The 57,671-nt window shown below is 62.5% G+C and carries 54 protein-coding genes and 5 pseudogenes (2 of these 59 only partly in view); 35 read left to right on the top strand and 24 right to left on the bottom strand.

The annotated features are described in order from the left end of the window. From traD to OKW44_RS17745, 3 genes and pseudogenes are all read right to left on the bottom strand, one after another. Positions 1-2,086 (bottom strand): annotated as a pseudogene (traD, locus tag OKW44_RS17755) (type IV conjugative transfer system coupling protein TraD); it reaches 64 nt to the left of the window's first position. A 22-nt stretch (positions 2,087-2,108) separates the two neighbouring features. Continuing rightward, positions 2,109-4,208, bottom strand: a complete 2,100-nt coding sequence (gene mobH / locus OKW44_RS17750; RefSeq protein WP_035471664.1) for a MobH family relaxase — start codon at positions 4,206-4,208, stop codon at positions 2,109-2,111. 72 nt (positions 4,209-4,280) lie between these two features. After that, positions 4,281-4,499, bottom strand: a complete 219-nt coding sequence (locus OKW44_RS17745) for a hypothetical protein (protein WP_162634060.1) — start codon at positions 4,497-4,499, stop codon at positions 4,281-4,283. Positions 4,500-4,857: 358 nt separating this feature from the next. On the opposite strand from OKW44_RS17745, the gene OKW44_RS17740 reads away from it, so the two are divergent. The 8 genes from OKW44_RS17740 (at position 4,858) to OKW44_RS17705 (ending at position 12,045) form a co-directional block, all read left to right on the top strand. Beyond that, positions 4,858-5,376, top strand: a complete 519-nt coding sequence (locus OKW44_RS17740) for a lytic transglycosylase domain-containing protein (RefSeq protein WP_026226264.1) — start codon at positions 4,858-4,860, stop codon at positions 5,374-5,376. Continuing rightward, a complete protein-coding gene (locus OKW44_RS17735; RefSeq protein ID WP_026226265.1) occupies positions 5,373-6,422 on the top strand; it encodes a TadA family conjugal transfer-associated ATPase in 1,050 nt (349 codons plus the stop codon). Before OKW44_RS17740 ends, OKW44_RS17735 begins: the two co-directional genes overlap by 4 nt. Next, positions 6,415-6,837, top strand: coding sequence for a hypothetical protein (locus OKW44_RS17730; protein ID WP_018423038.1), 423 nt, complete (start codon positions 6,415-6,417; stop codon positions 6,835-6,837). Before OKW44_RS17735 ends, OKW44_RS17730 begins: the two co-directional genes overlap by 8 nt. Positions 6,838-6,848: 11 nt before the next feature. After that, positions 6,849-7,223, top strand: a complete 375-nt coding sequence (locus OKW44_RS17725; RefSeq protein ID WP_018423039.1) for a VirB3 family type IV secretion system protein — start codon at positions 6,849-6,851, stop codon at positions 7,221-7,223. Next, the gene (locus tag OKW44_RS17720) at positions 7,217-9,895 is read left to right on the top strand and encodes a VirB4 family type IV secretion system protein (RefSeq protein ID WP_018423040.1); all 2,679 of its coding nucleotides are present in this window, start codon (positions 7,217-7,219) and stop codon (positions 9,893-9,895) included. Before OKW44_RS17725 ends, OKW44_RS17720 begins: the two co-directional genes overlap by 7 nt. Continuing rightward, the gene (locus OKW44_RS17715) at positions 9,888-10,691 is read left to right on the top strand and encodes a conjugal transfer protein TrbJ (protein ID WP_239499200.1); all 804 of its coding nucleotides are present in this window, start codon (positions 9,888-9,890) and stop codon (positions 10,689-10,691) included. Before OKW44_RS17720 ends, OKW44_RS17715 begins: the two co-directional genes overlap by 8 nt. A gap of 68 nt (positions 10,692-10,759) precedes the next feature. Continuing rightward, positions 10,760-10,987, top strand: coding sequence for a hypothetical protein (locus OKW44_RS17710; RefSeq protein ID WP_018423042.1), 228 nt, complete (start codon positions 10,760-10,762; stop codon positions 10,985-10,987). 29 nt (positions 10,988-11,016) lie between these two features. Further along, positions 11,017-12,045, top strand: coding sequence for a type IV secretion system protein (locus OKW44_RS17705; protein WP_018423043.1), 1,029 nt, complete (start codon positions 11,017-11,019; stop codon positions 12,043-12,045). 2 nt (positions 12,046-12,047) lie between these two features. Here the strand turns inward: OKW44_RS17705 and OKW44_RS17700 are convergent, their stop codons facing one another. Next, a complete protein-coding gene (locus OKW44_RS17700) occupies positions 12,048-12,311 on the bottom strand; it encodes a hypothetical protein (RefSeq protein ID WP_018423044.1) in 264 nt (87 codons plus the stop codon). A 75-nt stretch (positions 12,312-12,386) separates the two neighbouring features. Between OKW44_RS17700 and OKW44_RS17695 the strand changes: the two genes are divergently transcribed. The 6 genes from OKW44_RS17695 (at position 12,387) to OKW44_RS17670 (ending at position 18,015) form a co-directional block, all read left to right on the top strand. Continuing rightward, complete coding sequence (locus tag OKW44_RS17695) at positions 12,387-13,133, top strand: VirB8/TrbF family protein (protein ID WP_018423045.1); 747 nt, start codon at positions 12,387-12,389, stop codon at positions 13,131-13,133. After that, positions 13,130-14,155 (top strand): TrbG/VirB9 family P-type conjugative transfer protein, encoded by a 1,026-nt coding sequence (locus tag OKW44_RS17690; RefSeq protein ID WP_018423046.1) that lies wholly within the window; start codon positions 13,130-13,132, stop codon positions 14,153-14,155. Before OKW44_RS17695 ends, OKW44_RS17690 begins: the two co-directional genes overlap by 4 nt. Positions 14,156-14,157: 2 nt before the next feature. After that, entirely contained in the window at positions 14,158-15,495 is a 1,338-nt protein-coding gene (locus OKW44_RS17685) for a TraB/TrbI/VirB10 family type IV secretion system protein (RefSeq protein ID WP_018423047.1), read from the top strand. Then, positions 15,492-15,968, top strand: coding sequence for a TrbG/VirB9 family P-type conjugative transfer protein (locus tag OKW44_RS17680; protein WP_018423048.1), 477 nt, complete (start codon positions 15,492-15,494; stop codon positions 15,966-15,968). The genes OKW44_RS17685 and OKW44_RS17680 overlap by 4 nt, the downstream gene beginning before the upstream one ends. Positions 15,969-16,109: 141 nt before the next feature. Further along, on the top strand, positions 16,110-17,135 hold the full coding sequence (locus OKW44_RS17675) for a type IV toxin-antitoxin system AbiEi family antitoxin (protein ID WP_026226268.1): 1,026 nt from the start codon (positions 16,110-16,112) through the stop codon (positions 17,133-17,135). Between the two features lie 31 nt (positions 17,136-17,166). After that, entirely contained in the window at positions 17,167-18,015 is an 849-nt protein-coding gene (locus OKW44_RS17670; protein WP_018423050.1) for a nucleotidyl transferase AbiEii/AbiGii toxin family protein, read from the top strand. Positions 18,016-18,050: 35 nt separating this feature from the next. Here the strand turns inward: OKW44_RS17670 and OKW44_RS17665 are convergent, their stop codons facing one another. After that, a complete protein-coding gene (locus tag OKW44_RS17665) occupies positions 18,051-18,470 on the bottom strand; it encodes an ACT domain-containing protein (protein ID WP_018423051.1) in 420 nt (139 codons plus the stop codon). A 193-nt stretch (positions 18,471-18,663) separates the two neighbouring features. Here OKW44_RS17665 and OKW44_RS17660 point away from each other — a divergent pair, with 193 nt between their 5' ends. The 11 genes from OKW44_RS17660 to OKW44_RS17610 all read left to right on the top strand — a co-directional run bounded on the left by OKW44_RS17660 (position 18,664) and on the right by OKW44_RS17610 (position 28,267). After that, positions 18,664-18,888 carry a helix-turn-helix domain-containing protein gene (locus tag OKW44_RS17660; protein ID WP_026226270.1) on the top strand — a complete coding sequence of 75 codons (225 nt, stop codon included), beginning with the start codon at positions 18,664-18,666 and terminating at the stop codon, positions 18,886-18,888. A gap of 390 nt (positions 18,889-19,278) precedes the next feature. Further along, positions 19,279-19,725, top strand: coding sequence for a DUF3577 domain-containing protein (locus OKW44_RS17655; RefSeq protein ID WP_239499201.1), 447 nt, complete (start codon positions 19,279-19,281; stop codon positions 19,723-19,725). 506 nt (positions 19,726-20,231) lie between these two features. Continuing rightward, positions 20,232-20,651, top strand: coding sequence for an antirestriction protein (locus OKW44_RS17650; RefSeq protein WP_018423054.1), 420 nt, complete (start codon positions 20,232-20,234; stop codon positions 20,649-20,651). Between the two features lie 83 nt (positions 20,652-20,734). After that, the gene (locus OKW44_RS17645; protein WP_018423055.1) at positions 20,735-21,322 is read left to right on the top strand and encodes a hypothetical protein; all 588 of its coding nucleotides are present in this window, start codon (positions 20,735-20,737) and stop codon (positions 21,320-21,322) included. A 237-nt stretch (positions 21,323-21,559) separates the two neighbouring features. After that, the gene (locus tag OKW44_RS17640; protein WP_239499202.1) at positions 21,560-22,039 is read left to right on the top strand and encodes a hypothetical protein; all 480 of its coding nucleotides are present in this window, start codon (positions 21,560-21,562) and stop codon (positions 22,037-22,039) included. Between the two features lie 271 nt (positions 22,040-22,310). Beyond that, on the top strand, positions 22,311-22,871 hold the full coding sequence (locus OKW44_RS17635) for a DUF3275 family protein (protein ID WP_018423057.1): 561 nt from the start codon (positions 22,311-22,313) through the stop codon (positions 22,869-22,871). Positions 22,872-22,925: 54 nt separating this feature from the next. Beyond that, a complete protein-coding gene (locus OKW44_RS17630) occupies positions 22,926-24,044 on the top strand; it encodes a DUF6094 domain-containing protein (protein WP_239499203.1) in 1,119 nt (372 codons plus the stop codon). 75 nt (positions 24,045-24,119) lie between these two features. Next, the gene (locus tag OKW44_RS17625; RefSeq protein ID WP_018423059.1) at positions 24,120-24,572 is read left to right on the top strand and encodes a hypothetical protein; all 453 of its coding nucleotides are present in this window, start codon (positions 24,120-24,122) and stop codon (positions 24,570-24,572) included. Between the two features lie 290 nt (positions 24,573-24,862). Continuing rightward, on the top strand, positions 24,863-25,474 hold the full coding sequence (locus tag OKW44_RS17620; RefSeq protein WP_018423060.1) for a hypothetical protein: 612 nt from the start codon (positions 24,863-24,865) through the stop codon (positions 25,472-25,474). Between the two features lie 99 nt (positions 25,475-25,573). Next, the gene (locus OKW44_RS17615; RefSeq protein WP_018423061.1) at positions 25,574-27,871 is read left to right on the top strand and encodes an SNF2-related protein; all 2,298 of its coding nucleotides are present in this window, start codon (positions 25,574-25,576) and stop codon (positions 27,869-27,871) included. Between the two features lie 45 nt (positions 27,872-27,916). Continuing rightward, entirely contained in the window at positions 27,917-28,267 is a 351-nt protein-coding gene (locus tag OKW44_RS17610) for a DUF3085 domain-containing protein (protein ID WP_084754465.1), read from the top strand. Positions 28,268-28,619: 352 nt separating this feature from the next. Here the strand turns inward: OKW44_RS17610 and OKW44_RS17605 are convergent, their stop codons facing one another. From OKW44_RS17605 to OKW44_RS17590, 4 genes are all read right to left on the bottom strand, one after another. Beyond that, the gene (locus OKW44_RS17605; RefSeq protein ID WP_239499204.1) at positions 28,620-30,386 is read right to left on the bottom strand and encodes a UvrD-helicase domain-containing protein; all 1,767 of its coding nucleotides are present in this window, start codon (positions 30,384-30,386) and stop codon (positions 28,620-28,622) included. Then, positions 30,383-32,233 (bottom strand): ATP-dependent nuclease, encoded by a 1,851-nt coding sequence (locus OKW44_RS17600; RefSeq protein WP_035471962.1) that lies wholly within the window; start codon positions 32,231-32,233, stop codon positions 30,383-30,385. Before OKW44_RS17600 ends, OKW44_RS17605 begins: the two co-directional genes overlap by 4 nt. A gap of 181 nt (positions 32,234-32,414) precedes the next feature. Next, the gene (locus OKW44_RS17595; protein WP_026226272.1) at positions 32,415-33,572 is read right to left on the bottom strand and encodes a hypothetical protein; all 1,158 of its coding nucleotides are present in this window, start codon (positions 33,570-33,572) and stop codon (positions 32,415-32,417) included. Beyond that, positions 33,569-34,183 carry a DUF4365 domain-containing protein gene (locus OKW44_RS17590; protein WP_239499205.1) on the bottom strand — a complete coding sequence of 205 codons (615 nt, stop codon included), beginning with the start codon at positions 34,181-34,183 and terminating at the stop codon, positions 33,569-33,571. Before OKW44_RS17590 ends, OKW44_RS17595 begins: the two co-directional genes overlap by 4 nt. Positions 34,184-34,857: 674 nt before the next feature. Here OKW44_RS17590 and OKW44_RS17585 point away from each other — a divergent pair. The 3 genes from OKW44_RS17585 to OKW44_RS17575 all read left to right on the top strand — a co-directional run bounded on the left by OKW44_RS17585 (position 34,858) and on the right by OKW44_RS17575 (position 38,489). After that, entirely contained in the window at positions 34,858-36,114 is a 1,257-nt protein-coding gene (locus OKW44_RS17585) for a carbon-nitrogen hydrolase family protein (protein ID WP_026226273.1), read from the top strand. A 272-nt stretch (positions 36,115-36,386) separates the two neighbouring features. After that, on the top strand, positions 36,387-37,259 hold the full coding sequence (locus tag OKW44_RS17580; protein ID WP_018423069.1) for a hypothetical protein: 873 nt from the start codon (positions 36,387-36,389) through the stop codon (positions 37,257-37,259). Next, a complete protein-coding gene (locus tag OKW44_RS17575; RefSeq protein ID WP_018423070.1) occupies positions 37,260-38,489 on the top strand; it encodes a hypothetical protein in 1,230 nt (409 codons plus the stop codon). 53 nt (positions 38,490-38,542) lie between these two features. Here the strand turns inward: OKW44_RS17575 and OKW44_RS17570 are convergent, their stop codons facing one another. The 10 genes from OKW44_RS17570 to OKW44_RS17525 form a co-directional block, all read right to left on the bottom strand. Next, the gene (locus OKW44_RS17570) at positions 38,543-38,827 is read right to left on the bottom strand and encodes an HU family DNA-binding protein (RefSeq protein ID WP_018423071.1); all 285 of its coding nucleotides are present in this window, start codon (positions 38,825-38,827) and stop codon (positions 38,543-38,545) included. 268 nt (positions 38,828-39,095) lie between these two features. After that, entirely contained in the window at positions 39,096-39,362 is a 267-nt protein-coding gene (locus OKW44_RS17565) for a hypothetical protein (RefSeq protein WP_113062008.1), read from the bottom strand. An 83-nt stretch (positions 39,363-39,445) separates the two neighbouring features. Next, positions 39,446-40,015: a single-stranded DNA-binding protein gene (locus OKW44_RS17560; protein WP_018423073.1), complete on the bottom strand. Its 570-nt coding sequence runs from the start codon at positions 40,013-40,015 to the stop codon at positions 39,446-39,448. A 132-nt stretch (positions 40,016-40,147) separates the two neighbouring features. Further along, a complete protein-coding gene (locus OKW44_RS17555) occupies positions 40,148-40,558 on the bottom strand; it encodes a hypothetical protein (RefSeq protein WP_018423074.1) in 411 nt (136 codons plus the stop codon). A gap of 31 nt (positions 40,559-40,589) precedes the next feature. Next, complete coding sequence (locus OKW44_RS17550; RefSeq protein WP_018423075.1) at positions 40,590-41,726, bottom strand: PFL_4669 family integrating conjugative element protein; 1,137 nt, start codon at positions 41,724-41,726, stop codon at positions 40,590-40,592. 172 nt (positions 41,727-41,898) lie between these two features. Then, entirely contained in the window at positions 41,899-43,506 is a 1,608-nt protein-coding gene (locus tag OKW44_RS17545; RefSeq protein ID WP_018423076.1) for a hypothetical protein, read from the bottom strand. After that, positions 43,503-43,994 carry a hypothetical protein gene (locus OKW44_RS17540; protein WP_018423077.1) on the bottom strand — a complete coding sequence of 164 codons (492 nt, stop codon included), beginning with the start codon at positions 43,992-43,994 and terminating at the stop codon, positions 43,503-43,505. The genes OKW44_RS17545 and OKW44_RS17540 overlap by 4 nt, the downstream gene beginning before the upstream one ends. Further along, positions 43,987-44,418: a hypothetical protein gene (locus OKW44_RS17535; RefSeq protein ID WP_239499207.1), complete on the bottom strand. Its 432-nt coding sequence runs from the start codon at positions 44,416-44,418 to the stop codon at positions 43,987-43,989. The genes OKW44_RS17540 and OKW44_RS17535 overlap by 8 nt, the downstream gene beginning before the upstream one ends. A gap of 218 nt (positions 44,419-44,636) precedes the next feature. Continuing rightward, the gene (locus tag OKW44_RS17530; protein WP_018423079.1) at positions 44,637-46,421 is read right to left on the bottom strand and encodes a ParB N-terminal domain-containing protein; all 1,785 of its coding nucleotides are present in this window, start codon (positions 46,419-46,421) and stop codon (positions 44,637-44,639) included. Next, positions 46,418-47,293, bottom strand: a complete 876-nt coding sequence (locus OKW44_RS17525; RefSeq protein ID WP_018423080.1) for a ParA family protein — start codon at positions 47,291-47,293, stop codon at positions 46,418-46,420. The genes OKW44_RS17530 and OKW44_RS17525 overlap by 4 nt, the downstream gene beginning before the upstream one ends. Positions 47,294-47,802: 509 nt before the next feature. Between OKW44_RS17525 and OKW44_RS17520 the strand changes: the two genes are divergently transcribed. The 4 genes from OKW44_RS17520 (at position 47,803) to OKW44_RS17505 (ending at position 51,359) form a co-directional block, all read left to right on the top strand. Continuing rightward, the gene (locus OKW44_RS17520; protein ID WP_018423082.1) at positions 47,803-48,192 is read left to right on the top strand and encodes a helix-turn-helix domain-containing protein; all 390 of its coding nucleotides are present in this window, start codon (positions 47,803-47,805) and stop codon (positions 48,190-48,192) included. A gap of 92 nt (positions 48,193-48,284) precedes the next feature. Beyond that, positions 48,285-48,542: a hypothetical protein gene (locus OKW44_RS17515; protein WP_239499208.1), complete on the top strand. Its 258-nt coding sequence runs from the start codon at positions 48,285-48,287 to the stop codon at positions 48,540-48,542. Positions 48,543-49,180: 638 nt separating this feature from the next. After that, positions 49,181-50,134, top strand: a complete 954-nt coding sequence (locus OKW44_RS17510) for a fatty acid desaturase family protein (RefSeq protein ID WP_018423084.1) — start codon at positions 49,181-49,183, stop codon at positions 50,132-50,134. Continuing rightward, entirely contained in the window at positions 50,121-51,359 is a 1,239-nt protein-coding gene (locus OKW44_RS17505) for an SLC5/6 family protein (RefSeq protein WP_018423085.1), read from the top strand. Before OKW44_RS17510 ends, OKW44_RS17505 begins: the two co-directional genes overlap by 14 nt. Positions 51,360-51,657: 298 nt before the next feature. Here OKW44_RS17505 and OKW44_RS17500 read toward each other — a convergent pair. Next, a pseudogene (locus OKW44_RS17500) lies at positions 51,658-51,858 on the bottom strand (HTH-type transcriptional regulator ArgP); the annotation flags it as partial. Between the two features lie 6 nt (positions 51,859-51,864). Between OKW44_RS17500 and OKW44_RS17495 the strand changes: the two are divergent. Further along, positions 51,865-52,662, top strand: a complete 798-nt coding sequence (locus tag OKW44_RS17495) for a hypothetical protein (RefSeq protein ID WP_239499210.1) — start codon at positions 51,865-51,867, stop codon at positions 52,660-52,662. Positions 52,663-53,306: 644 nt separating this feature from the next. On the opposite strand, the pseudogene OKW44_RS17490 reads toward OKW44_RS17495, so the two are convergent. The 3 pseudogenes from OKW44_RS17490 to OKW44_RS17480 all read right to left on the bottom strand — a co-directional run. Then, positions 53,307-53,654: pseudogene (locus tag OKW44_RS17490) on the bottom strand (GTP-binding protein); the annotation flags it as partial. A 690-nt stretch (positions 53,655-54,344) separates the two neighbouring features. Continuing rightward, positions 54,345-54,944: pseudogene (locus tag OKW44_RS17485) on the bottom strand (heterodisulfide reductase-related iron-sulfur binding cluster); the annotation flags it as partial. Between the two features lie 341 nt (positions 54,945-55,285). Then, positions 55,286-55,522: pseudogene (locus OKW44_RS17480) on the bottom strand (HTH-type transcriptional regulator ArgP); the annotation flags it as partial. 195 nt (positions 55,523-55,717) lie between these two features. Here OKW44_RS17480 and OKW44_RS17475 point away from each other — a divergent pair. Continuing rightward, a complete protein-coding gene (locus OKW44_RS17475; RefSeq protein ID WP_018423089.1) occupies positions 55,718-56,527 on the top strand; it encodes a phytanoyl-CoA dioxygenase family protein in 810 nt (269 codons plus the stop codon). A gap of 170 nt (positions 56,528-56,697) precedes the next feature. On the opposite strand, the gene OKW44_RS17470 is transcribed toward OKW44_RS17475, so the two are convergent. Continuing rightward, the gene (locus OKW44_RS17470; protein ID WP_162634062.1) at positions 56,698-57,234 is read right to left on the bottom strand and encodes a hypothetical protein; all 537 of its coding nucleotides are present in this window, start codon (positions 57,232-57,234) and stop codon (positions 56,698-56,700) included. Positions 57,235-57,467: 233 nt separating this feature from the next. Here OKW44_RS17470 and OKW44_RS17465 point away from each other — a divergent pair, with 233 nt between their 5' ends. Next, positions 57,468-57,671 carry the 5' end (the start) of a GlxA family transcriptional regulator gene (locus tag OKW44_RS17465; protein WP_018423091.1) on the top strand. 801 nt of this gene lie beyond the right edge of the window, so only the first 204 of its 1,005 coding nucleotides appear in the window; the start codon lies at positions 57,468-57,470; its stop codon lies beyond the right edge, outside the window.

Here is a 57,671-nt window from a genome sequence, read left to right as displayed (position 1 = left end):
TCCGCATCGACCGGCATGAAGGTGCCCACAGAGCCGCCGATGGCATCGGGCGACACGCCTCCGACCTCATCGAACGGTGACACCGCCTGGACATAGGACGCATAGCGGGACCGCATATCCGCCACCACATCGTCGAGTCCGGGAAGCATGATCGGGTCATGCGCCTCGAGCAGCGGCAGCCGCACCTTCACAAGCTGGCCTCCCTCGATGAGGGCGAACGCCTGACCCTTCGGCAACTGCGTCAGATCGGACGCCTGCAGCATCGGCACCTGCCGCACCGAGATCTGGTCGTGCGTCTGCGCGGTGAAATGTACGCCCTCGCCGCGCCGCACCGCGTCCGTCGCCGATGAAGCGAGCGTCAGCGACTTGACGTCCACCATCGGAAGCTGGTCGGTCAGGATCTTCGCCGTCGTCACGTACTTCACGCGCAGCATCACGAGCGTGTTGAAATTCCCGAAAATCTGCTCGGCCTTCGCCCGCGAGCCGATCTTCGCCTCGAGATCGGCGCTTGTCTGCGTGTAGGCGGTGACCTGGTAACCGGCGCCACCTGCCTTGTTGACCATCGGAACGAACTCGTCGCCGACCAGCTCGTTGAATTCGTCGGCGTGGATCGAGACGCGCCGACGGCCGCCTGCGGTGGTTTGTCCATAGCTGTGTCCATACTTGTAGATGCGGGCCCGCGGTCGACGTGAGATCCGCAAACATCGCATTGCCCACCACGCCCGCCACTTCGAAATCCGACAGTGCGTCGAGCCCGATATAGACAATTCCGCCCCGGTCCATCACGCGGTTCCAGTCGAACACGGGCCGCGGATCATGGGGATCGTCATAGTCGGGCGACAGCAGTTCCGAGGTCCTCCCGGTGGTGAGCTTTTCCAGGAGCGGATAGAGCGATGACACGAGCTTGTCGAAGTAAGAGCGCTCGTTGCTGATGACCGACAGCAGCCCATTGGCGATCGGATCGGTCCAGCCCTGCTGCCGGATAAGGTTCGCGACCTGCAGTACTTCCTGGTTGCGCTGCAGACGCATCGCCTGCTTCGCCTCTTCCTTGCCCAGCGGTTCCAGCCCGTCCTCCCAGCCGGGGTGATCGCGATTGAGCCAGAAACGGAAGTACCGTAACGCCAACCCGTCGATATTCACGGCGTTCTGGTAGATCATCTCGTAGGTTGGACGGATGCCGAGCGCGCTCATCGCCCGCGCCATCACGTTCACGAAACGCCAGACGAAATCCCGGAACGCCGCCGACTGGCCCTCCTTCGGGAGGTTGCCAGCGATACGTGTCGCCACCTCCGTGATCCGCGAGTACGTGCCAATCGGGCTGTAGCGCGCCGATTTGTCCGGGTAGCCGAGGTGGAAAAACGTGAACTCGCTCTCGCGCCCGCAACGTTTCGCCTCGGCGTACATGCGCAGCAGCAGGTCGACGTCGCCCTTCGGATCGAACACGATCACGATGTCGCCGCGATGGATGTCCTGGGTAACCAGCACCTCGCACAGCCGGGTCTTGCCCACGCGCGTGGTGCCAAGCACCGCCATGTGCCCGACGCGTTCGCCAATGTCGAACCAGATGTCGCGCTCGCGCGGTTCGACGCCATGCAATGCCGGATCACCACCGACGGGCGGCAACGGCGCAACCGGATTCCACCATGCCTCGCGACAGGTCACACGCGCGATCCGGCTCTCGGGATACCGACGCTCAAGATCGCGCGCACGGTCGTACAAGTCATTGCGGGCGAGCAGCTGGCGGTTTTCGGGAAAACGAGCCTGATACAGGCGCTGCGTGTGAATCACGTTCCAGCGAAAGCCCCGCCCGACAAACACTTCCTTCGATGAGCACGGAATGTCGGCTGCGGGGATCACATACTGCGGCAAGCGTCGGAGATTGCGCTGGAAACGGATGAGCCGCCATGCCTGTCGCCCGCGAATGCGGGCCAGCGACAGCAGCGCAAGGGTCGTGACGCCGCCCGTGGCGGGCGTGAGGAGGAAAAGCGCCGGGTGGGACCCAGAGCACTCCGGTCACCGCGAACGCAGCAACAGAGGACAGCAGTTCAGCGGGCCTGCGAAAGAGGTTCTCGACCGGATACGCCATCGCCGTTGTCCCGATGCCCCGATCACGCGTCCGACGTCTCGGGCGAATCCGCGTGTTCCCCTGCGACCGCCTTCTGCTTCGACTGGATCATCGCATTCGGCGGCGGCACGGGATTGAAGAACCGCTCCGGCTCGGGAACGAGCATCACGGAAAGCTGCCGACCGCCGGCGCCCTTGATGGTGTAGTGGAGCAGATAGGAGCGCCCCGCACCGCCTGAGTCCGCTGTCACCGGGTAGCCCGACTTCTGGAAATCACGCTGGACCTGCTTCCAGGGCTCGGGGCTCCTTTCATCTTCGGTCGGGGTCTGTTCGATCGCGTCGGTATGCGCCTGCGCGAAATCCCGGAAGATCGCGGGCGTGACAAGCAGCATGCCCTCAGGCACGAAATGTACGCGGGCCATCGATTCGTTATACGGCAGTGCGCCCGTCGCGATACCTTCCTGCACCCACGCCATGAACCGCTCGGCATTCGGCCGCGGCTGCCGGGCACCGGCCCGAGCGGCAATGGATCGCGACGGAACTCGCGCTTTTTCACGCGGGCGAACCGGCGCACTTAACTGATCCGGTATATGGGCATTGTCGCTGCCCTTGCCGCGAGCGACGACCGCTTCGTTATTGAGCACGGCGGCGCTCTCTGCGTCCGGCAGGTAGGCAGTCTCACTCTCGTTCAAGGACGGAGCACATGCATCAAACGCAGCCGTTTCCCGTGACCCGGGCCGGTCATCGTCCGCAGAGCCTGGCGCGCCGATGCTTTGCTCGACCACCGTCGTCACCGGGTTCGCGACTGCCGACCGCGTCTCCTCGGCAGGATCCGCGGGTGGGGGCGTTACACCGTCATCAGCGATGTCGGCTGATTCAGATGTCGGGTTCGACCCGGCGCTACTCTCGATGACCTGAACGGAGCCCGCAGGCAGCGCACGCGGATAGCGAGAGGCATCGGCATACAGCCGATCAAGCGGATAACGCAGAACCGTGAAGGTTTGCTGCCAGGCGCCAATCGTCACTGTGACGGTCCAGATGGCGCCGCCTTCCGGCGTGGGCACAAGCGCACCGTATTCCTGCCATGTGTCGAAGAGCCGGTTGTTGTCCGACGGGATGCCCGCCGCGCCGCTTTGTCGTTCTTCATGTGCAGCGACGTAGGTGCGGACAGCCTCGGCTAGCGTTTTCGCAACGCACCACAGCGATTCGCCGTCGCAATAGCCGGTGGCGCCCGCCCGGTTGAGCGGCACACCGCCCTCGGCCAGCAGCCGTCGCAGCCCTTCCATCAATCGCTCGATCAAAGGAACCGCGCGTGCCGACGCGAACCGCGTGCGCGGACCGGCAAGCAGGTTTTCCGCAACTGAGCGGCGATCCGCGTCGCCCACCATCTTTGCGAGCGCGCTGTCTTTCGATCTGGCCTCACCGGACAGGTATTCCGCCAGTTCCTGCAGCACGGGTGGATACTGGGCCAGCCAGCTCAACGATACCGGCGGCACCAGGCGCTGCAGCAGCACGATGGCCAGACGCGAATGGGTACCGTAATCGCGCTCGCCGGGCGCGGGGAAATCCACGCGATACCACGCGCCACCCTGCTCGTTCATGCTACCGGCCATCGGCACCCAAGGACGAACGTCATGCCCGGCGGCCAGTTCGACTTTCAGGTCCGCAAGCGGCTTGCCAATGTCGTGCAGCAGCGCGCCGACCAGGACCGCATAACTGCACCGCGCGCCATGCTGCATCTGGTCTTCGGGACTCGCCCCCAGCGGCAGCCGGTACCCTTCACGGAAATGCAGCGCATAGCGCGCCACCTCGAGCAGGTGGATCAACAGGCCGCCTGGTTGCGCGTGATGATGCGACTCCGACGCGGGCAGAAGCTGCACGAATTCCGCGAGCCGCTGCAGCAACGGTTCGAGGTCGCGCTGTTCGCTGTCGGGCGACAGGCCGAGACTGCTGGCGATACGGCGGACCGTCCCCTCGACACCCGTTCGCTGGATCAGCTCGCGATATCCCAGTACCGGCAGATACTGCGGCGACGGCGGCACATTGCGCCTCGCGGGCGGCGTAGCTGGCGGCGCCGGTGGCATCGCCAGCATCATCGACGATCGTGGCAACGTCAACCACTTAAAGGCATTGGCAAAAGCCATGTGGGGTTTCCGGCAGAACGACAGAACAGGATTAGCCTCGGTCATGAGGCGCGACTCAACGCGTCGCATGGTTCAACCGTACGCACTGGCCCGCACCGGCTGCCGCAAATGGCTGCACGAGAACGCGCCGCATCGCGCAGTCATGCTGCTGGACAGATGGCCGCGATTACGCGCCGCCGCCTGTCCTTTCCCGGCCTTCTGCGGCAAGGACCGTGGCGTTTTTCGCCCCTTGCCGCAGAACCCTTTTTTGCCCTTCCCCGTTTGTGCGTTTAAGCGGGTGATGCGATTCATCCCAGCTTCACCCGCGGCCTTTGGATTGGGCCCTTCCCTTTGGGCCGTCCTTTGTTTCCCTTGCCTTTGCAGCCTTCTGCAGACGCCTTTGAATTGCGCTGGACGGGTGGCCCCACGCGAAACGGGCCGATATGCGGCCCCCGAAAAACCTGCTCGCCCAACTGCGAATACGGGCAGGCATCCGGCCCAGCCGCGCGTCTTCGCTGCCTACAGTGAACCCGTCGGTCCTCCCCCCTGGGCCGACGCGCGCTGTTGGCCTGCCGGAGTGCTCCCCGCGCCCGGCAGGTCCTTTTTCCCTGATGGCTGGCGCGGCCAGGTCGTGGTCACCGGATCACGGCCACGAACAGGCGAGGTCAAGGTGAAGCGTGTAGGGATCGTTCTTGCTAGTGCTGTGCTCTGCGGCTCGGCCGCTACTGCCCGGGCCGACTGCATCGACGACGCCGCGCGGTTTCATCACGTGAACGCACGGCTCGTGCGCGCGATTGCCACCATCGAATCAGGACAGCGCGCGAATGTCGTCCACCTGAACGCAGACGGCACGACCGACATCGGCCTCATGCAGATCAACAGCCGGTGGCTCGCTACGCTCTCGCGCTTCCGGATCTCGCGTGCGGACCTCCATGACCGCTGCACCAACGCCTACGTCGGCGCGTGGGTCCTGTCGCAGAACCTCCGCCATCTCGGCCTCACGTGGGATGCCGTGGGCGCCTATAACGCCGGCACACACGCGAAGCGCATTGCTTACGCGCGCCGCGTCTATCGCGCACTCACCCTGCCGTCCGCGCCGGCCACGCCGCTCGCGGTGCAGGACTCGGGGCTGATCGCGAAGCTGTTCCGGCCGATCACGTGGTACGCGACATGGGGAGCTGGACGATGAGCCGGCTCACGTACGAATACGCGATCGAGGTACTGAACGACTACCTCGGCCCACTTCAACCGATGCTCGCCGATCCGGACGTGCAGGAAATCATGATCAACCGCGCCGATGCGATCTTTGTCGAGCGCAATGGGACAGTAACGTACGTCCCCGGCTGCGACCTCGATCCGGACGCACTGGATCGAGCCATCACGATTCTCGCGAACGTGAATGCCAAGGAGCAGACGCCTCTGCTCGATGCCCGACTGTCGGGTCTGCGCATTGCCGCCGCCCGGCATCCTGTGGCCGTCCATGGCGACATGATGTCGATCCGCAAGCACACGCGCCGCCGCATTGGACTCGCCGACTACGAGCGCGCCGGGGCATTCGACGTGCTGCCAGATACGAAGTCGCACGCCGCGCGCCGCCGCAATACCGCGCTACTGGGCCGTCTCGCATCGGGCGGCGCCGCGCTGCGCGAGTTCTTTGAATGGGTCATGCGCGAGCGGATCAACGTCGCGTTCTCCGGTGGCACCTCATCTGGCAAGACCACGATGCTCAACGCGATGATCGATGCGATGCCGCAGGAAGACCGCGTCATCACGATCGAGGACACGGCCGAACTGCAGGTGCACGCGCCCAATCACGTCGCGTTCGAGACCAATCTCGGCATCACCATCCGCGACCTTGTGCGCTTTTCGCTGCGCGTGCGCCCTGACCGCATCATCGTCGGCGAGGTCCGTGGCGCCGAAGCCTTCGACCTGATGGAAGCACTCAACACCGGGCACCCCGGCTCGATCGTCTCGTTCCATGCTGACTCGTCCGACACCGCCCCCGCGCGGCTGGAGTCGCTCATCCGCATGAGCGACGAAGGGCGGCTCCTGTCGATTGACGACCTACGCCAAAAGATTGCCTCGACGTTCCGCTTCTTCGTGCACGCCGAGCGGCAGGGCGCGGTGCGCGGCCCTGTCGAAATCCGCGAAGTGCTCCGTGCAGGGGACGGCCGCTATCAGACCCGGTGCCTCTTTTCCCGCTTCGCCTCCCACGAGGAGCTGGCCCATGCATGATTTACGTCAACGGGGCTGGTGGCTCCGTGCCGCCCGTCTCTTCATCACCACGCTTCGCAACCGTTGTGCGGATGTGCGCGACGCTCGGCGAAACGTTGTGACCCCTCATCACCGTTCGCTGCGCCTGTTCTTCACGGCCTTCTGGCTCGCTTTAATTCCGACCATCGCGCATGCGGGCATCTGGAACGGCGGGCTATGCACCGTGTACCAGGACGTGCTCGATAACGAGCTACTCGAAGTCGTGTCGCTCTCGGCGCTCGTCGGCTCGATCGTGCTGTGGCTGCTCGACGATGGTCGCAGCAACATCAAGACGCATGTGCTGCGCGGCGTGCTCGGCACGCTCGCGATCCTGAACATGCCGCTGCTGTGGGCCCAGGTGTTCAACCACGGCGCTGCCTGCACGGGCACCATCTGACGAGGTCCGGCATGGAGACGCATCGCCCCGACGCACCTGACGCATCCGTTGGCTCCGTCGATCCGCTGGGTCCACTTGATCCACTCGCCGCGCGCGTTCGAAAGACGATGCTCGAACAGTTCCTGCTACTCGGCATCGACCGCAAATGGTGCATCGCGCAGGGTGCCATCGTCATCACGTTCGCCGCAGGCCTGCGCAACGGCTGGGTACTGCTCGCGGTGCTGGTCACGCATCCCGTATTGTGGCTCGCCGTGCGGCGCGATCCCGACCAGATCCGCTGCTATGCGAAATACAGCCGGCAGGGCGACTACTATGAGCCGCGTCAGCTGCTGCGTCAGAAGATCAATGCCCGCCCGAAAGGCTTCGCCCGAGGCATGCCGTGCTGAAACCGACCCGCTCGCCGTTTGACGCCGAGTCGCTCGCACAGGTCGCGCAGCGCACCAATGGCGATCGCCGTTCCACCGCAGAGATGGTGCCGTGGCTCTTTCGCTTTAGCGACACGCTCATCGTCAACAAGGACTCATCGTTGATGGCGAGCTATGAGTTCTCCGGACCGGATGCCGACACGTTGTCGACCGGCCATGTCCTCGAACTGATGGAGAACCTGATTACCTCACTACGTGACATCGCCCGCCGGCCCGTCACGATGTGGTGGACGATTCACCGCCGCCGCAGCGCGCGCTATCTCACTGTACCGATGCCAGACCCGGTGGCGCAACGGGTCGACGATGCCCGGCGCGAAACGTTCGAGCGCGGCGCCAATTATTCGAACCGTCATTTCGTGACGTTCGCGCTGGCCCCGGACGTCGGCATCGACCGGTTTGCCGGCAAGATCACGCACGGCATGACAAATGATGGGCTGTCGATCGCGAAGGCACTGATGCAGGCCGTGCGAGGCACGTTCTCCGACCAGTATCTGTTCGCGTATACGGCGTCAGAGCTGGCCGCCGTCGTCGAGACCTTCGAGAACATCCTGTTCGGCTTCGTCGCGAGCAACCCGCGCCTGGCCTGCCGGCGCCTCAGTGGTCCGGCACTCGGTGCGTTCATGCACGCGTGCTGCTCCCCGCCGAGCGATCACGTATCGGCCGTGCCCATACCGGACATCCCTGCACTCGATCTCGCGATGTGCGATACGGAGGTCCGGCCAGGTCACGACTACCTGCACTTCTATTCGCATGGCCGGCAGCGCTTCGCTATCGCGGCGGGTATTCCTGCCCGCCGTGACTTCTGGCCAGACACCGTGTTGCCCACGAGCCTGGACGGCCTGCTGAAGGTGCCCGGGGAACTCACGGTCAGCCACTGCTTCCGTCTCACCACGCCCAACGCCGCGATGCGTTTCATCGACAGCGTGCGCCGCTATCATGAGGGCCGCCGGCTCGACCCGCGTTCACTGCTCGCCGCAACGCTGCGCGGTGGCGACACGTCCGGCGCGCGACAGAACCAGTCCCGATCCGCCGCCGCAGACGACGCGAACCGGCGCGTGGGCAAGGTCGAGATGGCCGAGGAGATGTACGGGTACTACAACCTGTCCGCGCTTTCCTTCTCGCCCGTTTTCGAGACGGCACCGTTCGATGACGGCTCGGCCGTCGAAGCCGCGTGGGCGCAGGTGGTCATGACCCACCGCGCCGTCGAGGAAGCGCTGCGAGCCGCGCACTTCGCGCCCGTGCGCGAAACGCTTCACGCGTTCTCGGCCTTCGCGACGAGCATCCCCGGCATGTGGCGCGAATGCGCGCGCTGGTCGTTCATCGATACCGCGGCGCTTGCCCGCCTGCTGCCGCTGCGCGGTGTCTCCGAAGGGCACCCGATCAACGCGCACCTGACGAAGGAAACCGGCACGCGCTGCCCGGCGCTCGCCGCGTTTCCCACCGACTTCGGCACGCCCTACTGGTTCACCGCCTTCCTGGCCGATGTCGGGCACATGCTGGTCTGTGGCCGCACCGGATTCGGCAAGACGATCTTCATGCTGCTGTGCGCGACGCTCTTTCGCAAGTACCCGAACGCCTGGCTGTACGGATTCGACAAGGACCTGTCGATGCGCATCCCGACCATCCTGCAGGGCGGCCGCTACCTACAGTTCGATCATGGCGCAGCCGGCGCTTCGGTGGACGAGCAGGCGCAAATGAACCCGCTCGTGTTGCTCGCGGACCCGCGCCACATCGAGTTCCTCGCCGAATGGATCGTGATGCTGGCGCAGCAGCGAGGCACCTACCGCGTGACCGCGGGCGACCGCCGCGAACTGGAGAAGGCGCTCGCCGCGACGCGCAGCCGGAGCGACCGGCGCCTGTGGCGGCTGCGTACGGTCCACGCGTCGCTACCTGCGGGGCCGCTTGCCGACGAGCTGGCCCTGTGGGTAGGGTCCGCCGTACACGCGCATTACTTCGACAACCTTAATGACAGTTTCGGCGACACGCGATGGGTGTCGATGGCGACTGACCGGATTCTCGCGAACCCTGTGATCGCGCGGCCGTTCCTGGCGTATGTGACGTACCGCATCCAGGATTCGATGGAACAGCGGCGTGCCAGGGGCATCATCGGCCCGACACTCGTGATGCTGCCCGAGATCTGGAACCTGCTCGACGACGACGCGTTTGCCGCGCAGATCGGCAACTGGATCGTCACGATGCGCAAGAAGCTCGGCTGCGTCTGGATGGATGCGCAGTCACCCGAACAGGTCTCGACCTCGAAGATCTGGCCGCAGATCCGCGACAACGTGCTCGTACGCGTATTCGTGCCGGTCGAGAACTTCACGCCGTCCGCGAAAACCGCCTATCAGCGCGATTTCGGTCTTTCGGACGGACAGATCCGCACGATCCAGCAGCTCATCGCGAAGCGCGATTACTTCATTACCGAACAGGGGGGTGCATCACGCCGAATTTCTGTGCCGCTCGATCCGGCATCAATTGCCATCCTCCGGTCAGAGTTGAGCGCGCAGCTGATATTCGACCGGCACCTGCATTCCGGCCATCCGGACTGGAGGGCACGGTACATCGAGGAGGCCATGGCACAGCCCAGCATGGACACGGCGGCATTGGCCGAACCGGAGGCCCATCATGCGTGAGCCCGTACTTCGTCGAGCCGGCGTGGCCGCTGCCCTCGCCCTGGTCCTTCACACGGGCACTGTTCGCGCCGGCGGCGGGATGACGGGCGGCGCGACCGAAATCACACAGTTGCTGAACCACGCCGAGCTCGCTTCGTCGGTCGCCCAGCAGGCGCAGATGGTGGAGCAGAACGTTCAGGCGCAGCTCACCCGCCTGCAGCAGTACGTCACGATGGTCCAGAACCTGAAGCAGGTTCCGGCGTCGCTGATCGACCAGACCCTCGCCCCCTACCGCACGCAGATCACGAACTTCCAGTCGCTCTCCACGACCATCACGCAGCTCGAGCAGGCGGCGACCGCCACGAACAGCCTCTTCGGCCGCAGCCTCACCGAGATGAATACGACGGGCATGTCGCCTGCCCAGTGGCTGTCGGCCTACACGTCGCTTGCCTCGACGCGCGGCGGCATCTACCAGCAGCAACTGACGCAGGACATGCAGAACCTGAACACGCTCGCCGAACGCGCGCAGAACCTGCAACAGATCCAGTCGCAGATTCCGAACGTCACGGGCGCCGTGCAGGGCCTGCAGATGCTGAACCAGCAGTCGAACGTGCTCGCTGGCGAGATGGTCGACCTGCATGCGCTCATGCAGCGGCAGGTCGCGCAGCAGATGCAGGACCACATCGCTCAATCGCAGGCCCAGGGTAACGCGGCGAAGCTCGCCGCCGCGCGCGCTGCGGCGCTCGGCCAGGTCAACCAACAGGAGCAGCAGACGACACAGGGCGCACCCAACTTCGACCTGTTGCAAGACCAGTAGGGGGAGCGGCTGTGCTGTTGCGCTGGCTAATCCATCATCTCTGTACGACGCCCGCCGAGCTACGTGTAGTGCTGCACGCCATCCGTGAATATCGGCTCCGCAGCGTTGTTCCGTTCGATCAGCGCGATCCGGGCTGGACGTTCGACCGGCGCATTACCCGCAGCGTCCGGCTGTCGCTGCTCGTCGGGCTGCTGGTGGTGCATGCGGAAAATCCGCAGGTTTTTGCCGCGGCCTGGATCGCACTGCCGCTCGCCCTGCTGCTCGGGCTGCTGCGCCTTGCCGGCGGTCTTCGGTAGCGGCGTCCCATTGTCAACTGGATCAGGTCATGAACGACGTCATCTCCGTGCTCAACGCACTCTTCGCGACGATGCAGGCGAAGGGCACGAGCCTGCAGACGCTGTTCCTGTCTGACGGCATCGACCTGCTCGCCGCGCTGGGCCTCGTCATGGCGACATGGCACGTGTTCCTGTGGCTGCTCGAAGGTGACTTCCCCGGCTTCTTCGCGAACCTCTTCCGCCACCTGATCAAATGCGCCGTCATCCTCGTGATGCTCACGGCCTGGTCCGGCACGGTGCATAGCTACTTCGTCGACAACATGCAGGCCATGGCCTCGCGCGTGTCCGGTGGCGAAGGCAACCCCGGTGACCTGCTGCGAGCGCTGGTCAACGCCGCCTCGACCATCATGCAGGGCGTGCGGACGGAAGCCGCCCAAGTCTGCGAGCAGGTACCGGACGTGACGCCCGATGGCGTGGTGATCCCGAACACGGAGCATCAAGAATGTGGGACCGCGAGCGATGCCGGGGCGAATTCGGCGGGCCTGAGTTCGATCTGGACGCTCATCAAGAACCTACCGCTCGTCCTGCTCGCATTCCTTGCCAAAGCGCTCGCGGTCATTGCGATCACGCTCATGACGATGATCTTCGTGGTGGTTGTGCAATTCGGCTCGTTTCTGCTCGACATCGCCTTCTGCCTCGGGCCCGTACTCATCCCATGGTACGTCCTGCCCGCCGGCGAATTCCTCTTCGATGGCTGGCTGCGCTTCACGATTTCCGCAGGGCTCTTCAAGGTCGTCGCGTGTCTGATGATGGCGATCGTCTATAGCGGCGTGTTGCCGGGCATCCAGAGTCTCGTACAACAGAGCGCGACGCAGAACGGCACGAATAGCGACGCGTACTACGCGACAAACTACCTCGCGATGCTGGCGCTCGCGCTCGTCTGTGGAGTGGGGGCTTTCATGATGTGGCAGGTGCCCGAGATTGCGAGAGCGCTTGTTACCGGGGGTGGCGGAGGTGCAGTAAAGGGCTTTGGGAAGGGCGCGATCGGTCGCCAGATCACACCGGGGATCTTCAAATGAGGTCAGTGATGACGATCTTGCTGGTGCGACGCGTAGTACGACGCCCATTCCTGATCCTGCTGGTACCGCACCTCTCGATCGATGCGCTGCGCCTCCGCACGCTCCTTCGGTGTGGTCCTGATCCACGACCAGGCGATGAATGCGGCCGCTCCCACAAGCATCATTGCCACGCCGAAATGCTGCGCGCCGACCTGATACAGGACGAACGCCGCGAACAGCAGAATCGGCAATATGAAGTACAGCAGGATGATCTTGAGCTTGGCCATGGCTGCACCCTCGCAGCAGGTGAACTGGAGCCCAGTGTAGCACCGCGGGCGTGCTTCTGCCGGAAGGGTTGAGTCATGCGCCTACGCCTGCCCTTTAGCGTCTCATCCGCCATCCAGACACCCGCCGCCGACCTTCCGTCGCCACCGCATACCGGCGAAGCAGTCACGGCCTGGTTTGCCGCCTTCCAGCGCCCCCTCTGGGAAAAGCGGCTCGCAATCAAGGTGGCCGCCGCGTTCGCGCTGATCGCTGCCGGTGAATGCGCTGCACTGATCGTGCAGAGCGCGCACAGCGGCCCGCGTCCGTATTTTGTCGAACACGACGAGAAGAGTGGCGCCGTATGGGTCTCGGACCGATACGCCGAAACCTATTCGGTCACCGCGGCGAACAAGCGCTATTTCCTCGTGAAATGGGCGTCGCGCGTCTTCACGATAGAAGCGGACAGCCAGGACACGCTCACGCGCCAGATCCCGGCCGCATTCGGCTGGACGTCGGGCGCCGCCACGCAAGAGCTGGAAACGTACATTACCGTGACCGATCCGGTCGCGCAGCGCGTCGTGCAGACGCCCGGCCTCACCCGCGAATTCATCGAGAACTCCACCTCGTTCTCACCCGATGGACAGGTCGCCTACCTGATCTTCACGTTGATCGAGAGCGTGAACGGCAAGCCGTCCCGCCCGAAACAGATGCTGCTCACGGTCAGCTTCCTTCTCGCGCCTGAAACGCTGAAATCCGGCGAAGAGAAGGACAACCCGATCGGGCTTCGTATCACCCACTTCAGCCTTACACCCTATCTGGGTGTCAATCCCGGAGCCACGCAATGAAGCTTCTTCTTTCGACTGCGTGCGTCACGGTGCTCCTTGCGATGTGCGCCGCGACGGCCCGGGCCCAAGGCGCAGCACCATCGCCTGCGCCGTCCACGCCGCTGCCCGCAAGTATGGTAACGACAGTCCCGACGCAGCCCGCGGAGAATGCCGTTCGCACGCCAACGCCGCGGCCTCGCGCCCGATACGCGCCCGCGTCCCGTGCGCACATCAACGGTCCCTATCCGGCGCCCGACGATTCGTCGCTCGTCGTCTACGACTATGACCCGGACTACCTCTATCCCGTACTTGTGCGCACCAACGAGGAAACGCACCTGGTGTTCGGCCCCGACGAGGAAGTCACCGGTGTCTACCTGTCCGATACGGGCAAGCGCTGGCTCGAGCATACGGCGCTCACCAAGCGCGATTTGTTCATCGAGGCGCGCCTGCCCGGGCTCGACAATGTCGCGACGATCATCACGTCGCGCCGGCGCTACGAACTGGACCTGCGCTCATCGGACAATGGGACGGTCTATCACCGCGTCTCTTGGCACTACCTCGATACCGATGCGCAAATGACAGCGGGACAGGTCTCGCCCTTCGGCATCGAGTACCCGGGCAACGCTCCTGCGCTAAGCACGGGCGCACAGGCGAACGGAAGCGCGCAGGCGGCGTCGACTGTCGATGCGCGCTCAGGCGGTCCGCGCATCGCACTCGACCAGGCGAACTTCGACTATCGCCTGGAGGGAGATGCACCGTTCACGCCAGTGACCGTTTTTGACGATGGAAGGTTCACGTATCTGCAGTTTCCCCACCACGCCGAACTGCCCGCGATCCTGCTGATGGACGACAAGGGCCATGCTGAGATCGCTAGCTTCGTGCCGCTCGGCAACGACCTGTTCGAGGTGCAGCAAATCGCCCCATACGGCCTGCTGCTCAAACGCGGCAAAGAGGAAGTACGGGTCTTTAACGGTCGCAGCAAAGCCTGCGGACTGTTCGGCTGTGATTCGGCCCGCATGAAGAACATTTACGGAAAACCGTGAACATGGCCGCCCCGGAAAAAAGCGGCACCCCGCTTACGCCTGAGCCAGCCAGGCTCACACGCATCCGCCGGAATCTCGCGAAAACGCTGCTCGTCGCGCTGTGCTCCGCACTGCTCGCGATCGTCCTGGTGCACGCGTTGTCCCATCCGCACGAGACCGCAGCCGAGCGGCGCGAGCGCGAGCAGATCGCGGCGGATGCGCGGCAACCGAAGGCCTCACCGGATGCGATCCGCAAGCGCCTCGAAGACCAGCGGAACCTGGCGCTGGCACGTGCGGGCGATGCCGCGTCGGCAGCCAGCGCCCCGCTCGGCGGCACACCGCTCGACGGCATCCCCAAGGGCGTGCCCGGAGACGATGCCGGCCCGCTGCCCCGAAACTACCGGACGTCTGGCCCAGCTACCCCCGATCGCGACGCCGATCGACTCGCGCTGCAACGGCAGATCGACGCCATGCAGAGCCAGTCGCTCGTCGCTTACGAGGACACAGGCGGAGGCAACGGCAACCCGTCCGCGGAGAACAGGCTGTCGCCCGACCGCATCGCGGGCAGCCTGGCGCGCCTTTCCGACTTGCAGGCAGCGCCAGGCAGCCCATTACCGGGTGGTGGTTCTTCGGAGACGACCGAATCAGGTCTCACGCCGGTCAATGTGTCGAGCGCCACCAACCGGCGCAACGCCGACTGGGTCAGACAACAGGGCGAAGCGACTGACGATGCGAAGCCGCTGGTTCCGGTCCCCATCACTTCGCCGTACATGGTGATGGGCGGTACACCGATTCCCACGGTGATCCTGCAGGGCGCGAAAAGCGACATGCCAGGTACCTTCCGTGCGATGGTCGACCGCGACATCTACGACAGTATCGATGGCAGCTGCAAGCTGATCCCGAAGGGTACGCGGATTCTCGGTCGGACAAACAACGATGTCGCGATCGGCCAGAACCTGATGCTCATGGCTGCCACCCGGATGATCTTCTGGCACGCGACCATGCGTCTCGATGGACTGACCGGCAACGATCCCGACGGCGAGGCGGGCGTCACCGCCGAGGTCAATAACCACTTCTTCAGGATCTTCGGGTCGACCTTCCTGATCGCCGGCGTCGCCGCCTGGATCGGCCACAACCAGAGTCAACAGAGCGGCACCACGATCAACATCAACGGAGGCGCGTCGACCGATCTGTCGGAAGCGGCAGCACAGTCCCTGTCGCAAACGACCCAGACCATTCTCCAGCGCAACATGAACATCCAGCCGACCCTGAAGCTGGAGCCCGGTCAACGCATCACGTTCATCACACAGCGGGACATGATGCTGCCGCCCAACGTCACTGACGGGAGCTGCAATCGATGAAACATTCCACCACCGCGTTTTCTGCAACCTTGCTGATCCTCGGCTGCGTGCTCCAGACGGCCTGCGCCGAGCCGCCGCCCGCTACCGGGCCGATCTATGATTTCGACTGGCGTCTGAGCGGCGCCGCCGAAGTACGACCGTACCAGGTGTTCGACGACGGCCAAAAAATCTATCTGCAGTTCGACGAACCGGAACAAGTGCCGGCTATCTTCGCCGACATGCCAGGCGGCCTGGTACTCATGCGCTGGCGGCCCGACCCGCCTTATGTCGTCGTCGACCGGATGGACACCGCGCTGGTATTTCGCTCCGCGGGCTGGGAAGCCCGTGCGGTACGAACGGCGCCGGTCGGTCCGCCCCGGATGGCTCACTTCGGGCTAGCTCGACCATCTGAGCAAACGCCGGTTACTTCAACCCAGGCGGTAAAAGACGCCCCTGCCGGCGGCGTCAATCCTCGCGACGAGCCATCCCAGTAGAAATAGTCTCTTGTCCAAAAATCCTGACCGTCCACGGAACGTGGACAACCCTACTTTTCGGACAAGGCCGGTCGCATCCAAAATGTCAGGCCGTCCACGGAACGTGTACAATGAACAAACTTGGACAACCGCGACCTTGCCATGCATCCGGCCGACCACGATCTGCCTCCTCTGCTGGAAGCTGCCGCCACCGCGTTCGGCGATGCGACCGGTGTTCCTGTCCATCTGCGCAAGGCGCCACCCCGATCCGGCGCGGATGCAGTACTGGAGTTCCATGTCGGCACCCGCCGCTACAAACGCCTCGCGCATGTCAAGCGGACGATCGATCGCTACGGCACCTTGGCCGCTCTCCGCGCGCAGGCCGCGCCGGACGACGATGACCGGCTCCTGCTCGTGACATCGTATCTATCCCCTAACATGATTAACGCGTGCCGTGACATGCAGGTTGATGCGCTTGATCTGGCCGGCAACGCCAGTCTTCTTCTAGGCGATAGCGTCATTCTCGTGTCTGGACGCCCACGCCCGGACAGCAGCCCGCAGGCACATAGCCGGACCTGGACCAGATCGACACTGCGCGTCGCGCTTGCCCTGCTCGCGGTCCCTTCGCTGCTGGAAAAAACCTACCGGGATATCGCACAGGTTGCCGGCGTCAGCCATGGAACGGTCCAGAATGCCATTCACGGCATGCTGGCCCGGCGCGACCTCATCGAGCAGCCCGGCGGGCACGGCATGCAGTTCGCCGACGCAGGCCGGCTCATCGATGAATGGACCACGTTGTACCCGACACTATTGCGTGGATCGCTTCAGCTCGGCCACTTTCGCACCGACATCCCCGACTGGTGGAGAAGCGTTCCCGAGCTTCCCGACCGATGCCAGTTTGGTGGAGAGCCGGCAGCAGCCATCCTTACGCAATACCTGAAACCCGCCACATTCACCGTATACTGTGCCAGCGAGGTCCCGAGGGAGTGGATCGCGAAGGCTCGCCTGCGGCCTGATCGCGACGGCAACATTGAATTCCTGAGGTCCCCGATCCAGTTCCAGCCTGCGGCTGGACTTCCGCAAAACATCGCGCCGCCCCTGCTCGTCTACGCTGATCTCGTAGCGAGCGGCGACTCGCGCAATCTCGAAACGGCCCGGTTAGTGCGTGAACAATATCTCCCCGCTTGAGCCTCGCCCCCATCGCCCTTTTCCACCCGAAATGGTGGCCCTTTTGCGTGAAGTGGCTGCCGCTGCTTCCGAAAAGAGCATCCAGTGGTTTGTCGGTGGGGCGAGCGCACGTGACATCGTGCTAACGCACGTCCACGATATCGAACCGACCCGGGCCACTGCAGACGTTGACATCGGCATTTCCATCGAAAGCTGGGCCGGCCATGAAACACTGAGAACGGCGCTGCTCACATCCGGCCACTTCGAGCAGCGAGGCAGTGCAACCCACCGGCTGCACTATCAGGCCCCTGAGACCGGCGCGAGAACCTGGCTCGATATCGTACCGTTCGGGGGCATCGCAGACCATGGCGGCGAAATTGCCTGGCCGCCCGATCAGGTTATCCGCATGAACGTCGCCGGCTTCGAACAGGCGCTGCAGGTCGCTGTGCCAGTACGCATGGATGCCGATCTCGTGGTGCCTGTCGCTTCCCTTCCGGCGCAGGCAATGCTCAAGATCATCGCCTGGAAAGATCGTCACGCGGTCGATCGCAAGGACGCAACCGATCTGCTTTTCCTGCTGGCATGGTACGGCGAGGCAGGAAATCTCGAGAGGCTGTATGCCGACGACGCCTTCGACTTGATCGAACGGCACGAGCACGATCCCGATATCGGCGGCGCGGCCCTCCTCGGCCGCGACATGGCGGGTATCGTCACGCCGGAAGTGCGCGACCAGATCCTCGCGGTCGTTGCGCCGGACGATCCGTCGCCCCTGATACTCACGCACATGATGGCAAGCCGCGCACGAATTTTCGGCGGCGATACGGCTGAACGGATCAGTCAGCTCTTTGACGCGTTTCGCCAGGAATTTGTCGCGGCGGTTCAGCGCGGCAACGGGGCGTGACCCACCCGGACCAAAGTGTTCACAGCGGTGTCCGGCTAGCCCGGCACGCCTTGTCCTGCCCGCGCCTGGAGGTCCGTCAACTGAGCAAGCGCATCCCGCGCGCGCTCCACGGGCACAAAAATGTGATCGTGAAATGCGGCAGCAACGACGTTGCAACTGATGCAGGCCCTGGTCAGCGCGTCAGCAACTGCAGCCGTGAGTCCCACAGCCTCCAGGTCGGAATGGACGTTCAGCGTGATCCAGGCTGCCCGGAAAAGAACAGGTAACCCTTCGCGCAGCGCCGTCGGTTCATCGATGATGACGGTCAGCCCCTCGCGCTCACGAAACGTCGCCAGGGGAGCGAGCTGCGACACGTCCCTGTCTGCCAGCACGGACGAAAAAACATAGGCGCCTTCATTCAGCTCTGGCTGCATGGACGCCAGCAACTGTGCGAGATCCGAGACGGGTTGGCTCACTGCGCTCCCTGTACAAGAAGAGGGTCAATCGGGCAGGTACACCGGCCGCGGCATCGCGAGCCGTACCCACGTCGAATATCAAAACTATTGCGGCCGATATGCAGGATTGTCACTCATAGTGCGTGTCATGATAGAGCGTGGCCTCAAACAGGTCAAATACGTACGCTTCGATATCTTTCCGATCGAGATGTCGATGCAGTACGACCCCCTTGCCCTGTTTGGGAAACGCCTGGTCGAGCTTCGCAAGGCGCGCGGCTGGTCACAGGAGCGGCTTGCGCTCGAAAGTGGGCTCGCCCGGTCGTACGTTGGTGGCATCGAAAGGGGGCAGCGCAACATTGCCCTCTATAACATCTGTGTGCTGGCCTCCACACTCGGCGTTTCTCCCGCTTCCATGCTGGATTTTGATGAGCTCACGTGACATTGCGTGACTGGCCTGCTGTGCAATCCCACCCACTTTCCGCAATCAGAGCGCCGGCCTGTCCGTCGACCTGCCAGGTCTTTGCTTGTGAGACATCGTGACGCATCGGGAGATCAAGTTCAATCCCGTCAAATTCATTTGAACAGCGAACAGAAATGATCGGCAAACCGCCTTGATTTTTCGGTGTCGCCGACTATGATTCGCGATTGAAGTTGCCCGCTGGAGCCCATCCAGCATCCTTCGCGGTACCGTCGCTCGTGCGACACCTTCCGCGGTTTGCTTCGTCCCACTGTCTGGACCACCGCAGGTCTTTTGACCGGAAGCTTTCTTTTCTTGCCCGTCTGGGGAATTGTCATTCCCCGACAGAGGGCGAAGGAAGCTGTGCGCGCCGTGACGAACGACGCCAACGATCCGGACGTCAAAGTCCTCGTCTCCTTCCGCGCGGGCGATCATTACATCCGTACGTTCGAGCGTACCGGCAACCGCGCGGGCGAGACCGGCGCTGTCCTCAAGGGGCGTCTGCTCAAGCTTTTCTGGATCAAGGTCGACGGCCAGGAAGTCTACCGTGACGAAAGCGACCGCGAAGACGACGACGCTGAAGCAGGCGCCGACACTTCCGCGGAGACCATCAACGGGCATGAACCGTCGACGAGCGATCGCAATCGCGATCGCCGCGATACGCCTCCTGCTGAGGGACCGGCCAACAGCCGCGACATCGGAGCGTCAAGCAACGATGCAGCAGCGGCCGAACGCACCAACGCGCGCAGCAACCGCTATCCGCCGCTGCGCCGTCATGCGAACGGGAGCGCCCGTCGCCCGTCCGCCAACGCCGAATGACCGGCGCCCCTCGGTCCCCGCCTCGCGCGGGGGCTTCCTCTCGCGCATGACCGGACTGCCGGTTTTCCAGGGCGACACTCCCCGAGCCCGCTCCGGAAAGCCGGTACCGTCCCGCAGATCGTCGACCGGGTCCACGGCGGCCCCACTACGCCGTGCCGTTTGCGCCGGATCGATCGTTCCGGCCCAGACACGCGCCTGGCAGGGGTTAACTGCCAGGCGCTATGCGTCATTCGCCCTCACTGCCAATCAACGCCAATGAGGGCCAATGAGGCATAACGTGTTCACTGCCGACCTGCCAGTTGCAGGTCCGTCTGTCGCCGCGTCAGGCGACACCTTCACAGCCCTCTTCCGGTGCCATTGTCTGCACGGCTGTACCCGCGTCGCCATGATGCCGGGTCCGGAATAGCTCGCTTCCCCGCTCTCAGGTAGTTCCTTTGTTCAACCCTCGCGGGGAATGCGCCTCCCCGCCCGGGCAGCCATCCTCCGCTCCCTTCCCGGAGGATGTCATGAACCAGACCACTGAAACGCACGGCATCGTGGCCACCATCGTGCCCGAGGATCGTCGTATGGAAATCCTGCCGCGATACTGCGGCAAGCATATGATCCGCGCCGAATTCGCTGTTTACGCCGCAATGTCGTCGTTGTGCCCAACCTACCACGGCGGATTCTGGGACTACGTCGAGCTGTCCAACGGCGCGTTCTACATGACGCCTCGTCTGGATGGCCCGCTACCCATCACCTGCGACGGCAACGGATACGACGGCGAAATGAGCAGTGACGCCGCCGGTATTGTTGCCAGCCTCTTCGCACTAAACGCCATGGCGTGGTCGACAGAAGACGCGCATTTCACGGAGCTCTATCACAGGCTGCTCGCCTTCGTTCCATCTCACCCTGAGGCGCGCGAGATCTTCGCGGCTATCGATTGATGGACTGACACCCGGTCCACCCCCTTCACGTCTTGCGGAACGCAGCCCGCAGGGCGCGTCTCCGCACACTCCCGGAGACAACGATGTCAATCTGCACTTCCATCACCGCTTCCCGCCCCGCCATCAGCGGCTTTGATACGAGTACGCGCCAAGGGTCACTGGTACGCGAGAACGGCTTCCAGCACAAACCAACATCACAGCTTCATGCCGCCGACCAGCCCGATGATGACGACGAGCCGTCGCAGCAGGTTTTTCAGTGCCGCGACGGGCGCACATTGCCGCGCTATACGGTGCAGAGCGTCGATCTTCCCGACGGCCTCTACCTCGGGCTCTTCAACGGACGCGACGATCCGCTTGGGTCCCCGCTCGTTACAGGGTTTGATGGACCGCTGATCGGCCGGCTGCGTTATTGCCACACCGTCGAGGCCCGCGACCTCAAGCTCGAATTCCTCGATCCGTTCGAGGGTTATCGGTTCTTCCCCGACATGGAGCACGTGGCCGGACGCGACGGGCAGACGCCTAGCGGCAGGATCACGATGCCGATCCAGCTCATGCTGAACGCGGGAGTGCTCGTTTTCGACGGACGGTATTTCGCCGACTGGACAGTCTTCGTTATCGGCTCGGTGCGTACCGTCATCGGTCGCGACCTTCGCTCACAACGGCGCGTGTGACCAGAGACTTGCACCGCATCACCTCATTCTTCCAACTGCACCAGATCAGCGGTGCATTCCGCGCGGGGCATCACACCCGCTTTGGGAGCAATGCCTCGAATCACTTGTGCGAGGTACACCATGGGATGGCTCTTTAGTCATGGACAGACGCGTGCGCAACTGATTGCACGCCTCACACGCAATGAGGAGCACGATGACTGCGCACGTCGCTGCCTGCGCCACTGTAGCAGTGGCAACGTGCTCTGGACGGTTTGGGAAATTGAACGCCCCGGCGACACGCCGCTGCGTTACATCGGCTGCGACCTGCTCGCCTGGGACAAAGGCTGCGCCGGCTGGGGCTACAAGGACCTGTGCGAGGAAATGGAGCCGTTCTATTACTCGTGCCCGCTCGCGTATCTCGAGATGGTCCCGCCCGCTTCACCTGCATGGCGCGAAAAGGTCCGCGCGTGGCATGCGGCGCGCTCGCGTGTGTTGAGGCCCGGCGACATGCTAACGCTCAAAGGGCTGTCGATTGCGGCGCGCTCGCGTGTGTTGAGGCCCGGCGACATGCTAACGCTCAAAGGGCTGTCGATCACCGAGGCCGTCGTCGTCAGCCAGCGTCATCGCACGTGGATCGTCGAAAGTGGCGGTCAGCTGTTCCTCTTTCCGCCCCGGCTCTTTCATCACATCGTCCAGCAACGACGCTCCAGCGAACCTGCCCGGCAACCCACTAGCTAGGTTCGTTCATGCCGCATAGGCGCGTGGCCTGGTTGCCGGGTCATCTCTGAAGCGCCGCACCGGTGGCGCTTCGGTGAAGACCCATTGCTCTCGATCCTTTCGATGCGGATCCGTGCGTCGCCGCTTCATGTGAAAGCTACAGCCTCTTCCGGCGCGCTCATCGGTTACCTGCCCGTCACGCTGGCAGACGGAATCGATCCGTATCTCTTCAACCCACCCGCGGGACGCCATACCCGCGAGGGTGCGTCCCGCCTCACTTTCTGGAGGCATCGTGATCTCTCTTTCCGGCACGCTCGACGTGCGCACCATCAAGGGCAGCAACGGCCCGTTCCAGGTCGGCGAACTGACCACGTCTGTCGGCGAATTCAAGGTCAAGGACAAGGTGCTCGAGCAGTTCGAGCCCGGCGCCTATACCGGTACCTTCCTGATCGACAAGATCTATCCGCACAGCTACGTGTGGTACGGCAAGGTCACCGTCGAGATCCGCGCGAGGCTCGCCGATGTGCAGCTCGACAACGATGAGCCGTTCAGCGAGACCGGCCAGGCACCGTCCTCGACCGAGCCGGATCCGGCCGACGAGGAACGCATACCCAGTGCCGCAGCCCCCGCCCATGCTGACCAAGGGCCATCCCCCGCACAAACCGAAGGCGATTCTGGCGAGCTGTATCTGCCCGACCTGTTCGGAACCGAGCTGGCCGATGCGATTGTCGCGGGTCAGCCAGTGAAGCTCGATCCAACCGTCGACCGCGGCGTGTTCCGTCAGCAACGCGACCAGCTTCGCGCATTCGGTTACGCCTTCCAGGCCTCCAGCCAGACCTGGCTGAGAGCCTGATTCCTGCCACTTGCTGCGTGCCGGGCCTTCCGGCAAGCGGCACGCCATGATTCATTGGAGATCGACATGGCCCTGATCTTTCCCCGCCTCGCCCGAAATTTCGTGAAAAACGGCTACTTCCCGACCGATGCCGTCACGCTCGGACGGATCATCCCGGCGCTCGCGCTGGCCGATCCAGACCGCCCCGTACGGCTGCTCGATCCATGTTGCGGCGAAGGCGCCGCGCTGCACGAGCTAAAGGACGCACTTGGAAGGCAGTCCGCAACACCTGATGCGATCCGCGCATTTGGCGTCGAGTATGACCGCGAGCGTGCATGGCACGCGAAGGATGTCCTGGAGACCGTGGCACACACCGACATCCAGGACATGTTCATCACCGCCCGGAGCATGGGACTCCTGTTCCTGAATCCGCCGTATGGCGACGTCGTATCGGACAAGGCCCAGACTGGCGAGCGTCAGCCGGACCGTCTGGAGAAGCTCTTCTATCTGAAGGCGGTTCCCTGGCTCGCGTTCGGTGGCGTGCTCGTGCTGATCGTGCCGTACAACGTGATGGACCGCGAGTTCGCCACGATGATCGCTCGGAACTTCACACACGTCGAAGTGTTTCTCGCGCCCGACCAGACGTTCAAACAGCTCGTCCTCTTCGGCGTCAAGCGTCGCGCGGATGGTGTCGACACCTCATTGGCCGCACGCCTCGCCTGCATCAGCGACGGTGAACTGCCACCGGGACTGCCCGAGCACTGGACTGCACGACCGTATTGCGTTCCATCGGCCGCCGGTGAACAGGCCTTCATGTCCACGCGGATCGATGCGCCGCAGCTCGAGCATGAACTGCAACGCCTGCAGCACGCCACGCTCTGGCCGCAGTTCGCTGCGATGTTCGCAGCAAAGGCGGTCACGCCTCGCCGTCCCCTGCGCGACCTGTCCGACTGGCACCTCGCCCTCGCGCTTGCGGCCGGCCAGATTACCGGTGTGGTTACCGGCGTTGATGGCACACGCCTGCTCATCCGGGGCGACACCATCAAGCAGAAAGAGCAGGAAGTCCAGATCGAGGAAACGGACAAGGGCGATATCCGGACCACGATCCTGATGCGCGACCGGTTCGTTCCCACGATCGCGGGCATTGACTTCACGCCCGGCCCGAATCTCGGCCGCGTCGTCACGATCCGCTAGTGCGGGTCACGTCTTCAACCCCGCGGGGCCTTGCCCCGCAGGGGGCAGGTTCCGCCCTGCAAAGACACCCGAATCATGACTGATACAAGCCCCACGAACCAGCCACTGCCTGCTTACCTCGTCGGCTATAGCCTCGACCACACGCACCGGGTCGTCGTCGGCATCCGGGCCGCCAGCGCCGAGGCGGCCTGCGCCATCGCGCGTGCGGCGTTCGACGCCGGTACGTTGTGGGATGACGCGCCGAACATGCCGCTGCTCTACGACGACTATGAGGAACTCGACGGACAGATCCTCAGTTTCGATGCGACGGGCGTCACGGCATGGCCGGCCGCCGACGTCTCGGTCCGTGCTGTGCGACTGCACGCAGCCGCACACCAACTCCTCGCGTTCGCACGACTCGTCGACGAACGATTGCCTCAAGCAGCTGCGATCGAGACCTGGCATCCCGAAGCCTTGGTGTCGATGACCCTCACGGCCGGACAGGTCCGTGAACTTCGCGCCTTGCTCGGAACGCTGACTGGCTGCTGACCGCGGCCGTTCCTTCTACACCTCTGTGCGCCCTGTCTCCAGGGCGCTTTCCCCGACCGTTCACCAGGACGCTCAAGGAAAGCGCTTCGCGCTGCACGTTTTCCCGCTGGTCGGCCGGTAGCAGACCCGTCGTCGCCCGTGACGCGACACCTTCAGCGGTACCCCAGCCGCTTCTTTCCGGCGCCTTCGTCTGCGCGGCGGCGGCTCCCTTGCGGACGCCCCGGAATCTTCCTTAACCCACCCGGGTCAGCGCCCGATGGGTGCGCCGGGCATTCACGCTGGAGCACCCCATGCTATATCCCATCAAGGAACTGCAGGACATCTTCATCGATGCCTGCGTGCGTGCACCCGATGGCGAGCTCGCCTTCGTGTCCGTCTTCGGTCGCGATGGCGCCGTTCAGCAGCTTTACGCCTCGCTACATCTGGGCGTCCAGGAGGGCGGCATCCGTCAGATCACCCTGCTTGACCCCGACAGCAGCCAGCCGATCGTCACCGTACCTATCGGCGATCCGCGGCGGCTGGACAAATACAGCGGTCGTCTGCCGAAAGACAACCTCTTCGGCAACCTCGTGCATACGTGGATCTACGACGAGTCGCTGCTGACACCGTCAAAAGCCACCGGCTCGGCATGGCTGCTGGTTGACCGAGAAACCCAGACACACGACGAAGCGTCGCTGGAAGCACGCGTGTGGTCGCTTATTGAACAGCTCAGTCCGATACCGCTGCTGCCGCACTGGCGCTCCCTGGTCCTCGCCAGCCTCGGAGCGCAAATGGTCAGCAGGCTCGACCAGACACCTTGTTCACCCGTCGGACGCATCCACGCTTTCCGGATCGCCCTCCCTGACTCGTTCACCGAGGCGATCTCCAGCTTGGTCCGCAGCGGCGCGCTCGCAATCGACTAACCCCACCGCCGGTCTGCCGCCCCTCGCTTTATTTTCCCAATCTGCGGGACCTGCGCCCCGTCCCGGGGGCTCGTGGCCCGCGTCTTCTGGAGACGCATCATGGAAGATCTGCAATCCGCCGTCGTCGACGGCGATGCCGAACACGACGACATCACAGCCGACGACAACGCCGGCGACGTGATCGCCCTGCCGGACTTCATCTCGAACTTCGGCGCTGGACTGCTCGACGCCGTCCGCCAACAAAACCCGTCGATCTACGATGGGCAGCGCCCCTCACGATGGGACGCACTGCTCGACGAACTGTCGCGACAACCGTTCCCGGCGCAACGGGAAGTCATTCACGCGATCACGACCCTGTTGACGCAACACGCACCGGGCGGTGTCATCAACGCCGAAATGGGTACCGGTAAGACGCTGATGGGCATCGGCGTTGCCGTCCTGCTCCACCATTGCGGCTATCCGCGCACGCTCGTCATCGCACCGCCGCATCTCGTCTACAAGTGGCGCCGCGAAATCAGAACGACGGTGCCGGGAGCACGCGTCTGGATCCTCAATGGCCCGGACACACTACGCAAGCTCCTACAGCTCCGTATTATGCGTTCGAGGCCAACGGTACCCGAGTTTTTCATTCTCGGCCGCGTGCGCATGCGCATGGGATTCGACTGGAAGCCTGCCTTCGCGCGCCGCGTCGCAACGCTCGATATGGAGACTGACGCAATCACGCGCGTGTTTGCCTGCTGCCCTGCCTGCGGCGAGTTCGTGTGCGACGAAGACGGCAATCCGCTGACACCTACCCAGGCTCGGCCCGCGCTCAACGAGAAGCGTCGCGCGTGCAGTTGCGGCGAACGCCTGTGGACCCTGGCACCGAAAGGCCAAGGCACGCGGTCGATGCGCGAGCTGGTGAAGGGAGCACTGCTTCAGATGCCGACCGTCGGCGAGAAAACCGCCGAACGCCTGCTCTCCCGCTTCGGCGAATCGATGCTCGCGGACATGCTGCAGGACAACGTGTTCGAGTTCATCAACCTGATGGACGACAGCGGCGAACTCGTGTTCTCGGACCGGCAGGCGAAGCGCATGGAGCGCGCGCTCGCTCACACGGAAATATCGTTCGGACAAGGCGGTTACCAAGCCTCAGAGTTCGTTAAACGGTATCTGCCACAGGGCTACTTCGGTTTACTCATCGCCGATGAAGGCCACGAATACAAGAACGAGAACTCCGCCCAGGGCCAGGCAATGGGCGTACTCGCTCGGAAGGCGTCGAAAACGTTGCTGCTCACCGGGACGTTGATGGGCGGCTACGCCGACGACCTCTATCACCTGCTCTATCGCCTGAACCCGACCATGCTGATCGACGACGGGTTTAACTACAACAGCAACGGCTCAATGGCGGCCGCAACGATGGCGTTCATGCGCGAGCATGGCGTGCTCATCGACATCCACAAGCAGGTCGACGAAGGCTCGCACCGCACCGCGAAAGGCGACCGCAAGAGCGTCTCGACGGTGAAGGGTCCGGGCTTCGGTCCCAAGGGCATCATGCGGTATGTCGTGCCGTATACGGCCTTTCTGAAGCTCTCGCAAATTGGCCAGAACGTCCTCCCTCCCTACGACGAATCCCTGCTACCGGTCGCGTTGACTGAGGAAATGGCGGCAGCGTATCGCTCGCTCGAATCGACACTGACATCAGAATTGCGCGCGGCGTTACGCTGCGGCGACAAGAGTCTGCTCGGCGTGGTGCTCAATGCGCTGCTCGCGTGGCCGGAATGTTGTTTCCGTCCTGAAATCGTGCGTCACCCTCGCACGAAGCGGATCCTGGCCAGCGTGCCTGCATTGCTGCGCGACGATCAACCCGGTCCCAAGGAAGAAGCGCTGCTGCGACTCGTGCGCGGCGAACTGCTGAACCGCAGGCGCACGCTGGTCTATACGACCTATACCGGCACGCGCGACACGTCGGTGCGATTGAAGAATCTTCTCGATGCGGTCGGTGTCAGGGCATCCGTGCTTCGTGCGAGCGTGCCTGCGGAAAAGCGTGAGGACTGGGTCGCCGACCAGCTGGAGCGTGGCGCCGAAGTCATCATCACAAACCCCGAGTTGGTCAAAACCGGCCTCGATCTTCTTGAATTCCCGACGATTGCATTTCTTCAGTCGGGCTTTAACACCTACACGCTTCAACAGGCTGCACGCCGGAGCTGGCGTATCGGTCAGACGCATGACGTCACCGTGCGATTTCTCGCTTATGAGGCCACAACGCAGATGCGGTGTCTGAAGCTGATGGGACAGAAGATTGCCGTCTCGCAGTCTACCTCCGGCGACATGCCCGAGTCCGGTCTCGACATCCTCAATCAGGGCGGAGAGAGCATCGAAGTTGCGCTCGCGCGGCAACTGGTGAGTCAGGAATAGCCGGAACCTCATCTCCTAACCCATCCCCTCATGAAGGAATTCATCATGATCCACTTCCTCGCAGCAGGTCTGCGTCCCGTCATTTCCGAAGCCCGCACACATCAATGTCGAATCGTGCTGGTCAAGGATCACGGTGTCTACATGCTCTCGGAGAGAGGCGAAATGGAAAACGGCCAACGCAGCATCATCGCGTGGGCCGTCGAATGCAATCCCAATACGGTGCCATTCGACGACTGGTGGGAGCGCGCCCGGGCAGAATTCGGCGGCGATGATTTCGTCGAGTATCTTGACCACAACGATGCGGTCTTCGACCGCGTCATCGACGAAGGCTTCGATCTCCAGATCGAAGCCAATACCGGTTACCTCTACATCAACGCAGTCGCCCTGCGGTTCTAAAGGTCTGCCTCCTTTTCGCTCCCATTCAAAGCGCCTGATCCCTTCCGGGACCGGCGCTTTTTTTCGGTCCATCGCGGATTTCCGTGGATGCCGCTGATCTACCCGCTGCGGCCCGTCGACCCAGCGCAACATATTGGGCGGCTTCCAAGGTAATACGGACGTTCGTTGACTCGCATTGCGAGACTGGAATTCGGCCTAAGCGCACGGTCATGATGCTCCATTCTCGACGGTTATGAGTGTCCGATACCTTGTGTCCTGAATAGGTACTCCGATCACATGTAGTCCTTGATCGAGGGAGGGAGCAGACGTTCTCGGCTCTGTAGTCAATGAAGCGGTCCGCAGCCACGCCACCCTATAGTTTGTGCGGCCCAACGATGGGGCACGCTGGGTAGATTGGGCCAAGTACCAGCGCGTGGGCCTTCGCTCTCGTGATGGCAACCCGAAGGATCTTCCGACTTCGGTGGTATGGCGGCTCATCTCCCCACCACACGAACGACGAGGCCATTTCCTGCCCGTCGTGCCGTCCTTCGCGGACCACGATAACACCGTCGAACTGCTTCCCCTTGGCCTTGTGTATTGTCATCACTTGCACACCCAGTGGATCGTCAATGCCACCCAGAATCTGATCTTGTGCGAGAGCAATGTCTAGAACTTCACGTGCGCGGGTATATTGTCCGTCGCGCATCCACACCGCGCCGAGTCCTCCGCTGATGCGCTTTCCGCGATTGAACGCGACAAGGTAGTCCAGACTTTTGGCCACATCGGTAAGGTCCGCATCCCCGACCGCCCGCAGCGCCCCCTTGATGTGAGTCCAGTCCCTCCCCGGATCTCCAGAAAATGCTTCACCTCGCAGTTCGTCCATTATGGCCAGCACCGACTGCACAAACTTCGCCTTCGATACCTTGCCGGCCCGAGCGGCCAATGCCCACACCTGCCACTGTTTCGCGGCCGCCAGTCCGTTGGCCCGTTTCGCTGTAGCGAGCAATTCAAGCGCCGTTGCAAGATCCTGCATCCGATCATGTTCGTGCTTCGGCTCTAGGAGAAACGCGGCGAATCGAGCCGTCAGCATGGCCTCCGCTTCATCGAACGACAGTTTATGGCGGACTGGCTTCGATTCCGCGTTTAATGCCGATGAAACCTTAGCGGCCGACGCGCCGGAATGTGTGAGTATCGCAACGCTTTTGCCATAATTTCCCGTCGCCTTTTTGATGGCCCGCTGCAGCATGCCAAGTGACATACGCATGATCGCGTTCTGGGTGCGTAGCTTCGGGTTGTATGTGAAGGCTGAGACGCCCGTGTAAGGCGATCCACGAACGTTTCCCAACAATATGTCCTGTCCGAATATCGCGATCTCAGTGCTACCACTACGATGGTTCTGGGCCCCGAGATCAAGCTCCAAAGGATTCAGGGATTTTTTGATCGCGGTGATGCGCTCTGGTCCTATGCCTGGTAGGTGATCGAATATCTGCTGCTCAAGATCGGCCAGGCAGATCACTTGCGCCGTCGGCGCTAGCAATTCGATGCAGCGCCAAGCGTCTTCGTTCGTGTCCTGTGCCTCGTCCACAATGATCAGCGGATGTCGCTGCGAAACGAGCCTGCGCACAAGCTCGCTTCGCTGAAGCAGCTGGGCTGCGTTTGGGGCGAAGAGGTCGAACGCGATTTGTCCGTCCTCTCGGAACAACCGCTCTCGTTCCGCCAACCATACAAGCCATGCGGGATTCTCATGGTTGCGGTCCTTTGCCTTGATCGTCCCGTATCGCGCTTGCTCGTCTTGCGGCAGCAGAATTCGAAGTGACTTTGGCGCCCCAAGCAGGTAAGCGTGGGCCGACAGCAGCATCCAGAAGAAGGAATGGAAGGTCTGCATGCTGAGCATCCCGCGCTGAGCTTTCGGAGCCTCCTGGCGGATGGCTTCACCAACCCGGGCCACTGCCGCCCTTGAGAAGCTAAGGAACAGAACCGATTGGCCAGGCGCCAACCCATCCCCGATGCGGACAACTGCCTTCTTCAGGGCGATCGTGGTCTTGCCGCTGCCGGGCCCGCCCATGACGAGAGCATGCCCAGTGCAATCCAGGAGTTGCTGCCGAAGGTCGCAGACCGCCACTGATTGTTCCTCGGTCACGTGGTAGCAGCCGGTGGTAATACGGTGCCGACGATACCGGCTTCAGCGGGCTTCGCAGCCACGGCCCCGGCGACAACTTCTACTGGGATGTCGGCAGGCTTTGGAAACGCGGCGTAAACCTGCTTCAAAAACCCGGTCACCGTCGCAGGCAGTTCGTTCACCGTGCTACCCTCAAAGAGTCGGGCAGCCCACCCCGCACCTTTGCTGTTCTTCAAGGCAGATGCTGTGAGCTTTTTCACCTCGGCGTCCGTCGGGCGAGCGATAGGAATCGCAAAGTTGCCGTTATCCCCGGATGCTCTCAGGTCATCAAGAAAGGTCCAAAGTCTGTCGACGGACATCTCATTAACGACCAGCATCTCAAATCCTGCGTGTGCATGTTCACAGTCCACGTCGAACGCATCGGTAAACAGCTTTTTCTTCTCCGGTGAGCGTGCGATGAAGTCGTAGAACGAAAATGTTTTAAGGCCGAGAGCCTTGAAGAACGTTCCGAACTTTGTCATAGCGCTCTCACTCTCAGAGTCAAAGAAGGCAGTACCGGCGATGTCGAGCGGCTGAAGCGATGCATCGTTTTCCTCCATCTTCCGTGCAGCGACCGGCAACGCGTGAAATTCTGTCAGTCCTTCCACCACGATGGTACCCTTGCCGAGCATGCACTCCGTCAACCCGCGCCTCGCAAATCTTTTGAAGTCGTTGCCTTTCAGTCCACCGGCATCCGACACTTTCTTGGCAGCGACGCTGGAGTCCGGCCCACGAGAAAGCAGCAGAGTTTGTCCCGGCTCGAAGCGTTCGATGACATACGGCGAGTGCGAGGTCGCGAACGCCTGCGTTGTGTTGTGCAAAAGGTAATCAGCAATGCGGCGCTGCGTGTGGGGAGGCACAGCGATCTCGGGCTCTTCCATCGCGAAGATGACCGACGCGGGCTTTAGTTCGGCGATGAACGATAGGAGGGCAAGAACCAGCACGTTCAACGTGCCCGTCCCGACTTGCTGAAACGGTACCGGTGTCTGATCCTTGGACATCGCCAAAAAGAACGCCATCGTCTTTCGCAAGTGCTCGCGCGTCAACTGAGACACATACAGCTTGGTGGTCCTGCCGTCCACGTCGGATGCGATGTAGCGCCCAAGCCGTGCCTCGATTGACTCAAGCACCGGCTGTAGGTGGGTTGCATCCTTCTCGATATCCAGCCCCCGCAGCCGTTCGATCGCCTGCTCCCACAAACCAGCCCGTGATCCCCTGAGACGCAGGATGACATCGAGGAGCGAGCCACGCTCCAGGCTCAAGGCGCGAGAGCCTGTGCGAACCGCACGCAGGTACAGAAACCCGAACAAGCGCTTGACATCTTTGCTGACCTTGTCCAGTTCCCCAGGCTCTGCGTTAGGACTCCGCGAATAGAGCGTCTTCGCCTCGAATTCGTCCTCTTCAGGGTTGTATTCGGCCAGCGTCTCCAACCGAAGGCAACTTACAACCAAAGGAGGGTTCGCAGCGTCGGCCTCTCCTTCACCGAGCAGCCGCTTCTCTGCCGAATGCCAGAACTCAAGGTGCTGACCGCAACGATTCTCAATCTCCGCATTGATGTCAGTTAACACAACCTCGATGTGAATGGGGACGGACGTCGGCTCTTCACCGTCGACCGCACTCGGCGCAAGGTATTGGGCATTGTGAAAATCAAATTCTTCGACCGGTGGGAACTTAGATATTCGATCGGGCCCCAGTACCAAGTCCAAGGCTTCACATATCGTGCTCTTTCCGACGTTGTTCGGCCCGACGATCAGGGTGTGCCCGTCGAAGTGCAGCTCGGCACTCTTGATGCTCCGAAAATTTGAGATCTTCAATCGTACAACTTTCATTCGCTTGTATACCTCTTCATAGGTGTTGCGAGCCGCACTTGCCTGCAACCTTAGTTACCAGTTCGATCGGAACGTCGTGGAACCTCTCTAGGTCCACAATGAGTTGACGTTATGATCACAGCCATGCCGACGAAGGCTTCGAGCCGGCGCTTTTTTCGGGAAATCAGGCTTGACATAGGGTTTAGCTGGGTTTCGCCTGATCGTCGAACAGGTTTCGACTCGCGAGTACGCGAAAGCCCCTCGGTGACAGCAGCGTCGCCTTGCGGGGCGACACATACAGGTCGCCGGTGCACTGCACGTCTTCTTTCTGTTGATGAGCGGTGATCGCTTTTTCGTAGTCGTCGGGCGCAAGCTCGATGGCAATGTGCTTCTCGGCGTCCCGAATCTTCGCCTCAATCGTGATCGTCCCACGATCTTGGTCCACGGGCCGGTCCAACCGCTGAATGGTGCCGACAACCGTCTGGTTCTCGGCGACATAGTTGTCCTTGTAGTACGCGGACGCGATCCCGAGGTGCTCGATCTTTTTACCGTCGAACAAAAATGTCCGGGTCGTGCGCGTGGTCCGTTGCGAACCCGCCGGCGCCACGGTGATCTCCACCTCGCGGTTCTTTTCTAGGCCGCTTAGACCGATCAGCGCGTCGCACATGTTCGCACTGGCGCCGCTCAACACCGCGTTGTCGAAGATCGTTCGATCGAGGGTTCGACCGTACCACTCCAAGGCGTCGTTCAATACGAACAGGCCCAACGACAAATTGTCGGTGACCACGTTGCCCAGCGGAACGGCGGGCAACCCAAGCTGATTGCCTTGGTTCTTGTCGAGCGGCGCAATGATGTTCACCACGTAGCTGCCCTCCTCGGTCTGCCCCAGGCGCAACGATTCGAGGAACGCTTTCGCCACGGGCGATGGTTTGGAGGTGAAGTGACGCCGCTTGGAACCCGTGGACATCGCCGCCGCAGCCATCAGGTCGCGAGCGTGCTGGTTGAGTAACACGCCGTCTTTGAGCGGAATAGTGCCGGCCGCCACGTCGGTGTGAATCACGCGGATCCGCACTTGGTCGGTGAAGTGGCCGATCACCGCCTTTACCACAGCCGCGGGTTCGACCTCTTCGAACGCTGCGATCACCAGAACGGCGTCCGCCATTCGGTCGATGTAGTCCTTCAAATCGGCCGTGCGCGGCAGGAGGATCTCGGCGTCGTGGTGCTCGGGCTCCGAGCGATGCCAGATGGACGCGAGATTGTGGAGGTCACCGTCATACGTCCATTCGTTGGTCGTCAGGTACGCCTCGAGCAGGTCCGGGGTCACGTCCCTAACGAGGATTGGGTTGGTATCCCGGCTCATGCGCTGTTCCCGTTACTCGCGAGCGTCACCAGCTTCAAAACGCTCTCGGTGGTTAAACGCTGCGACATCGGAATGTCGACCCGCACCGTCTCGTCGTTCGCAATGTCGGGATGGTGACGCAGAGAAACCCAGAAGCACCGGTTATGCAGCACCATGTGCTCTGGGTCATGCTCGATCCAGTCCGGCAACTCTTTGGGGACGGTCAACACGACCAAGTAGCGCGGGCTCAGGACGTTGGTGCCGCGCAGGTCATTGTAGTTTTTGATGGGCAGATCAAACTTCAACACCTCGCCAACGATAGTCGGCGATGCGGTGCATTTCAACTGGAGCTGGATTGCAGGGTCGCGGACCTTGCCCGTATAGCCTTTGCCTTTCAGCATCACGTCGATGCTGTCGTCGTCCACGACTGGGACGCTCGGGTTCAAGCCGGCGTGCGCGGCGATCGCGTGTACGTAGGCGAGGCTGAACTGTTCTTTTTGTTTCGTTGAATGCATGTCCCACCGCCCCTCGTGGTCATCAGCGCCGCTTTGGCAGACGCCTTGGTCTCGGGCGATTGTAACGAAAAAGCCGCTAGGAAGCCTGGGCCACTGGTCGTGCAGGCGGCGGTTCATCGCGGATCGTCGTGGCGGTTGGAAAAACGTCCCTGCCATCGGTCGTCGGACTTAGAAAAGGGGGCATCGAGACAACAGTATATTTATACAGCGCGCGGCAGGTGAGCGATGAATATGCAAGTGAGAGCGATTTGTGTGGAAGGCCACGCGCGGCGGCAGGAAAAGATCCAACTGTCCCCCCCGATCGAGGGCGGTGTGGTGAGCGGCCCAGCGCCTACTGGTTTTTAGATCACTAATACGTCCAATTCGGAGGAGTGAGGGCGATGTTTTCGAAAGCTCTGCGTTTTGCACAAGCGACCCGTGTGGGTCGGGAATAATCATCCGAACCTCTCGAAAGCCGATGTTCGCGGGCGACCCAATATGCGACTGAGCAAACGGCGGCTTAGGCCGATGACACGACGCCAGCATCCGGCGATCGAATCCGCACGGTGGAGCTGCCGTCTGAATGTCCTCGCGACGCGTCGGGCGAAGGTCGCCTTCCGGCCGACAGTTCTCTCTGCGTTCCCCGCTATTCCGCGAGAGCTTTTTGTGTTGGTGTCTTTTCTCTCGACGCTGATCTTTCGACGTAGCGCGAACGAAAAAGCTGTCCTATGCTCGACAATGCAGCGCGCGCATCACTGGGAAAGCCCGGCCGGTATCGACCGTGCCGCTAACTTCTGCCTCCCTTTGGACCCATGTTTGCGCTGCCTCCACTTCTTCCATCCACGCGGGCTACTGTCCAGTCTCTCCCACGCAGCATCGCATGCGTGGCGTTGATCGCCACCGGCGCGCTAGTGGCGCTGGCCACATGGTACCCGGGGCACTGGCAGGTGCTCCTGCTGCTCCTGCCGGCCGTATGGTCGCGCGCGCGCGGACGTACCTCGGCACTCGCGATCTGGATCGGCTACTACCTCGCTGGAGCACGGGACATTCCCCTCGTGAGCATGCGCTTCTTTTCCGGCTATGGAGATCTGACGCGCCCCGAAGCGCTTATGCTCGGCTTCTCGTTCTGGATCGCGCAGGCGTGCGTGCTGGCGACACCGTGGGCCGTGCTCAAACCCGAGTCGGACGCGAGCGCCACACGCCACGTCTTGTGCGCCGCAATCGCGACCGTGCTCGTGACCGTACCGCCACTCGGGATCATTGGGTGGTTATCGCCGGCATATGTCGCCGGCACCCTGTTTCCCGGTTGGAAGGCACCAGGCCTAGTGCTCGGCATAACCGCCATCGCGTGCGCGGCCTCCGTCTCACTCGGTCGCTTCGCCCGACAGGTTGCAACGCTGCTAGTGATCCTATCCCTTCTCGCGCGAAGTGTGGCGAGCGCGCCAGTTGTACCGTCCCGGTGGACAGCACTCGACACACGCCTCGGCCGGTTCGATCAGTCCAGCTATACGTCGCTCTATGCGCGGACGCGACAGGTCCAGACCATCGCACAGCGTGCGTTTAGCGAAGGTGCCACCGTTGTTGTCCTTCCGGAGGAAATTGTAGGGCTGTGGCGTCCGGCGATGGGCTACTGGTGGCGTGACGATATCCAGGCATTCGCAGCGGCAAAGCGAACATTGATCGTCGGCATGGACCTGACCGCGTCCGGCACGCCGTTCCGGTACACCGACAGCGCGGTCATCGTCGGCGCGGACCACGGCCGCCTGGATAGTCGCCAGCCGGTGCCGGCGGCGCTGTGGCGCCCCGGTGCGGCCGTCAGCGCGACCCGCGGGAGTCTCAGCCAGCCATACGTCATGGTTGCAGGCAAGAGCGTGGCCTTCTCGATCTGCTATGAAGACCTATTGTGGTGGCCGCACTGGCGCATCCTGCTGCATTCGCCCGATGTGCTCGTCAGCCTGTCCAACAGCTGGTTCGATTCGGACCTCGCGCTCGCACACATCCAGCGCCAGGGTGTCGCCGCGATCGCCCGACTGTCCGGTGTGCCATTGCTGCGTGCGGTGAACCGGTAGCCGCCGTTGGCGCGGGCAGGCGTGGGATAATCCGCCAGGTTCCCGCTCCTGCTGTCCTGATGCTGAAAGCCGATCGAAGACGAAAGCGCCTCGTTTGCCCACCGATCGGTGCGCTGATGCGCTACCGGGACAGGATGGTGCGCGTGGTTGCCGAGGCGAGCGGCCAGCGCGCCGTTATCGAGTCCATCTTTGAAGACGGACGCCCGTTGAGGAGCGTAGTGAAGTGGCATAACCTTGTGAGTCCTGGCGACCAGCTCTTCTGAGTCCGACCCATGCAACTCGATATTTTTGACGACAGCCGTGATGTGATGCTGCGCAACGATGTCCTGTCGGCATTGCAACACCACGATGCCTCCGGCGCCCGCCGTGCGCTGCGGATCCTCGGACATGAATATCCAGACGACGCGGCACTCGTGGCGCTTGACACGCTCGTGACCGCCCTCGAAGCACGTTGCAGCCTACCCTTCGCAAACCATGACGCCGCGCTTGGCGCGCGGGAGACGCTACTGACCCGCGTCCGACCCTCGGCGAACCAGCTGATGGGCGAACGGGCCGCCATCGCTTGGCTTGCGCCGTTCTGGAACGAACTCGCGCAACGCGCTGCGAGTCTGGCGTTCCGTGCGGCCCAGCCCGATGCACACAGCGCCGCGCTCTACCTGCATACGGGCGACTGGAAAGCCGCTGAAGCCGCCGTCATTCGCATCGAATCCTGGCGACGCATTCCCGCACCGCTGATGTGGATGGTCGAATGCCGATACCGGCTCGATGGTCTCGAGGCCGCCTGGCCACTTCTGGCCGAACTCGCATGGCTTGCTCCCACCCGTTTCGATGGCCTGCTCCGGCATCTCGAGGACAGCTCGCTGGACACGCTGCGCAGGACATTCGATGCGTCCTTTGAAGGAAGCGGCGATATCGTCGACCTCGCGTGGTTTCCGGCCTGGGCGCTGATTCAGAAAACCGGACTCGCACCGCTGCTGAAGCAGGCACAACCCTGCCGTGACACCGAGCCCGAACGGGCAGCAAGACTCGTGCTTCGGCTGCTCGCGCTCGAGCGCGAAGGCCGTCACCACGAATTGATGGAGAGCCGTCGCGATCTGCGTGACCTCCACGATCCCCTCTACCGGCACTACATGAAAACGCGCTGAATGCTGAAAACCGGGATGTCACACACGAGCTCACATCGATGGACCTTCGTCGCCCGTTTCCGGCGTAACGCCTTCGGCTGGAAATCAGCGCTGCCGATCCAGCGGCTGAAGGAAGCGGTCGTCGAGATCCGGCAGGTGGCGCGCTCCGATGCCGTCCTTGCCGCCGAAGGCGCAGTCCTCCTGCTCGAAAAACTGTCTCCGGCACTGGAACAGGTCGACGGTTCGTCCGGCGCGATGGGCACCGCAGTCAATCGGGCCATCGATGCACTGGCTCCGCTGATTGCCGCAGCCAAAGTTGAATCCACAATCAGACAGGCGTGGCTGGAACGTCTCTTTGAGGCGTTGCAGGAAGACCAGATGCCGTATATCGAACGCCTCGCCGATGTGTGGGGAGATCTTGCTGTAACACCAGATATGGCATCCGCATGGGCGGACAGGCTGCTGCCCATCACGGCCCATGTGATCGGCCCCGACGGCCAGGGTGGATTTTTTGTCGGGACTACCGCGTGCATGAGTGCGCTTTACGTCGCGCACCGATTCGACGAACTGCTCGCACTGGTCGACTCGGCGCGCATGACATGGTGGGGGTACCGGCAATGGGGTGTAAAGGCGCTCGTGGCACTCGGCCGGCCCGAAGAGGCGCTGCGTTACGCCGAGCAGTCTCGTGACGCCCATGCGCCGGAAAGTGCGATCGCCCTCGCCTGCGAGACGATCCTGCTCGCCTGCGGCATGCCGGATGAGGCCTACCGGCGGTATGCGATCGCGGCTAACCGCTCAGGGACGTACCTCGCGACCTTCCGTGCGATCGCGAGGAAGTATCCCGGGAGATCGCAGGCAGCAATCCTGCAGGACCTGATCGAAAACGAGCCCGGCTCGGAAGGCAAATGGTTTGCGTCCGCGAAGGACGCGGGACTCTTCGATCTCGCGACGTCGCTCATCCGGACCAGCCCGACAGACCCGCGTACCCTGATTCGGGCAGCACGGGAGTTCGTGCAGCGGCAGCCGGCGTTCGCGATAACCTGCGGCATGGCCGCACTGCGCTGGATCGACGCCGGCGCCGGGTACGAGATCACGGGGGCAGATGTGCTCGATGCCTATACGGCGCTCACCGACGCAGCCTGCGCGAGCGGCGCTTCCCGCGATGCTCTCAACGCGCGACTTCGGGAACAGTTCGGGCCGACTGCAGCCTCCGCATTCGTCGGCAAGGTGCTCGCGCCGCATATCCGGTAGCAGCACCCGGCGAAGCAACCGCCGTCCAGGTAGCCCGTGACGGGATAACTCTCCTACCGCTCGCCGCCGTTGACCGAGTCCTTGAATCCCTTGCCTGCAGTGAACTTCACAGTTTTCGCGGCAGCGATGCTGATCTCCTCGCCAGTCGCCGGATTGCGGCCCGTGCGCGCCGCACGCTTGCCCTGACTGAACGAGCCAAATCCGATTAGTTGCACGGTATCACCCTTGACCACCGCCTCCGTAATCGCGCCGATAAAAGCATCGATGGACTCGCCCGCGATGGCCTTGCTCGAGCCCGTTGCTGACGCGACGGCATCAATCAGTTCTTGCTTGTTCATGAATTCTCCTTCTGTCAATACAAAAAATAAGACGGCACGATATTGCGTGGTCAGCTACGCGGATGGCCGCTACAGCAAACGAATCCGCGTACCGTACCGCGAAGACAGCCGACCGCATAAGCTCACTCTCGCCCTCTCTCGCCAATTTGACGGACTCGATATGGTAAGCCAATAGCCACAGCATCGCATATAGACGGTCACGGCCGTCTGCCTCAACGCGGCAATCTCCAGAGCGAAAGACATTGATCCAGCGATGACGCAAGCACCCTCATCGTCCTGTCTCGCGGTCGGCACGGTCGTCAACTACCAGACAGGTGCGCTCGAGTAATTCGCCATGGGGGTGGCGGATCTCGACAGTGACCGGCGCAAAGCAACCCGCGCTGCGGCGGCCCTCGCGCGAGACCTGGACGATCCATCTGTGAAACCGCGCAACGTACGGCCCGTGGCGCGCTAGCGCTACGCCCTCATACACCAGCGCCCGCAACATGCGCAGTTCCTCAACGTCCGGCATGGCCGGCGAGCTGACGTCCATCATTTCCGTGCCCTCCACCATACTCCAGCGTAGAAGTCATTCACGGCGAACGGTGCGCGCGCGCATGACATCGACGAAGGTGCAAGCTATTCGGCCGTGGCTCGCGCCGCCCGACGCGAACGCCGGCCTGCAGGCTGGACAGACGTAGCCGCATCGAAGTCTGCGGGATCCGGCGGCGTTCCTGGTTCCTCGACCGACGTGGACTCTTCCGCTTCGCCATCGGCCGGACCGGCTGGCTCGCCGGCGCCTTCGTCCTGTGCCGGGGCATCGGACTCGCGCGTCTGGCGCGGGCGGTACACCACCTGATCGATCCGCACGAGGTTCAGGGCAATGGATTCGGCGTCAATATGGGCGCCCGCGTCGGCCTCGTTCTCGCGGTTGATCCACGGACTCACGTAGAAGTCGCCGCGCACGACAACGCTCGCGCCCGTGCGGATATGCTGCATCACGCGCTCGGTCAGGCGCTCGTTCCACACCGTCACGTCGACAGGAAAGGTCCGACCTTCGCGCTGCTCCAGTGTCCCGTCGTCACGACGCCGGTAGCTGGCAGACATGACGCGCAGTTCGACGATGCGCCGCGTGCCGCTGGCGGTGTTGACCTGCTTCATCGTCGGCGACGCCAGCACGTTGCCGACCAGTTCTGCGTAGATGCCCATTGCGGACTCCGTTCATCAAGGATTGCCCCCTGTGATACGAACGCGCTGTCCATTGCCTGCTTTTTCGGATGGCTGCTCTGCGTTAGCCTGATGCCCCCGCCGGTCGCAACGCGACGGGACCACGCACCTGTCTCAGGTGCCGTCGATCCTTCGAACCTTGACTGTGCCGTGTTCCAGATACATCGTGAGCTGGCTCGCCGCATACCGGAAAACCGACTCCAGTGCGTTGAGCTCCTTCGCGCGCGCGTCGCACTGTTGCAGGTACGCGCGCAGCGGCGCCGGAATGCGATTGAAACATTGCTTCGCGCGCGGCCAGGCGATAGCATGCGGCTCACCGCGGACGAACCAGTCGAGACGATGGCGCGTCGCGCCGCTCGCCAGTGCAATGCGCACGCAGCGCAGCGACACGTCGAGCCCGGTGGTCGTGCTCTCCAGGGCCAGCGTCTGCATTTCCGTCACAGTGTCCTCGAGCCAGTGCTCGTACGAGCGCAGCAGCACGCGTATCCCGGCGTCGCCCGCGATCCGTGATACAGGTAGCGCCATCGCTGGCTCAGGGCTGCCCGCTCCCTTACCCTTAAAGGCCTTTGAACGTCGATCCAGATCCGAAGGTCGGCCAGTCATTGCCGCAGTCCTCGCATCGCTGCACCAAGGCGTCTGCTGCGGCTTGCGCGACCGCGTCGTCCCCGGACAGCGGCACACTGTCGAGCAGACGCAGTTCCACATCCGACAGGCGACTCACGCGCCGCCGGCTGTGACGTGGCTCACGCGCGCCGGTGAAGACGTCCCGCGGCAATACACCGAGCAGCGCGCGCGCCGCTTCAACGCGTTCGCGTGCGGCAGCATCCGCATTCGGCAGGAAGTCGATGCGCGAAAGCGGCAGCAGTTCGGCGCGCGTCAGCACGCGCTGGCAGTGCACCGCGAAATGGAACACGGACAGGCACCGGTGCTTGGCCGAGCCGATGCGCCGAAAGCCCTCTGTCGACGACATCAGGTCGCGCAACACCGCGGAACGAACGAGGCGCACAAGATAGTCGAGCTCGACAAGCAGCATGACGATCATGTAACCGTACGGTGAGCCAAACTCGAGCGAGACGTGCGCAGGTTCGCGTGATTGCAGCACCGAATACTCGAGGCCTTTTTCGTGCGCGGCATCCAGCAACTGGCGGGCATGCTGCTGCTCGAGCTCGTTCGCGCGCCGGATGCCGGAGATGCGATCCGCGATCTCGATGAGCTTCCAGTCCGCATAGGGGTTGTCGTTGCCCGAGAGCGACCACAACGCGCGCAGCGACGCAGCCACGCGGCGGCCGCCCGCCATCGCATGTCCCGACTCGCCTGGAGCTACGGCCCGGCCAAGAAACAGCCGCATCGCGTCGCGCGTGTGCAGCCGCATGCGGTCCGCACCGTCGCTACCGAGCTGACCCATGCGGCTGATCTCCTGAGCCTCGTGCGGGCGCACCAGTGGATCGCTGCCCTGTCGCAGCGTGTGAGTTTCGCGCATGCGATTCAGCGCTTCCTCGCGTTCGAGAAGCAACTGGTAGCGGCCGAACAGTGGATCGGCAGGGTCGGGATCACCGTCGACAATTAGGTGTGCAAGGACGGCGCGTTCAGTATCAACGTCATAACCGTCGGCAAACGGGGACGACGTGGAGCGCTCGAAGGCGTCGACAGACGGATCAATGGTGTGAGACGAAGCGGCGGACGGTGTATCCATAACAGACTCCCTGAAACAGGTGTTCGTTGGACAGTGAGGGAAACGCCAGCGCTGTTACCCCGGGTAACAGCAGGCAGCCCCGCACAGTCGCGTGTTAACCGGGGTGACAGCGCCCGCGGTGGGAAAACATGGGCTAGTACGCGCATGTGCTCCGCAAACGCGATGGATCCGGTCACGCATGGGCGCCCGCCTGACTGGCCGCCCCGCAGGCCGAATGACGCGCAGGCCGATGTGCGATCCGTTCGCGCAGTGCATCGCGAATGGCTGCGAGATTCCGGCGGGCCGTCTCAGGCGTCGACGCGCCCGGCTCCATCGCATCACCTGGAAGCACTGACCCAGCGTTCGTGCCCTCCCCCCCGGTCGCCCGCCTGCGTGCCGCGCGCTCGAGGTGCGCCCTGGTGGGGATGAACTCGCCGCCGATATAGCGTCGCACGAGCCCTGCGATGTACGCGACGGGCAACTGCACCGGCTGGCGCCGGTGGCCTGCCGCCATCTCGTCGAGCAACATCTGGCGGTCGGTCGCAGGAACCCGTGCGAGGTGCGAGGCGATGAGTGCGCGAACGTTGACCGGCAGCATGGTGGGCCAAACGAGCACGCTGGGGTCGTCTGCCGCAGGCAATGGCAAGATCGGCGAACCAGAATCGGCGCCAAGGTCGATTCCCACCACAACCGCGTTTGATCTCTTGCCGGTCGAGATCGCTGGGCCGGCGGTCGTTGTAGTCTTGTATGTAATCCTTCCGTATACGCGCGCGTCTGGAACGCCCGTTTCCCGCCATCGGTAATGGATCAAACCCGCCAACTGCAGTGGCACCGCAGGCGGATCCACATACAGCCGGAGACTTCCGGTTGGCGACTTCGGGTGCTCCGCCACCCAGGCACGCACGTGTGGCGCATGAACTTCAATGGCGGACGGCCGGGTGTTACCCGGGGTAACAGCCGGTAGCGTCGCTACGGCTGCACGCGCGTCTCCTTCGCGCAGACTCTGCGCGAGCAGGCGCTTGCGCGTCGCGAGCCGCTCGCGCACATCGCCGCGCGACACCAGGCGTTCGAGCTGGCGCTTCAGTTCGCCCGCATTGACCTGGGTGAAAACACGGCGGCCGGTGCACTGGCGCATGAACTCGCGAATCAGCCCCTGGCGCACAAGCCGCGCTCTCGCGTTATCGAGCTGACGCCGGTTAAGTCCCAGCGTGCGTTGCCACTCTCCGGCCGTGTGCGTGAACCAGGTACATTGCCGGTCGGCCTCGCGGCGCTGCAACTGCACCATGCGCGAGAGCAGCAGCGCGGCATTCACGTTGCCGACGAGATCAACAAAAACGCGTCGGTACGCGACAGTCGGCCCCAGCAACGCGTCACCCGCGAACGGATCCGCCCGCATCGCTTCGATCGATGCTGGGAGCTGCACGGCCATCGGACAGGTCGCGCGAACGGCGGCCGATATGGCTTCCACCTCCAGCCGGTAATGCATGCGCGCAGGCTGACCACCACGCCATTCGGCCAGCAGGTTCAGGTCCCGCATGCGCCGCCGCGCATTTTCCTGCTCTTCACGCGACAGGCCTGTCTCGATCAGCCAGTGTTCGCGGGTCTTGTGGATCCAGCCGCCATTGACCTCCACATCGCGTCCGCGTCGCGTCCAGTACACCAACTGCGAGAGCAGCAGCGCCTGCTTCGGATGTCCGGTGATGCGGGCCATGCGCGTCCCGAAAGCGATGGGACGATACGGCCTGAGGAGGGCCCACATCGTTTCGAACTCGGTGATATAGGGATGGCAACCGGGCATCATGACTGGACCTCCTGCAGCTGATTCAGCTGTTGCGGCTGATCGGGACGTACGGGGGGCCAGACAATATGCGCGGTGCGCTCCTCCGCTTTGCGCTGAAGCAGCGCGAGCACAGCCGGCCAGAGGATACGGAACTCATCCGCCAGCAGCGTCTTGCGCCGACGATGCGCGATCAGGCCTTTCGACCGGAGCAGTCGCCGCGCGGCGCGCTGCTGCGACTCGGTGAGCGCCAGTCTGCGCGCGAACTCGTCGGGCGCAACCTGAAGCCAGTCGTGGTGACGTCCCGTCTCGCTCTCAACCGTCGACAGTTCCGTGAGCATGGCGGCCGCGGCGAGGTCGCCACAGACCTCGACGAAACAGCGGTCTATCGCGATCGGCACGTCGAGCATCGAGAGCACCATTTCGGCTTCGGCAGGCGGCAGTCCGGGTGAATCGTCCCAGGTCTTGCCGGGCAGCAGGTTGCCCTGCGGATCAAGTCGCATGTCATACATGGTCAGACTCCTGGTGGGAAGAAGGTGGGGCAACGTCTCCGGTGTCCGCGTCGAGCGCCGCGAAAAGCGTCGCGAGCGACCATTGCCCGCCACATCGCTCATGCAGCGCCAGATAGCGTTCGCGCAGGTCGCCGATGTCCTTCAGACTGGCCCACGCATCGAAAAGCAGATCCATTCCGGAGCGCGCCAGCGCACGCGGTTTCGTCGGCGCGGCGACATTGAGTTCGGCGCGCAGCCGTGCAATCGTTGCGCGCGTGGTGGTGCGGAAAAACGTTCGGATCATCGGAATGCTCGCCTGCCGCTCCACAAAGGCGCGCAACAGGTCCTGATCGCGCCACTGACGCTCAAGCAGCTCGCAGCGACGCTGCAACGCGCCGGCATCCACAAAGACACGCATTGCACCCGCGGTCAGCAGATCGCGCACAAGCGCCGGCGAACGGGCATCACTGAGCACACGCCTGATTGCGCCCGGTAGCCGATCTGTCAACGATGTCCGATGCGGCGACGCTGTTCCACATGAAACTTCGTTATCCTCATGTCCCGCGATGACGTACCGATCTGTCATGCAAGCACACGCAATCAGCTCGAGTAGCACGAAATGCTCGAGCGCTTCGCTCTTCAGCCGCAGGAAAGCGTTGTCCATCACGCCCCACCCCGCTGAAGCCGCTCGTCCGCACCGGGTTCGGGCCAGCGCGCCGGTGCAAAGCGCTCGGGGTACGCCGCCCGGAATGCGCGCGCCGCGCGAATGACCTCGTCCCACCATTGACCGATCGGGTGATCCGGATTGAGCATCACGTCGAACATCACGTCCATGCGGTCGGCGAGCAACGGCTCGCCGACGCTCGCGTCACAGGTGCGGTTCCACGTCTCGTCATCGCGGGCCATCTGTGCGAAGAGACTCCCGGAGGGAACGCGTGCGATGCCCGTTGCGGTGTTTTGCCGTGACAGGCTCACGAGCCACCACCAGCCGAGATACCGGTTGAGCATCTCTTCGTCACGCTGCGCGCCGACGCCGGGCGACAACCCGGGCGCGACACCGGGCGAGAAACGCGGTCTGTCCGGCGGCGGTGGCTCGACCATGAACCCGTAGGGCAACGCGGGCGCATCGCGTACGCATCCATCGAGACCGCAGGTTCGTGCGAAAGTCAGCACCGTTTCCCGTAAAAGTTCACCCTGGTTTGAAGAAGACGCAGCGTGCAGCGTGCTGTCCCGGTGAACGTCGTCGGCCACCACCGTGGATGGGTCATCCGGTGCGCGTGGCGGACCATCCGTCGACACGACTGACTCGCCACGCCGTTGCCCGACACTGGTCGGGCGCGGCACGGTTCCATCCGCAGCCGGCGTGGCGCGAGGCTGTTCGTCGAACCGGGTCAACCTCACGGGTCCCGACGAGGCCGAAGGATCCGGTGTGGCCGCCGCACGGTTCGCGTCGACATCGGATGCGATCGATGAAGGTTCACGTCGCTCACCCGGCATGCCACCGACTTCACGTAAGTCATCACCGGCAGCGTTCGGTGTGCGCTCCAGCAGATGACACATCCGGTCCATGGCGTCGCGCGGCACGCCGAGTTCGCCTGCCAGCCGTTGTCTCAATCCGTCGACCAGCTGCGCAGCATCAAATGGCGCAGACTGCGCCAGCGTGCCGCCCGCATCCGGGTTGTCCGGATTGCGGCGGGCGGCGATGCCGGTCAGTTGCGGATCGATCACCCGCACCTGCAACCATTGATCGTCGAAGCCGAGGCGCCTCGTGAGGCGCAGCAGCATGCCGATGCCCGGCTGGATCACATCGACAAGCGCGCGCCGGCTCAGATACGCCGTGGCGGGTCCGAGGGCGGATAGACGGTCGACCGCGAACTGGAAGAGCGAGAGCAGCACATGGCTCACCGGTGCCCCTTCCTGTTCAAGCAGCCGGGAGAATTCACGTAACGACAGCGTCTCGCTACGTTCGGCTTCGAGATCGGTCTTGAGCGCTAGATAGCCATTCGCCTTGTCCCAGAAGCAGAGGTCGGCGCGCTGGTCATTCTCGCGCAGGTGCGCCGCCAGCAGCTTCGCCTCACCGGGATACGGCACGTAGATAAAGTCGTAGTAAAGGAAGCGTTCGTCGCGGGTTTCGTCGTGAAGGGCCGTCGCTGCTGTCACGCGCGAATTGCCGCCCTTCGCCACCACGTAACGCGTCTCGTCTGGACGGCGGGTCACCGTCACGATCTGCTCGATGCCGTTCGCCCGGATCGACTCCTTGAGTTCGACGATGCGCTCGTGCGACGCGCGCCGCGGATTGCGCTCATAGACCATCACGTCGGTGATCTTCAGCCGGATCACCGACGTGAGCTGCGGTTCGGGCGTCTGAGCGCCCGGCGGGGGCACGTCCAGGCGCTGGGCAGCGAGCGCTTCGCGCGTCTCACTGAGCGGCTTGTCCGACACGTTCACGCGACCGCCCCCTGCCGGACACCCGTCCGGGTGTCGCCCGTCCAACCCTGCGAAGCACCGGCATAGACGTTCGCCAGCGACGGAAACAGTTCCCATGCGAGACGGTGCATAACGTTCCATGCCGAATTCCCGAACCGCTGGCGACGATCAAAGTCATGCACGGGAACGCGTGCCGTTGCCGCCGCCGCGTACGCCGCGGCTGACGGGATCACGGTGTCGAGCACATGGACTTTCGAATGTTCAGAGAAGCGCTGACGCAGCACGGCTGCAAGTGCCCGCGCGTTGGTGGTGCGCTCATGCGCATTGATCAGCGCGAGCAGGTCGCCCGAACGGAAGGATTCGCCGAAGTCGGCCAGCCGGTTCAGCTCGTCGAGCATCGCGATCGTGCCCGTGGCGAACTCGCCGGCGCTCAGCGCATCCGGCTTGACGGGCGACACCATCACGTCTGCCGCCATCGCCGCTGACTTCTGCAGTTCGCCGACCGCGCCTTGCGTGTCGATCAGCACGACGTCATAAGGGTCGACAAGCGGACTGCGCATCGCCCGGCGCAGGATCATCAGGCGATCCTCACGGCGATTGAGCCACGCCTGCAGCGCTGCATCCGGCGTATCGGAATAGACCAGATCGAGATTGGAGAAAATCGTGCGACTGATGCAGTCGGCCGACGGATTGCCGCCCGAAGTCACGACTGCAGTCAGACCTTGCGATGAACGGTAATTGACGGGAAAGAACTTGCTTAGACTCGGCTGGACATCTGCATCGATCGCAAGAACCTTCAGGCCGAAGGCTGCGAGCAGGCCGCCAAGATTGGCGGCGACGGTCGTCTTACCGACGCCGCCTTTGGTGGAGACGAAGGAGATAACTACCGGCACGGTGGGAGATCCAGTACAGCGTCATCGCTTGAGTGGAAATTCAGTTAATGAAAAAGAATATGGTCACTAAGTCGGATCGTGAGGCGGCCCGTATGAATCGCGACTGGCGTCCTCGGTGGCGTCTCCGGCGGCCTCGTTTCCACCGGAGTGCGTAAGTTGCGAGGCGATCCACTTTTCATATTGGTCGACCGGAAAAAGACGCCGGCGCCCCCACGCGAATTGACGGCGGCATCGGCAGCCCGAGCGTCAGGCGGTTGCGTGCTGTCGCCGGCGCGATATGCAGCTCTCGCGCGATCTCTTCCAGCGTGTAGAAGCGCCTGCTCGTCACTCTCCCTCCACGGCACCTCGACGCACCACCCGTCCAGCGAGAGCTCATTTCGTTCGGGTACGTCCAGGATTGTCTATTACTCGAATGTACCTATAATCAAGGCACAGGATCACTCTAGGAATGTGAGACAGACATGTCAAGCACCACTGATCACGAAGACTCTCATCAGCGGGTTGCACAGGTGCGCGAGCATCTCGGCCTGTCCCAAGACAAGATGGCCCGGCAGCTCGGGCTGTCTCTGCGCGCATATGCCAATTACGAGCGCGGGGAGCGTGCGATCCCGATCGAACTGCTGCGCGGGCTATACGGGCGGTTTTCAGTCGATCCCGTCTGGCTGATGTCAGGCGACGGCAACATGATTCTCGACCGGGATGTGCGGTACCGGCTCGACCAGAAGACGCTCGACGGCGTGCTGGTCTCCGTCGAACGGATCGAACAGCGTCTTGAGGCGCCACTCGATGCGAAGAAAAAGGCGAGACTAATTGGTCTGCTCTACGAGCAATGCCAGTTGCTGGGCGAGAGCGCCGAGCAGATCCTGAAGGATTCACGCATCGGTCGCCTGACGCGATGATTGCGCCCAGGTCAGCAGCGGGAACAATTCTGCAATGGCGCCCGCCAACCATCGGGCGAACATTAATCTTCCGACGTAACGCCTTTTGACGCATGTGTGAAAACGCCTGCGATATCACCATCGGTCGGGAGAATGGAATGGGACGCCGGGAAGAAATCAGCAAGGAACTCGATCAACTGGCAAGCGAGATCGAGAAGGATGCCCTGCTTGCGCGTGGCGGGCATGCCGCAAAAATCCCGTCGGCACCCGACATACATATTCGTCTCGAACTCGTCATTGCACAGCAAGCGCCCATCGGGTTTCAGATCCGTCTCTCGACGGAACCGGTCGATGATGGCGGACCATCATAGCGGCTTGCGTGCCGTTCCTGGTCCCCGGCCAGCACGCTGATTCGTGAAAATCGTGCGGCCCCTTGATCAATTCTCCGCGCGGGATACGGCATCACCCCCGTGATGGTGCCTTGACTCGCAAAGTCCACGAGGGAATCCGGTTGACATCATTACAGCGGTTGCCAGTAACGATGCCCGCGACCATCGTCACCGGAAAGCACCGCGTCACCGCGGATTCCATATGGGGCGCGTGACGACACAGCACGCAAATTGACGCTACAACGCACACTATCGCCTGTCTGTTCAGTGCTTCTTCGAAGCTCACTGCGCCATATCGCGTGACGTTACGCAGTTCTACCAGGCATTAACCCGTGCGCCCAATATCCGGGAGGCGTAACGCACACGTGTCTGCCCGACCCACACCCGCGCCGTTTATTTCCTTGCCGCTGGAAACAGCCGGCAAGGAAGGAGACCCATCGCGCATGCCGCTGCCGAAAAAGCAACTGTACGAATATTTGCGCAACGCGTGGTCGACCGCCCTCCTCCTTTCGTAAGATCAAAACTCATTTATGTTTTCGCCCGTCCGCCTGCCGCGCAGTTCGCATCCGTTGCGGGCGACGTGATTGTCTTCCTTGCGAACTGACCCATGCGAGGTATCCATGAATAGTCGCGCCGTGATCCAGGACCAGGATCTGATCCGCTCCGCGTTTCCAGAGTGGGACACGATTCACCGTGCCATGACATCGCCCGACGTAATCAGTGTCGTCGTCGATATCGTATTCGACTGGACGAGCATCACCGCCGCTATGCTGATTCTGCATCGCCTTGGATGGTGGTCGGCGCCCGCGATCGTTGCTTGGGTCGGTAACCGGCAGCGTGCGCTCGGCAACCTGCTGCACGACGCCGCGCACCGCAATCTTGCCCGCTCATGTCGGCTCAATGATGCCCTGGCGCGCCTCTTTATGGCACCGGCGCTCTTCAACAACCTTGCGCTCTATCGTGAGCTCCATGCCCGCCATCATGCGTGGCTGGGCGACCCGGCGCGCGATCCTGACTACATCGCCCTTCGTCCGAATCCTGGCGCCCGCTGGTGGCAGCCGTTTTTCAAGGTTCTGCTCTCGCCAGCGGCCTGGTTGAGCTCGACGTTCGGACACCTGCATCTGTCGAGGCTCAGCTGGATGCAGCGCTTCGGCATGGCCGGATGGTGGGCCGCCGTACTGGGTGCCATGACGCTTGTATGCGGCGTTCATGCGGCAGCGCTTTTCTTCGGCATATGGATGCTGGCGAGAGCCACCGTCTTTCACGCGATCACGACGTTTCGTGAGATGTGCGACCACTTTGGTCTGGAGCGAGGCGGAATCTTCAGTTACACGCGCGACGTTTCTTCCAGCAGCCTATGGCGGCGGATCATTCATCCGCACAACAACGGCTATCACCTCACGCACCACCTGATGCCGTCGATTCCCTATCACCGCCTCGTACACGCGCAACGCGAGCTGCTGGCATTGCCTGTCTTCGCCGGCGCGGCCAGAGTCCGCCACGCGTATTTTCGCGGCCCTGATGCAGTCGTGCGTGAATGGGAAGTCCATGGAGGCGACAATGTTGCAGCGTAATCTCGGGGCGGTCCACGTGGCTGCGCTGCTTGTCTCGGCAAGCTACGGTGTGGCATTCCTGCTCGGTTCCGGCGAAATGGCACTCCATGCCGGTATGGCGGGCAGCCTCTATGCGATCGTCACCGCGCTGGGCATGCTCGCGCTCGCGCTGGCCGCACCAGCGCTCTGGCGGGGACGCGAACCGATCTGGGACGTGTTGGGCGAGCGCTATGGTCCGGTCGTGCGCAAGCTCGTCGCGCTCCTCTCGCTCGTCTGGATGTCCGGCGTGCTGGCGGCCCAGATCCATGGCGGTATTGCCGTGCTTGTCGCGACGGGACTGCCGGCAACCCATGCACTGGCGGTGATCGCCGCGGCGCTGCTGGTCATGTCCTCCATCGAACTCGGCTTGGCGGCAACGCTCTTCGCGTGCTGCCTGCTGGCCATGAACGTTGCGCTTCTGCATGCGCTTGTCGCATCGCACGGCCTGACCGTGTACCTCCATGCATGGCCGTCCTTCATTGGGGAGATACGCACTGCGCCAAGAGCCGACACTCTGGTCACCATTGCAGGGGTCGGCTTTCTGGTCATCACGGGATCGGACTATCAACAGTTTGTCGTCTCAGCGTGCCGACCACGAGATGCGTGGCTCGGCTGCGTACTTGCGAGCCTCTTCCTCATAGTGACCGGGTTTCTCCCGGCCGCAACAGTCGTCGCAGCGCTTCATGCCGGCAAGCTGTCCGGCCTGACGGACACCGCGAGCGCGATCCCGTGGATCATGCTGCAAACGAGTGGGGCAATGGGATCCGTTTGCATCGGCGTCATCCTGCTTTCTGCTCTCGGGTCAGGGACCGCGATCACGCGCGCGATGTCATCGGCGCTTGAGGGCCTGCATGCCGTCGATGGTCGCTACGGCTACGCGTCGCGCCTGCTGATCGTCGCCATCGGTTGCGCAATCGCGACTGATGGTCAGGCGATTGTGTCGACCATCGTTTCACTGAACATCGTCTATGTTGCGGCCGTCGGGTTGCTGTTCCTCTTCCACGAGAGTGGTCGACAGATCCCCCCGCGCTGTGCATCAGCGATGTTGCTGTCTGGCGCCATCGTTTCCCTGCTCGTTTCGGCAATGAACTGGACCGGTATCGGCAATCTGCCCGGCTGGCTCCCGCTTCCGGCAGGGCTGCTCGCCTCCGCCTGTGTGCCGGTCGCATGGCAGTTCGCGCCGTTACTCGGGCGCGCGCGGTCATAGAACCGCTTGGCGACCCGAACGCGCCCCGATCGTGCTCCTGCGTGTTAGCCATGTCGCGACCGACCGGCACCATCAAACGGTCGTCAAGCCTGTTACGCCGCGGCCCACAACGTCGCCGGTCATCGCAATTTTCACAGTGACGCGATCACTGCCTGGATCAGGCGACCGCAGGCGGCGCCGCGACCATCCTGTTCTCGTGTACTGCCTCCGTGAAAAAATGCCGGCGACGACGAGCGGCGTGATAACGGCGATCGGAAGAGTCGACGCAAGCATCGCGTCGGCGAATCAAAACGCTCCGTCAACTGACGCGCTCTCCCCCCGGGACCGGCTGGACCAGGCTCCGCCGCGCCGCTGCCATGACCAGTTCACTGATCGTCGCGAGCGGCTCGGCCTCCTGCTCCCAGTGATGCCGGTAAAGATCGATCATCAGGTCGTGCCCGGGGGCGAGCGCCACCAGTCTGCCGCCACTGATCAGCGATTCGGCCTGCATGGCGGGGATCCGATCATGTTCGGTACATTGTTTCATTACCCTCGTGTACTGACCCGTCATCGCAATGGTCCATCGGCCGATGATCGAGAACGCTATCTGGCCCACTGCGCACAGGATGGTGCAGCCCATTCAACGCTGTTGGGCCTTGCACCTGAGCTCCTGGCTATTTCCCAGCGTATCACGCTCGACAACGGGCGATTAATTCCGTCTGCGGAGGTCGAGATGGCAGCCGATCGCTGGGTTCGTTACCAGCGACGGCATCAGCGAATCCTGACGGGAAAGTTCTCGCGGAAACGATTTATTCAGACCGCTACACCTGGCTTCGCTTCCTGGGACGACTGCAGGAGCAGCAGCCTGATACGCCGTCATTCGGCGATCTTGTTCAACGGTTCGACCGCTACTTGCGCGAGGAACGCGGCCCGTCGCCGCATACGATCCACAATCGATGCTGGCACGTTCAAGCGTTTCTATGCTGGCTCAGCGAGCAAAGGAGCAGCAACCCGTCGACTGTACACGGCCGTGCTACTCGGGCGCTTCCTCACGGGTGCCGGACATGGGCTGCTCGATTCGCGCGTGCCTGAAGACTCAGATAAGCATCTCACGACCATCTTTGAGCATGGCAACGAAGCCGGCGACTGGAACTATCCGCCCGAGACCATCGTACTTCTTACGCAGGTTCTCAATGAACACGACAGGCAATTGCGAGATACACCCTTGCATTTCCTGCTCGACGCAAGCGATCGTCTCGACAGGATCATTGAGCAGCCGGACTCGCCGGCGCTTGAAGTCACGAATTGCGTCGGAAAAAACTAACCTCCTCGAGCGATGAGCGGCACTTGCATGTCGGAAGACGGACAAAGTGGCAGCAACAAGCAAGCGGCCTTGTTCTCGGGCGTCCGAGTGAAGTTCTAACTCTCGTTCCCCAACACGCCGCTTGCGAGGATCGGCGAGGCCTTCGCGGCTCGTGCCTCGCCTCTGTTTTTCGCACTATGTGACAGGGGCCGGCGTCAAAGCCCGACCAACAAGTTTGAACGGAGTCCACACGCAAAAAAAGACCCGCCGGATCGCGGGTCGAGGTCATCAACCGTTATCGTGACCATCGGTTCTGTTGATCGAGTGCCCATGGGATCCTCTAAGCGCGAACCAGTGCGAGTCCAGACACGGCCGTGTCCTTGCAAATGCAACGTCGCGCCGTAGCATTCACCGCGCATCTAGCCACCCTTTCTTGCAAACAGCTGCATGCCGTTCCCGCACGTCGGCGGCTGCGGGAAAATGAAGTGACGAATCTCCAGGCCGAACTTACCGCGTTCCCATTGCAAAAGCGTGTCGGATTGTACGCAGCATTTCTGTCGTATCCCCGTAAGCTACTCGGTAAAACGTAGCCCGGTGCTCAAGTGCCACCCTCTCGGGCCACGCGGTCGATTCAACGTAGCGTGTCATCATTATTGGACTCACTCCGCACGCAATTCAGCTTCATCGATGCAGTTGCCGATGACCACGAGCTCTTGCTGGCGATCACCAAATGACTCGGACCAGCGCTGCGCGATCATTGCCTGGCTTTCGGCATCCTGCGGCCAGCGGTGTCGAGGTACCGCGGCCCACCATCTGCCAGCCAGACCGTGCCGCGAAATCGCTCCGGCCTGAGACCAGTTGCCGACGAGCTCATTGCGCGAAGCGAGTCAGAAATAGTCTTTTGACCGCACGACGTCTGGCCACTCCGCCTGTATCCAGCTCCAGAGCCGCTCAGGATGAAAGGGTTTGCGCGCCCGATACGCGAAGCTCGTGATGCCGTATTCATCGCTTTCATGACTCGTACGGCAAGGCACCTACGGGGCGATCACGCAAACCTGCAGTACCGTACCAGCGCCGGGTTGCGGCGTTGGTGAGCTGACTGTGCAGGACTTCAGTCGGGCGATCGAAGTCCGTAAGGCCATATGGTCGTGGTCGTTCACAATTTCCACCTGTACACAAATCATGAACGTGCAACCAATACGAACGACGTGCACGACATGCTCAACTTTTTGACTTGTTCAATACTTTATGAACGCTCACTCCATCTGAACACGCCTAACACTCCCGCGCCACGTCCGGGCGTTGGGGAACCATAACCTCAAACAAGCCCATCACTGTGATGTCGATACAGTGTTGCGTTTGCATAAAAAAGTGGCGCAATTTCAGCCAATTACCGCTGCATCCGAAACTTGGTATGGCAGAGCGTGAAGTACTTCTTGAGAACATCCAAGTTCGAATCCTCGAAACGTACGCGTAGTCTTTCTCTTTCGAACGCTCAAGCGCTGCCAACTCTCCCCGTTTTCCGTGATATGCGCCAAGGCAGCAGCATTGCGTGCGCCGGCAACGCCAGCAGCGAAACTCAACTTTATCGAGGCTGCATTCGTCCTTGGCAATCTCCAATCGGGCCCCCATCTTCATCGCCTGGCGGTAGTTTGACGACGGCCCAATGTTGCGCCTCGTCGCGGGGTTTCGCAGACGACCCTGAAGCAGTTCGTCAAGATCAATGCATCCGACGGCGCTGTGCGCAAAAGCGGCAACAGGTTGTCTTCCGTGCCACTTTCATCGATACATCGTAATACTCGTTGTCGAAACCGAACGATCCGGCCATGCCGCAGCATCCTGTGTCCAGCAGCTTCCAGCGCCCGCCGAGTTTGTCGGCCAGCGCGGTTTCGCCGTTCATGCCGAACAGCGACTTCCGATGTCAATGCCAGTGCACGACGACATCGCCTTCGAGCATCGGCCATTGAAAATCCGTAGCGGCAAGGAAGTCGACAAGAGATACGTTTGCGCCAAGAGCGTTCGCGCGATGCCATCCTGCGGCTACTGTTTGAGTAGTGCGTCCTTGAACACGGACAGACAAGCCGGCTCGAGACCGACCACCAGAACGCCGAGCACGATCTCTTCGGATAGTTCGTCGACCCGCTTCACAAGGCTCTCGCCTGGTCGATGAGCCCGTAGTCATGCAGCGGACGTCCGCAACACAGACGCTTGTGAGGCGACACGACGTCGTATCCGAGCAGTGTCAGGACATCGAATGCGGCGCTCGCAATTTGAGGCGTGAAATGATCATTGAACGCATCAACACGCCGCCTATACCTTGCACGAAACGGGCAGGCGTGAACCCGTGCAGCCATGACTATGCTGCACGCGTCAGTGACACTGCGGCCAATGCCGATAGTCGTTCGAAAGACCGTTCGTGCACCGAAACAGTCAACAAGCGAGCTGCGCTGAGGCCCACAACGTAGCGGGTGATCGCAATTTTCAGAGTGACGCGATCACTGCCTGGATCACGCGATCGCAGGCGGCGCCGCGACCATCATGTTCGCGTCTGCTGCCTCCATAAAAATGCCAGGGACGAGCGGCACGATAGCCGCGATCTGAAGAGTCGACGCAAAGCATCACGTCGGCGCGTCGCAATGCTCCGTCAACTGGCGCGCGCGTCCCTTGGCACCGGCTGAACCAGGCTCCGCCGCGCCGCTTCCATGACCAGTGCGCTGATCGTCGCGAGCGGCTCGGGCTCCTGCTCCCACTAATGCCAGCAATGATCGATGACGAGGTCACACTCAAGGGCGAGCGCCACCATTCTGCCGCCACTGATCAGCGGCTACACCTGCATGGCGGAGACCCGCCCATAACCAACGTCGTCCAGGATCGCACTGAGGCCGCCGGCGAAGGAGGATAGGTCTGAGTGAACACCAGGTGCCAGTGCAAGACCTCCAGCACGACCATCGCACCCCAAATTCGCCCAAGCCCACCCATCTGAACGAATGATTTATTTCATGTTGAATCGTTTCGCAATTTTCAATACAATTTGTACGCATGCAGGCTGACTGTCGCAACGGAAAGGAGAAACATCATGGAACAGATCGTGTCCAGGGAGCAGATCGAACAATTTCAACAAAAGGGGGTCACCGTCGTAAGGGGTGTCTTCACGAAGGATTGGCTGAAGACCGTCGCTGCGGGTATTACGAAGAATCTGGAGAAACCAAGCAGACCTGATGCATACGTTGACGGCGAGTCGCGCGGTTTCTTTCAGGACAGCTGTAACTGGCAACGTATTGAAGAGTTCCGCGACTTCGTCCTGAATTCTCCAGCCAAGATCATTGCGGGAGAATTGATGCGCGCGTCAAAGATCAACTTCTTTCATGACCATACGCTCGTGAAGAAGGCGGGTGTCGCCATGCGAACACCGTGGCATCAAGATCAGCCATACAGCCCGATCGATGGCCGTGATTTCTGTACGATGTGGCTGCCGACCGGGCCCGTTTCTAACCAAACGGCCCTTGAGTTTGTGGCCGGTTCTCATGCTTCAGGCAAATGGTACCGGCCGCAGCGGTTTACCACAGGAGCCCTTCGAGAGGACGACGATGCGCGCTGGGAGCTCTTGCCAGATGTCGAAGCAGATCGGGATCGCTACGAGATCTTGAGGTGGGCGATGGAGCCAGGCGATGTAGTCGTGTTCCAGGGTCTCACTCTGCATGGATCAGCAGGAAATAGTGACACGACCGACCGGCGTGTCCTCTCGACGCGGTGGGCTGGCGATGATGCCTGGTTCCAGCGCAGGTCGGGAGATATGTCTCCTCCCCCGCCCGCCGTTGGCGCGCCACGCGATGGTGATCCCTTGGATTGCGAAGCCTTCCCTGTCGTGTGGCGTAGGAACGCGTAGCACGTCTTTACCGCAAGTCGTGCCATCACCTCCGGAGAGTGGGCGGCCTGGAGGGTTCCCGGAACAAGCGATTTGGCGTTCGCGGTCAGGCCGCGCAACCGGAATGCCGCGATGCCTGATCGCGTGTCGCCGCTGCCACACTACCGCTCGCCTCGGATTGGCGTCTGCATCTATGGCTTCGGCACGATGATGCAGAATATCGACGCCGCCGGGCTGATAGCCGCGATCAGCACTCCAGCGACCACAACGTGGCGCTGGTCCAGGCCCCCAGCGGCGATGCCGATCATGTTGTTCTCGCGGGCCGCCGCGCGCTTGCCGACAACCTCCACCACGGCTTGTTGATGTTGATCGCACAGGCTTTCATGTTCGCCATGTCGGTGTACTTGCGGTGCTGGCTTACCAAGGCACGCTGACGCGGTGGCTGCGGCTTCGACGACACCTTCCTGTCGGGCCTCCGAACCGGGCGCCACAAGCAGTCGTGGCAGACCTCCGCCGGCGGCCGCATGCCGCGCAGTCGGCCAGGCCATCGGCGGCTTCGCGGCGGCGCCTGGCCTGAGGGCCGTCGCCTCCGCCTTCAATGCCGTCAGTTGCGTGCCATTATAGGCACGACGCTCTGGTGCGGCGCTAGCGCAGTGTTGTCGCTGCCGCGCGGATGTGATGCCCGCTGTATCTGCCGGCCTGCTCTTTGTGCTCATGTCGCCGAACATACAGGCGCTGCTACGCGGCTTCACTGGTCGAGTTGCGCCGGGGAGCAGCAACCGTCACGAGGCGCTGACGGGTTGCCGCCGGAAACGATTACCCGCCCTGGTTGCACGGGTAGCTGCGATGATCCACGTCGCCCCCAGCTGGCAGGCGAACGAGCCCATCGTTATGCACGCCGGCGTTGCCAGCGAAATGCAGCACTCACCAACTCGGCATCTTCAACGCGTCGGATTGAACTATGCTTTTGACAGTCGATATCGTCATTTACAACGGTTTTAAGGCCCTCGAGGCGATCGGTGCTCTGAGCGTTTTCACGTACGCGAATACCCATCTGGAGCGCTGCGGCCTGTCAGAGCGTTATGACGTCAAGCTCGCTTCGGTCCGCCGCGGTGAAATTCCGTCCGACACGGGCGTACCGCTTGTGTCCGCAAAGAGCCTCAAT

Source organism: Paraburkholderia lebeckiae (assembly GCF_050436325.1).
Lineage (GTDB): Bacteria > Pseudomonadota > Gammaproteobacteria > Burkholderiales > Burkholderiaceae > Paraburkholderia > Paraburkholderia tuberum.
The sequence above is the reverse complement of the archived record's forward strand: the minus strand, read 5'-3'. Positions and strand labels throughout refer to the sequence as shown.

Coding starts and splice junctions, on each gene's coding strand:
- OKW44_RS17690 (WP_018423046.1), top strand. CDS start 13,130: ATGAAGCTTCTTCTTTCGACTGCGTGCGTCACGGTGCTCCTTGCGATG.
- OKW44_RS17680 (WP_018423048.1), top strand. CDS start 15,492: ATGAAACATTCCACCACCGCGTTTTCTGCAACCTTGCTGATCCTCGGC.
- OKW44_RS17645 (WP_018423055.1), top strand. CDS start 20,735: ATGTCAATCTGCACTTCCATCACCGCTTCCCGCCCCGCCATCAGCGGC.
- OKW44_RS17510 (WP_018423084.1), top strand. CDS start 49,181: ATGAATAGTCGCGCCGTGATCCAGGACCAGGATCTGATCCGCTCCGCG.
- OKW44_RS17575 (WP_018423070.1), top strand. CDS start 37,260: ATGCTGAAAACCGGGATGTCACACACGAGCTCACATCGATGGACCTTC.
- OKW44_RS17540 (WP_018423077.1), bottom strand. CDS start 43,994: ATGTATGACATGCGACTTGATCCGCAGGGCAACCTGCTGCCCGGCAAG.
- OKW44_RS17675 (WP_026226268.1), top strand. CDS start 16,110: ATGCATCCGGCCGACCACGATCTGCCTCCTCTGCTGGAAGCTGCCGCC.
- OKW44_RS17660 (WP_026226270.1), top strand. CDS start 18,664: ATGCAGTACGACCCCCTTGCCCTGTTTGGGAAACGCCTGGTCGAGCTT.
- OKW44_RS17715 (WP_239499200.1), top strand. CDS start 9,888: ATGCGTGAGCCCGTACTTCGTCGAGCCGGCGTGGCCGCTGCCCTCGCC.
- OKW44_RS17505 (WP_018423085.1), top strand. CDS start 50,121: ATGTTGCAGCGTAATCTCGGGGCGGTCCACGTGGCTGCGCTGCTTGTC.
- OKW44_RS17570 (WP_018423071.1), bottom strand. CDS start 38,827: ATGAACAAGCAAGAACTGATTGATGCCGTCGCGTCAGCAACGGGCTCG.
- OKW44_RS17685 (WP_018423047.1), top strand. CDS start 14,158: ATGGCCGCCCCGGAAAAAAGCGGCACCCCGCTTACGCCTGAGCCAGCC.
- OKW44_RS17595 (WP_026226272.1), bottom strand. CDS start 33,572: ATGAGCCGGGATACCAACCCAATCCTCGTTAGGGACGTGACCCCGGAC.
- OKW44_RS17565 (WP_113062008.1), bottom strand. CDS start 39,362: ATGATGGACGTCAGCTCGCCGGCCATGCCGGACGTTGAGGAACTGCGC.
- OKW44_RS17590 (WP_239499205.1), bottom strand. CDS start 34,183: ATGAACCGCCGCCTGCACGACCAGTGGCCCAGGCTTCCTAGCGGCTTT.
- OKW44_RS17475 (WP_018423089.1), top strand. CDS start 55,718: ATGGAACAGATCGTGTCCAGGGAGCAGATCGAACAATTTCAACAAAAG.
- OKW44_RS17555 (WP_018423074.1), bottom strand. CDS start 40,558: ATGGCGCTACCTGTATCACGGATCGCGGGCGACGCCGGGATACGCGTG.
- OKW44_RS17495 (WP_239499210.1), top strand. CDS start 51,865: ATGTTCGGTACATTGTTTCATTACCCTCGTGTACTGACCCGTCATCGC.
- OKW44_RS17550 (WP_018423075.1), bottom strand. CDS start 41,726: ATGGATACACCGTCCGCCGCTTCGTCTCACACCATTGATCCGTCTGTC.
- OKW44_RS17600 (WP_035471962.1), bottom strand. CDS start 32,233: ATGAAAGTTGTACGATTGAAGATCTCAAATTTTCGGAGCATCAAGAGT.
- OKW44_RS17610 (WP_084754465.1), top strand. CDS start 27,917: ATGATCCACTTCCTCGCAGCAGGTCTGCGTCCCGTCATTTCCGAAGCC.
- OKW44_RS17730 (WP_018423038.1), top strand. CDS start 6,415: ATGCATGATTTACGTCAACGGGGCTGGTGGCTCCGTGCCGCCCGTCTC.
- OKW44_RS17735 (WP_026226265.1), top strand. CDS start 5,373: ATGAGCCGGCTCACGTACGAATACGCGATCGAGGTACTGAACGACTAC.
- OKW44_RS17695 (WP_018423045.1), top strand. CDS start 12,387: ATGCGCCTACGCCTGCCCTTTAGCGTCTCATCCGCCATCCAGACACCC.
- OKW44_RS17650 (WP_018423054.1), top strand. CDS start 20,232: ATGAACCAGACCACTGAAACGCACGGCATCGTGGCCACCATCGTGCCC.
- OKW44_RS17515 (WP_239499208.1), top strand. CDS start 48,285: ATGTGTGAAAACGCCTGCGATATCACCATCGGTCGGGAGAATGGAATG.
- OKW44_RS17700 (WP_018423044.1), bottom strand. CDS start 12,311: ATGGCCAAGCTCAAGATCATCCTGCTGTACTTCATATTGCCGATTCTG.
- OKW44_RS17620 (WP_018423060.1), top strand. CDS start 24,863: ATGCTATATCCCATCAAGGAACTGCAGGACATCTTCATCGATGCCTGC.
- OKW44_RS17585 (WP_026226273.1), top strand. CDS start 34,858: ATGTTTGCGCTGCCTCCACTTCTTCCATCCACGCGGGCTACTGTCCAG.
- OKW44_RS17625 (WP_018423059.1), top strand. CDS start 24,120: ATGACTGATACAAGCCCCACGAACCAGCCACTGCCTGCTTACCTCGTC.
- OKW44_RS17580 (WP_018423069.1), top strand. CDS start 36,387: ATGCAACTCGATATTTTTGACGACAGCCGTGATGTGATGCTGCGCAAC.
- OKW44_RS17615 (WP_018423061.1), top strand. CDS start 25,574: ATGGAAGATCTGCAATCCGCCGTCGTCGACGGCGATGCCGAACACGAC.
- OKW44_RS17545 (WP_018423076.1), bottom strand. CDS start 43,506: ATGATGCCCGGTTGCCATCCCTATATCACCGAGTTCGAAACGATGTGG.
- OKW44_RS17745 (WP_162634060.1), bottom strand. CDS start 4,499: ATGAATCGCATCACCCGCTTAAACGCACAAACGGGGAAGGGCAAAAAA.
- OKW44_RS17470 (WP_162634062.1), bottom strand. CDS start 57,234: ATGTTCGGCGACATGAGCACAAAGAGCAGGCCGGCAGATACAGCGGGC.
- OKW44_RS17705 (WP_018423043.1), top strand. CDS start 11,017: ATGAACGACGTCATCTCCGTGCTCAACGCACTCTTCGCGACGATGCAG.
- OKW44_RS17670 (WP_018423050.1), top strand. CDS start 17,167: ATGGTGGCCCTTTTGCGTGAAGTGGCTGCCGCTGCTTCCGAAAAGAGC.
- OKW44_RS17560 (WP_018423073.1), bottom strand. CDS start 40,015: ATGGGCATCTACGCAGAACTGGTCGGCAACGTGCTGGCGTCGCCGACG.
- mobH (WP_035471664.1), bottom strand. CDS start 4,208: ATGGCTTTTGCCAATGCCTTTAAGTGGTTGACGTTGCCACGATCGTCG.
- OKW44_RS17725 (WP_018423039.1), top strand. CDS start 6,849: ATGGAGACGCATCGCCCCGACGCACCTGACGCATCCGTTGGCTCCGTC.